Origin of the sequence: Ramlibacter sp. WS9, from assembly GCF_003797765.1 — a bacterium.
GTDB lineage: Bacteria > Pseudomonadota > Gammaproteobacteria > Burkholderiales > Burkholderiaceae_C > Ramlibacter.
Window position 1 is genome coordinate 57,672 of sequence record NZ_RKMB01000021.1, and the last position, 52,349, is coordinate 110,020.

A 52,349-nucleotide genomic window follows, 5' to 3' on the forward strand; every position below is an offset into this window, starting at 1 on the left:
GATAGCCCTGCATCAGGTTGGGCCCGCGAACAATGAGCTCGCCCTCCTCGCCGATCGGCACGTCTTTCCCATCCAGGCTCACCAGACGGACGGCCAGCCCGGGAACGGGCAGGCCGCACGAACCCAGGGGCCGGGCGGTCCCTGGCCAGTTCATGGTCACCATGGTGGAGGTTTCCGTGATGCCGTAGCCATCGAGCAGCTCGACGCCGAAGTAGGCTTCGAACTCCCGGTTGAGGGACGAAGGCATGATGGCGCCGGCCGAAATGAAACGGCGAATGCCGGCCGCCTCGAAGTGCTCCTTGCCGCGGCAGGCCTCCAGCAGGTAGTGAAACATCGTCGGCACGGCGGGCATGAGTGTGTAGCGCCCCGTCTTCAGCTGGGCCACGACCTCCTGGGTCGAATAGCGCTCCAGGATGTATTCGGTCGCACCCACGGCAATGACGCCCAGCACGCACAGGTTCAGCGCGTAGGAGTGAAAAAGCGGCAAAGGCGACAGCACCACGTCCTTGTCGCTCAGGTTGGCGATGGGCGCCCAGCACGCAGCGACGACCCACAGCATGCTGCGCTGCGTGAGCATGACGCCCTTGGCGCGCCCCGTCGTCCCCGACGTGTAGACGATGAATGCCGTGGCATCGAGGTCGCCGCTGTCGCGCGGCTCTGCTTCGCCTGGGCTGGCGAGCTGTGGCACCAGTGCCAGAACGCCGGCTGTGGGCACGTCCGCCGAAGCGGCGTAGATCGTCTTCAAACCTGGCAGCTCGCGCTGGAGCTTTTGCACGAGCTCGACATGCTGTGCGGAACAGACGATCGCCTTGCACCCCGCGTCTTCGAGCCGGTACCGGATCTCCGCTTCCGTCGCGTCGTGGCTGATGGGCACGCTCACGCACCCCGCGCGAACGGTTGCGAGGCAGGAGGCCACCCATGCGACGCAGTTGGGCAGCAAGAGCGCCACCTTGTCGCCAGGCTCGGCGCCGTGGTCTTGCAAGTGCGACGCCAGGTTCGCGGTGGAGCGTTCCAGCTCGGCGTAGGTCATTGCCTGCCGCGCGTCCTCGAAAGCCACTTTGGTGGGCCGCTCAGTCGCGTGGCGGCGCAGCAAGGCGCCAACGGGCTCGATCAATTCGGTGTGGATCATCGATGTCTCCTGGGAAAGTTCGCGACAGCTGTACGCCCCGCGTCCTTTCTGTCAGACCATGCTGAAGCCGCCGTTGACGCTGATCACCTGGCCGGTGACCCAGGCGCCGCCGTCAGAAGCCAGCAGCGTCACCAAAGGTGCGACGTCGCCCGACTCGCCAATGCGGCGAATCGAGTAGTTGCGCAAGATCTTGTCGCGGTTCTGCTCCAGCCATGAGGCATCGGTGTGCGCGGTGTTCATCAGCCCCAGCGTGACGGCGTTGGCCGTGATGTTGTTGCGGCCCAGTTCCCTGGCCAGCGATTTGGTCAAGGCCAGGACTCCGCCGCGCGAGGCGGCTGTCACGGCCAACCCGTTTTCGCCCACGCGGGCCGAGTCGCCGGCCAGATTGATGATGCGGCCGCCGTTCTGCTTGATCATGAGGGGCGCCACCGCGTGGCAGGTATGGATCACGCCAAACAAGCCCACGCCGATCTGGCGCTCCCAGTCGCTGGGCGTGGTGTCCACGAAGCGTCCGCGCAGCACGAGGCCGGCATTGTTGACCAGCACATCGATGCGCCCGAAGTCGGCGGCGACCTGTGCCACCATGGCCTGCACGTCGGACAGCTTCGAAACATCGGCTTTGTAAGCCGCCGCCTTGCCGCCCTTGGAGCGAATCAGATCCGCCACGGCCTCGGCTTCCTTGGGCGAGCTGTTGTAGTTGATTGCCACTGCGGCGCCTTCGGCCGCCAACGAGAGCGCTATCTCACGGCCCACGTCTCGCGCGCCTCCGGTGACGAGTGCGACCTTGCCTTCTAATCCGGTGTTCATGGTTTCTGTTCCTGTTTTGAAGATGACTTGTTGGCCTGAACCAGCCTGAAGAGGCGGTCCGGGGTAATGGGGAGCTCATTGATCTCGATGCCGAGGTGGGCGACGGCGTCCGCAACGGCATTGGCGATGGCGGCCGGCGCGCCTATGGTCCCGCCCTCGCCCATGCCGCGGAAGCCGCCCAGCGTGTGAGGCGCCACCGCATCGAGGTGGATCAGTTCCACTTCGGGCACCTCGGGCGCCGAGGGAACGAGGTAGTCGACCAGGCTGGCCGTTTGCAGCTGGCCCTGCGGGTCGTAGACCACTTCCTCGAACAGCGCGGCGCCGACGCCCTGGGCCAACGCGCCGCGGGTCTGGCCGGCGACGATCATCGGATTGATGATCCGGCCACAGTCCTCGGCAATGATGTAGCGCTTCAGGTGGACGGAGAATGTCTCTGGGTCAATTTCCACGAGCGCAACGTGTGTAGCGGAGCTGGTGGTGCCGACGACCGGGTCGTAGACCTTGGTCACGCACAACTCCTCGCGCGCTTCGGCGGGGATCCGGCCCATTTGCGAATAGACGGCCTTTGCAAACTCGGTGAAGGCCAGGCTCTTTCCGGAGACCGGATCGACAATATGGCTGCGTTCCAGTTGCAGCGACTCGGGCGCGGCGTTCAGCAGATGTGCCGCCATGCGCAGCATCCTCTCCCGAAGTTCGCGGGCCGCGAGGATGCCCGCGCCGCTGCTGATCACCGCCGTCCGGCTCGCGTAGCTGCCGGTGCCGTGCGGCACAGCGGCGCTGTTGCCCGTGACGACGCGAATGTCTTCGTGGCGCGCGCCGAGTTCGTCCGCCAGCACCTGGGCCAGCGTCGTTTCGTGGCCCTGCCCATGTGAGGCACATCCAAACGCGGCGGTGATGGCGCCGGTGGAGTCGAACTGGATCACGCAGGTATCGGTGCCGGTGTTGATCGGCATCCCGGGAGAAGCGGAAATCTTGGAACCGATCCCAGACAACTCGGCATAGCAAGCCACTCCGATGCCGACCCATCGGCCTTCGGCACGCGCAGCCTGTTGCAGCCGCCGGGCCTGGTCGTAATCGAGCCGGTCGCGAGCCGCGCTCAACCCTTCCTGGAAGCCAGAGCGATCCCAGACGATGCCGGAAGCCGTCTTGTAGGGAAACTCTTCGGCGGCGACCAGGTTGCGCTTGCGCATTTCGACCGGATCGATTCCGAGCTGCCGGCTGGCCATGTCGATCAACCGCTCCATCACGAACGTGGAGGTCGGCCGGCCGACGCCGCGGTAGGGCCCTGTCGGGGACTTCGGCGTCGAAACGCCACGCACGCGGCCCATATAGCAAGGTATGCGGTAAGGCCCCGGCAGAAAGCTCACCACCTGCACCGGCTCGATGCCCGCTGTCCAGGGATAGATGGAGTACGCGCCGACGTCGGCCAGCACGTTGGCCTTCAGGCCGAGAATGCGCCCCTCTTCATCGACTGCCAACTCGGCGTCGACGCGCTCATCGAATGCCTGGCTGGTGGAAAGCAGGTCTTCGAGCCGGTCACCCGTCCACTTGATCGATTTGCCGAGTTTGCGTGCGAGCGCGCAGACCAGCATTTCCTCCTGGTACAGGGATGTCTTGCCACCGAAGCCGCCGCCCACGTCAGGGGCAATCACGGTCAGCCGATTGCCCGGCATGTCCAGCAGCTGCGCCAGGGCGTCGCGGATGATTCCAGGAACCTGGCTGGACGTGTACAGCGTGATGGCATCGCGGCCGGCGTCGAGTTCCGCCAGGTAGCAGCGGTTCTCCATGGCCACTGACGTCTTGCGATGGAAGCGGAAGGTCCCCCGTACCACGTGCGAGGCCGCGGCGAAGGCTTCATCGACCTCACCGCGGGTAAACGCCCGCTGCACCAGCACGTTGCTCTTGAGACCTGCGTGCAGCAAGGGCGCATCCGGTTCCGCGGCAACTGCCGGATGCGTGGCTACCGGCAGCGCCTCGTAGTCGACCTGAATGAGTTCGACGGCGTCCTCGGCAAGGTAGCGATTGGTGGCCACCACGGCCACCACGGGCTCGCCCACGTAGCGAACCACCTCGTTGGCCAAAGCATGGATGGGCGTCGCCTGGTAGTCGGCCATGCGCGAGGTCGCCAATGCGGGAGCGACGAATGCCGAAATGTCTCTCCACTGGAACACGCCGACAACGCCAGGCAAGACGCGCGCGGCGTCGGTGTGAACCGCCAGGATGCGGGCGTGCGGCTGGTCGCTGCGCAGGATGGCGACATGCAGCGCCAGCGGCGACTGGCGGTCGTCCACGTAGCGTCCGAGACCAGCCAACAGGCGGGCGTCTTCCACCCGGCGCACCGGCTGGCCGACCAGCTTGCCTTGCGTCTGCGGCTTCTGCCTGAGGGCTTCGGCGCTGTCACTCATAGCAGTCCTCGCCCTTGCGCAGTTGCGACCATTGATGATCGTCGTGGCCGAACACGACCGTGGTGCCGCCCGACTGCAGGCGGCGCACCTCGTCCATCGACTTCGCGGCAGCTTCCACGTCCGCGGTATTGCGCGGCATGTAACCCTGATCCAGGTTGGGGCGCAGCGGCACGGCGTCGGCGGCCAACAGGAATGCGCCGTCCCGGTCGGTTGCGATCAGCGCGCCCAGGGTTCCGGCCGTGTGTCCCGGCAGCGGCAACAGCACGATTCGGCCGTCGCCGTACAGATCGCGCTCGGCGTCCACTGCCTCCACCGGCATGGGGTGCTGCCAATCGACGGGCAGGTAGCCCTTCTGGATGGCATCGGACGCCTGCGCGGCTTCGAGTTCCCTGCGGTGGCACACGATGGTCGCGCGCTTGAAGAACTCGTTGCAGCCGCAGTGATCCGAGTGGAAGTGAGAGTTGACCACCACGTCGATGTCGGTCGGCCGGATGTTGAGCTTCGCGAGTTCGGCAACGACGTTGTCATGCGGACCCGCAATCGGTGTCATGGCCTTGGCCATGGTGCCCCACCGCGCCTCGGCGTTCGCGGCTGTCGAAGGATGGCAGCCGGTGTCGAACAGCACATTGCCTTGCGGGTGGCGCAGGAGCACGCAGGGCACGGGCAGCTCGATGGTTTCGGCGCGGTCCGCAGTGGGCAGGTAGACGCTCTTGCGCATCCTCAGCCGGCCTCCGTTGAGAATGTGCATCTTCATGGGCTCACCTTTTCGGTGGATTCGGCATCGCCGGCGGCGTCGCGCAGTGTGTTCCGTCCCACGACACAGACGCGCACGGCTTCCACAATGCCCTGGTAGCCGGTGCAGCGGCACAGGTTGCCCGACAGCACGTCGCGGATCTCGCCGTCCGTGCGCAAGGGATACTTCTGCAGCGCGTCGGCACAAGTCATCAACATACCCGGCGTGCAGAAGCCACACTGCAGGCCGTGGTGCTCGCGAAACGCTTCCTGCAGCGGGCTGAGTGCGTCGACCTTCCCCATCTGCTCGACGGTCTTGACGTCGGCGCCGTCGGCCTGCACCGCCAGCATCAGGCACGACCGAACGCTGTCGCCGTCGACCATCACGGTGCAGGCACCGCAGACGCCGTGTTCGCAGCCCACGTGGGTTCCGGTCAAGCCGAGGGTTTGGCGCAGGAAATCCGAGAGAAGCAATCGCGGCTCGACAGTGCGCTCCTCGATCTGTCCATTGACCAGCATCCAGACCGGCCGGGCCTTGATCTCTTGTTCATTCATGGGAAGCTCCTGCGCGTGCCCACGCCGTGCGCAGGACTCTTCGGCACAGCACCGACGCGAGGTGCTTGCGGTACTCCGGGGAGGCGTGAAGATCGCGATTCGGCTCCAGCGGGGCGCATGCGGCTTCCACGGCGCGATCGAGAACTTCCTCCGACAATACCTGGCCTACCAGCGCCAGCTCCGCACCCGGGCAGCGCAGAGGCGTGTCACCCACGCCCATCATCGCCACGCGTGCCTGCGTGACCTTTCCGGCGTTAACGACCAGCACGGCACCGACGGCAGCCAGCGCAAAATCGCCGGCCCGTCGCGCGAACTCTTCGAAAGCACTGCCGCTGCCGGCCGGCAGGCCCGGTAGTTCGATCCGCACCACGATCTCGTTGTCTTCCAGGGCGTTCGTCAGGGCACCGACGAAAAAGTCCTGCGCCGGAATGTGACGCTCGCCGGATTCGGACTGGACGATGATCACGGCGTTCAGCAACTTGGCCAGCATCGGAAGTTCAGCGGCGGGATCGGCATGCGACAGGCTGCCTCCTATCGTTCCGCGATTTCGGATGGCGAGGTGGGCCACGTGCTGCATGGTCTCGGGAATGACTGGAAATCGCCTGGCCACCAGCGGCGACGTTTCAAGCGTGCGATGCCGTGTCAGCGCACCGATCGTGAGACCGCCATCGGGGCGCTCGCGAACATAGTCCAATTCGACCAGCTTGCCGATGTCAATCAGAAGAGATGGCTTGACCACGCGGAAGTTCAGCATCGGCATCAGGCTCTGGCCGCCTGCGATGATTTTCGCGTCCGCACTATGGCGTGCCAGGAGCGCGACAGCCTCCTCGATGGAGTCAGCGCAGTGGTAGTCGAAGGGAGCGGGCTTCATCAGAAGCCTTTGAAGCCTGGCGGGCGTTTTTCCGCGAACGCCTTTCGGCCTTCGCGATAGTCTTCGCTTCCTGCGGCGAAGGCGATCAATTCTTCCGCGCGCTGGAGATCCAGATCGCCGGGGCCCATGGAGAGTCCGGTGAGGATGTACTTGGCGCCCGCGATCGACAGGGGTGCGTTCGCCGCGAGCTTTCGTGCGAAGGTTCGGGCGTCGGCCATGGGGTCGGCAACCTTGGAATCGGCTGCACTCCACAGCCCTGCCCACCAACTGCTCGAAACCGCCGGCCCCAGACTGCCACTGACGTGATCGACAAAGCCGATGCGCAGGGCTTCGGGCGCAGTGAAACGGTCCGCGCTGTAGAGGATTCGCTTGGCTTGCGCCTGGCCCACCAGGGCGCACAGCTTTTGCGTCGCCCGCACGCCATAGATGATGGACAGGCGCGCCGCGGGAATGCCAAAGACAGCGCTCGCGGCAGCGTAACGGAAGTCGCATGACATCGCCAGATGCGCGCCGCCGCCCAGGCAGTAGCCCTTCACCACGGCGATCGTCGGCTTCGAGATGCCGGCAATGGCGTCGCAGCACGCGTCCACGGCTACCTCGTAGGCGGTTGCCTGTGCGACATCGGCGCGTACTTTCTCGAACTCGGGAATGTCGGCTCCGGCGCAGAAGTCCTCGCCTGTACCGGTGAGAATGATCGTTCGCACTTCAGGATTGCGTTCGAGCGCGCGCATCAGACCTGGAATGGCCCGCCACATCGGGTACGTCATGGCATTGCGGTTGTCGGGGCGGTTCAATGAGACCACCGCGATCTGGTCGGCGATCCACACCTTGATGTGCTGAGACACCCAGACGTCCATGAGTTCCGGCGATGGGGCGTCGTTGACAGCTGCGGCGCGCGGCGCGCTTTCGGCGGTGCTCTTGGGCGCGACTCTCGAACGGGGTTCGGGACGCTCGGAGAAGCCAGGCGCGGTTACCGCTGCCATGAAGGCGGCCGCGTCCGGATCAGCTGCAGCGCCTGGCGCCTGCGGGGCTGCAACTGCCCGCTTGGCGACAACACTGCCGAACACGGCGAAGAATTCATCGGCGGCCTTTCGCGCGGCCGAATCGATCATTCGGGAGCCGAGCTGGGCCAGCTTGCCGCCGATGTTGGCTTTGACCCCGTAGCGCAGCATGGTGACGCCCTGCTCCAGGGCTTCGAGGGACACTTCGATATCCGATTTGACAAATCCCGCGGCTCCGCCTTGGCCCTCGCCCGTCAAGGTATAGCTGCGCGGCGGGACGATGTTCGACAAGGTGACCTTGCCGGCAAAGCGGGCCTTGATCGGCCCCACCTTGGACACCACCTTCGCGGTGAATTCGTTGTCCGCGGTGCGCAGCATCTCTTCGCACCCGGGAATGCTGCTTCGCAGCACATCAGGATCATTCAAGGCATCCCACACCGCTTCGCGGGACGCTTCGATCCTGGCTTCACCGATCATTTCCATTTTCAGTTTCCTTTGTCTTGGACGGCGACCTGAAGCTCAGAGAGCACGGAGCGCACGGAATCCGGAATCGCGACCGGCCGATTCGTCTGGCGGTCCACATAGACATGCGTGAAGTAGCCCACGGCCGATGCCGTTTCCGCGGTGGACTTGAACAGGCCGATCTCGTACTGAACGCTGCTGTTACCCAGTTTCACAACCTTCAGCCCCAGGTCAAGGTCGTCGGGAAAGCCCACGGAGGAGAAGTAGGTACAGCGGGTTTCTATGACGAGGGCAATGACGGGGCTGGCCGCGATGTCGAGCACACCGCTTTCGATCAGGTGCCGGTTCACTGCCGTGTCGAAAAAGCTGTAGTACACGACGTTGTTCACGTGCCCGTATGAGTCGTTGTCGGCCCAACGCGTCGGCATGCGCGTGACTCTTGGGTAGTCACTCTTCAAACTCGGGACGGGACGTTCCATCACAGGGCCTCCATGTACAGGGCCACCGCGTCCTGGTAGCGAACTTCACGAGGGTTGTTCACCAGCAACCGGGTCTGCTTCATGGCGTCCTCGGCCAGCTCGGCGATATCGGATTCCGCGATGCCGACGTCGCGCAGGCGCGTCGGCAGGGACAGTTCGTCGGGCAGTGCCCGCAGGTATTGCGAGAGCGCGGCCGCTTTAGCCGCCGTACTGCCCTGCACCCTGGGCCGCACGATGTCCGCGAGCTCAGCGTATTCTTCCTGGGCGAGGGCAAGGTTGAAGTCGAACACCGCCGCCAGCACCAGGGAATTCGAGAGCCCGTGCGGCACGTGGAACCTGGCCCCGATCGGATAGGCGAGCGCATGGACGGCAGCAACCGGCGCGTTGGCGAAAGCCATTCCCGCCAGGCAGGCACCCAGCAACATCTTCTCGCGGGCATCCAGATCCAGAGGGTCGCGACAGGCCGTGTGGATGTTCGCCGACAGAAGACGCAATGCTTCCCGAGCAAGACAGTCCGAGACAGGGTTCTTCAGCCGCTTGCTGGTGTAGGCCTCGATGGCATGGACCATGGCGTCGATACCAGTCGCGGCGGTCACATGCTGGGGCAGTCCGGTCGTCAATTCGGCATCGAGCAATGCCAGATCGGGCAAGAGCAGCGGCGACACAACGCCCTTCTTTTCGCCGACTCCCGTGGTCACGATGGAGATCGGCGTCACTTCGGAGCCGGTTCCGGCTGTCGTTGGAATCAGTACCAAAGGCAGGCGGGGACCGCGCGCCTGGTTGACGCCGTAGGCCTGCGACAGCGGTTGATCGCTCGCGGCCAACAGCGCGGCCAGCTTGGCCGCATCCATTGAACTGCCGCCGCCGAACCCCACGACGCAATCCACTCCTCGCCGCGCGGCCGCGGCGACCGCCTCGATAACCGACTCTGGCGGATCCGCCTGGACATCCGCGAACAAGGCGTAGCGCAGTCCGATGGCATCGAAGCCATTGAGGGTCGCAGCGAGCAGTCCCGCAGCCAGCACGCCAGGATCCGTCACCACCAGAACAGATTGAAAACCCATACCCTGGAGACGATGCGCGAGCCTGGCAGCGGAACCCCGCTCCATCACGATTGATTTGGTCGAGTTGAACTCGAATGGAAGCATCGGAACGCCTTTTAATTTGTCACTTGCATTATTAGACTGTATTCTTTCTGTCGTGACAAGTCCTTTATTCGGGTGTTGAGATGCGCCCTTCCCTTACACTCGGTTCAACAAGCCGCCAATACATGACCTCTTCATCCAATGCTCTGGAAAAGTTGCCGGCCAAGCCGCGGCGGCTGAGGCAGGCACCCACGAAATCCGCCCAACCGGAGGCCGTTGGCCGAAAGGCGCCCGTCAAGGCATTTCGCGAGCGCAACTGCTCGGTGGGCAGAACCATCGACGCCATCGGCGACGGCTGGACCTTCATGGTCTTGCGCGAGTGTTATTTCAACGTTCGAAAGTTCGAGAAATTCCAGGATATCCTGCAGTTGCCGCGTACGACGCTGGCGGCGCGCCTGAACGCGCTGACCGATGAGGGACTGCTGCGCCAGGTACAGTATTCCGACCGGCCTCCGCGGTACGAGTACGCGCTGACCAAGGTCGGAGTGGACCTCTATCCAGTCATGCTGGCCTTGATGAGCTTTGGAGACAAATGGCTCGCCGGCAAGCAAGGCAAACCCTTGCAGCTGGTGCACCAGGCCTGCGGCAAACAATGCACGGCGCTGGTGATCTGCTCCGAATGCCGCGAGGAGGTCCTGCCCAGCCGCGTCAGCTACCGCGATGGCCCTGGCGCGGGTACGAGCCCGGTGCGGCCCGGTCGCAAGGGTCGCCGCTCGGCGGATCCGACGGCGCTGGAACGACGCCGGCCGAGTTCGGTGGCGCGTGCGCTGAAGGTCATCGGGGACCGGTGGAGCTTCATGATCATCCGCGAGGGCTTCTTCCGGATTCGCCGCTTCGACGAGCTGCAGACCGGCCTGGGGATTGCACCGAATATCCTCGCCGACCGGCTTGGCCGGCTGGTCGCGGACGGCGTGTTCGAGCGTGTGAAGTACCAGTCGCTGCCCGACCGGTTCGAGTACAAGTTCACCGAGAAGGGCAAGGATCTCTTCGGGCCGCTGATCGCCATGCTGCGCTGGGGGGATGAGTGGCTGTCCGGCGGCGAGCCGCCGCTCATCCTGACGCACCTGGACTGCGGCCACGACTTCCATGCCGTCGTGGCGTGCGACCAATGCCGCGAGGCTTTGGTCGCCAATCAGATGCGGTACGTCATGAACTACCGCGATCCCAACCCCCAATAAAAAACCCGGCACTTGCCGGGTTTTTAATTACTTCTTGACCAGGTAGCAGGCGCTTTCGGCCAGCGGACGGAAGGCCTGGTCCGCCGGAATGGTCGCCTTCAGGCGGTAGTAGTCCCAGGCGTACTTGGATTCGCTCGGCTTCTTCACCTCGTACACGTACATGTCGTGCACCATGCGGCCGTCGGCCCGGATGCGCCCGTTCTTGGCGAAGAAGTCGTTCACCGGCATTTCCTTCATCTTGGCCATCACCGCAGCGGCGTCGTCGGTACCGGCCGCCTGGATGGCCTTGAGGTAGTGCATCGTCGACGAGTAGTCGCCGGCGTCACCCATGTGCGGCATGCGCTTCATGCGCTCGAAGAAGCGGCGCGACCAGGCGCGAGTCTGCTCGTCGCGGTCCCAGTAGAAAGCATCCGTCAGCAGCATGCCCTGGGCCGTTTCCAGGCCGAGCGCATGGACATCGGTGACCCAGACCAGCAGCCCAGCGACAGTCTGCCCGCCGCCCGAAACACCGAACTCCCGAGCCGACTTGACCGCGTTCACGAAGGTCGTGCCGGAGCCTGCCAGAGCCACCACCTTCGCCTTGGAATCCTTGGCGCGGATCAGGAAGGACGAATGATCGGCAGTCTCGATCGGATAACGGACGGAGCCGAGTACCTTGGCGTTCCTGGCTTTCAGGATTGCGGTGGCATCGCCTTCCAGCGCGTGCCCGAACGCATAGTCTGCGGTCAGGAAGAACCACGAGTCCTGGCCTTGGTCCAGCAGCGCCTTGGCGGTGCCGTTGGCCAGCGCGTAGGTGTCGTAGGCGTAGTGGATGCTGTTGGGCGTGCAGGAGTCTCCGGTGAGGCGCGATGAACCCGCGCCATTCACGATGGCGATGCGGCCCTTCTCCTTGGCGACGCTGGTCACGCCGATGGCGATCGCGGAGTTGATCAGGTTGGCCACCATGTCGACTTTTTTCGTGTCGTACCACTCGCGCGCGATGGACAGCGCGACGTCGGGCTTGTTGACGTGGTCACCGACGATGACTTCGATCGGAGCGCCAAGAACTTTGCCACCGAAGTCTTCCACCGCCATCTGGATCGCAGTCACCGAGCCTTTGCCGGACTCATGTGAGAACTGGCCGGACATGTCCGTCAGCACACCGATTTTCACGACGTTGTCCGACACCTTCGCGCTCGGCGCAGCCTGGGACCAGGCCTCGGTTTGCGCGAGGAGCGACGCAGCCGCGATGGCTGCAAGCGACCATGTTTTTACTTTCTTCATATGAGAGACCTCAGTGATGGGTTGACGAAAATTCGGCCACGCGGCCTACTAAGTCCAATAATGCAAGTTATAAGTCCAAAAGGCAAAGTAACCATCGTAGGTACTTTCCCGGATGGGAATATCTTCAGGCTTGGAGAGGGCCCTCCGCCGGCGGGCGGGAGTAGGCAATCCGCGCGACTTATGCGGGAGAATCCACCGATGACCACCAGCGCATGGATATGCCCTCGGGCACGCAAAGCCTGATACGAGGCATCAAGCTGCTGCGCGTCTTGGCGACGCGGGGCGAGCTTGGCTGGCGTCTGTCGGACTTGGCCGCGGCTTGCAACCTGGACAAGGGCACCGCGCACCGCATGCTCTCCGCACTGGTGGAAGAACGATTGGTGCAGCAGCGCACTGGTGACCGCCGCTATCTGCCCGGCCCGCTGCTCTACGAGCTCGGCCTTTCCCTGCCGGGGCAGCACGACTTCCAGGCCGCAGCCGAAGTGCACCTCGCGGCACTCGCCCGCCGCATGCGCGGCACGACGCTCCTGCTCATGCGCAGCGGCAATGAATATGTGTGCAGTGTTCGTGCGGGCCCGTCACGGGTGCCGGGATTGATGGTCGAAAAGGGCACGCGCCGTCCGCTCTTCACTTCGGTCGGCGGTGTCGCGATACTTCAGACCCTCTCCGCGGACGAGGCAGAGGATGTTCTCCGCAACAACGTCGATCAGGAAGTGGCAAAGCGCGGAGATGCGCGCCTTGCCGCATTGGAGAAAATGCGCAAACGCTCGGCGCGCCACGGCTTTGGGATCAACCTCGGGGACATCGTCGGTGGACTCCACGCGTTCGCGGTTCCCGTGCACGGCCCCGATGGAAAGGGATTTTCCGCGCTGTGCCTGGTTGGCACATCCGAGGGGTTTCCCGAAGAGCAACTCGCCGTAATCCATGAAGAACTCGAGAACGTAGCCCGCATCCTCGAAGCCGACGCCGCGCACATGCTCTTCACGCACCAGCGCGGCGAAGCATAAGTTCAATATGTGAAACTTGCGGCGCCGCGGGCCTTGGCCCCGGCCACCCGCAGGGCTAACGTGGCAGCCATTCCTTCCCAGGCCGCCATGAACATCCAGACCGCACTGAACCTCGACGACATCCGTGAGCTGGCACGCCGTGCGCTACCGCGGATTGCCTTTGACTTCATCGATGGCGGCGCGGACGACGAGCACTGCCTGCGCCGGAACCGCGAAGCCTTCCAGCAGTATCAATTGCTGCCGCGCTACCTGGTGGACGTCTCGCACCGCGACCAGTCCACCGTGCTGCTCGGGCGCCGCTATGCGAGTCCGTTCGGCATTTCGCCCACGGGCCTCGCCGGGCTGTTCCATCCCGACGCCGACTTGTTGCTGGCGCGCGCCGCGGCGAAGGCCAACGTGCCGTTTCTCTTGTCCAGTGCGGCAAACGGCGCGCTCGAAGATGTTGTGAAAGCTGCGCCGGAGCACGTGTGGTTCCAGATGTACTGCACGAGTGATGAAGCCATCAACGCAGACCTGGTGCGCCGCGCCAAGGCAGCGGGCGTTCAAGTGCTGGTCGTGTCAGTCGATGTGCCGGTCAATTCGAACCGCGAGCGCAATCGCCGCAACGGTTTCACGCGCCCATTCCGCATGACGCCCGGCGTCGTACTGGAAGCGCTGGCGCACCCGGCCTGGGTGCTGCGCTACTTGCGCAGCGGCGGGATTCCGATGATGAGCAACTGGAAACCTTATGCAAAGGAAGGCGCATCGGCAGCCGAAGTAGCCGATATGTACGGCACGCTCACGCCCGCGCCAATGGTGAAGTGGTCGCACTTGCAGCGCATCCGCGAAGCCTGGCCCGGCCCGCTCGTCGTGAAAGGACTGATGCACCCCGACGATTGCCGGCAGGCAGTCGGCATGGGCGTAGACGCGCTGGTGGTCTCCAATCACGGTGGCCGGCAGCTCGACGCCGCACCTTCGCCGTTGCACATGCTGCCCGCGATCCGCGCCGCCGTTGGCGACGATGTAGAGCTGATTCTGGACAGCGGCGTGCGCCGCGGCTCGGACGTGGTGATCGCCCGCTGCCTCGGCGCGAAGTTCTCGATCTTCGGCCGGCCGACGCTGTTCGGCGCCGCGGCCGGCGGCGAGGCCGGCATCGCGCGAACACTGCAGATCGTCCGCAACGAAGTCGACATGGTGATGGCGCAGATCGGGTGCCGCGCCTTCGACGAGTTGCACCCAGGTTACCTGTGGCCTGCGCCTGTCAACAGCAAGCCGGTCGAGCCAATCAAACCGACCAAGCCGGGGGCCCACGAAGCCGCGCCGGTGACTGAATCCCTACGAACAACTCAGGAGACAACGACATGAAACAGCTCTACAACGTCAGCCGTCGGGCCGCTACGGCCTGCATCGTGGGCCTCGCGGCCTGCCTCGCCACAGCCGGCGCAGTCGCCGCGGATCACTGGCGCGCCTACACCTACAACGCGGTTGCCACCGTGACGTCCGTCAAGGGGCTCAACGCCATGTTCGAAGCCATCCAGAAGGAAACGCAGGGCCAGCTGACCGTGCGATTGAACCTGGGTGGCACGCTGCCGATCGCGGCGACCAACATCACCCAGGCCGTGTCGGACAACGTGGTTCAGATGGGCGACGACGCCTTTTTCGTGGGCAGCGTGCCGGTGGGCGGCGTGGTTCGCCTGCCGATGTTCCTGCCCAAGCGGGCCGACTTCGAGAAGGCCTGGGACATCGAGGCCCCATACCTGCACGCCGAATACGCCAAAAAGAATATCGTGCTCCTGGGCCGATACATCTTCCCCGAAAACGTGATGTGGTCCAGCAAGAAGCTCACTTCGCTGGCCGACATCGCAGGCCAGAAGATTCGCGTGATCTCGCCTGAGCAGGCCGAGTTCATCAAGGTGCTGGGCGGCATCCCCGTCACGCTGGGCACGTCGGAAGTGGCTGCCGGTATCGACCGCGGCGTGATCGATGGCGCGCTCACGGCCAGCTCCGGCTACGGCTATGTGTGGCGCGACCTGCTCAAGTACAGCTTGCGCCTGAACGTGAGCTTCGTCGACTCGCTCATCCTGGTCAACAAGGACGCGTGGGACAAACTCTCGCCGGCGACTCGCACCAAGGTGCAGGCGCTGGTCGACGAGCACACCAAACGCATCACGGCCGCGATGGCGGCGGAGGACGAAGAGTTGACCAAGAAGCTGGCTGCCGGCGGTATGACAGTGACGGAACCATCGAAGGCCGAACTCGCGGAAGCCGAGAAGCGCATTTCGCCCTATTGGAAGGAATGGGGCGAGAAGCGCCCGGCGTCGAACGAGGCGCTCCAGAAGGTTCGTGCAGCCGTCGGTCGCTGAGATGTCGGCATCCATTGAAGAACAGGCCCTCGTTGGCCCGGAGCTTGACGCCGCCGATGCGGATGAATTCAGCCCGCATGAAGGCTTGGCGGCCCGCATATGTCGCGGGTTCAGCGAATGGATCGTGGTGGGCCTGGTCGTCATGATGGGCGCCGAGATGCTGGTGCGCAGCGTGTTCGGTTGGTCGATCCAGTTCAGCAATGAGATCGGCGGCTACGCGCTGGTGGCCGTCACCTTCCTGTCGCTCGCGTCTGGCCAGCTGCTGCACGCCTACCACCGGGTGCATTTTGTCGAAGCCAGGCTATCGCCCACGGGACGCGCACGCCTTCGCCTCGCCTTCGACGTTGCGGCCTTCCTCGTCACGGCCGTGCTGCTGGCCGAACTGGTCCGCTTCGAATGGATCACGTTCAGATCGGGCGACGTGGCCGCCACCAGCCTGATGACGCCCCAGTGGATGCCGCGCCTGGTGATGCCGATCGGCACACTCGTCCTGGCCTGGGCGCTTGTGCGCACGGTGCTTGCCGACTGGCGCCGCGTGCGCGCCGCATCAGGTGCAAGGGGATCGTGATGGCCGGCGAATACCAGATCATCTTCATCTTCATCCTCTTCATCGGCCTGCTGGGCGTGGGCATGGCGGTGCCCTTCGCCATTCTGCTGCCGGGTCTGGTCTACCTGTATTGGCAGGGCGGCATCGGTGCGCTGCACGGCATGGGCCTGGCCAGCTGGGGCAGCATGGACAGCTACACGCTCACCTCGATTCCACTCTTCGTCCTGATGGCCGAGGTGCTGCAGGGCAGTGGCCTGGGATTGCGCGTATACAGCGGCTTGTCGCAACTGGTGCGCAAGGTGCCGGGCGGGCTGCTGCAAACCAACGTGGCCGGCTGCGCGGTGTTTGCGGCCGTCAGCGGTTCGAGCATCGCCACCGCGGCCGCCATCGGCAAGGTGGCGCTGCCGCAGCTGCAAGCGCGCGGCTACGACATGCGGCTGGCAACAGGCTCGCTGGCCGCCGGCGGCACGCTGGGGATTCTGATTCCGCCGTCGATCGCGATGATCGTCTATGCCACCTTCACCGAGACCTCGGTGGCAAAGCTGTTCATGGCGGGCGTCGTGCCCGGCATCGTTCTGACGCTGCTGTTCATGGCCTACGTCGCGGTGGCCACGCTGATTCGCCCAGGGACCGCGCCACGCGAGGACGGCGTCCTCTCGCAGGCCGTCGTGCTCAAGGCCCTGATCGACGTCGTTCCGTTCATGCTATTGATCGTGGGCATCATGGGTGCGATCTACACCGGCATCGCGACACCCACCGAAGCGGCTGCCGCGGGTTGCATCTTTGCGCTGATCATCGCCCGCATCTTCGGGAACTTGCCGTGGAACGAGTTCCTCCAATGCCTGAAGCGCTCGACGCTGGCGGTGAGCAACATCCTGTTCATCACCTATGCAGCCTTTATCTTCTCGTACGCGATGAGCTTCGCGGGCGTGGGCGAAGAGGTCACCCGTTTCATCATCGGACTGAACCTGAACAAGTTCGAGTTCTTCCTCGCGCTGCTGGTGCTGTTCACCGCGCTGGGCGCCCTGGTCGAAAGCCTGGGGATGATCGTGATCACGGTGCCCTTGCTCTATCCGCTGCTGGCCAAGTACGGCATCGACCCGGTCTGGTTCGGCATCATCGTCGTGCTGTTCATCGAGATGGGACAGATCACGCCGCCCATCGGCATCAACCTGTTCGTCATCCAGAGCATCTCGCGCGGCAAGCTTTCCGACGTGGTGATGGGCACCGTTCCGTTCCACCTGCTGATGTTCCTGTTGCTGCTGATGCTGGTGGCCTGGCCAGAGCTGGCGCTGTGGCTGCCGAGCCGCGTCTCTCGTTGATTGGAGCTATTCAAGTGACAACAAGACTCAACCTCCTGCGGAAATAACCCCGAATCCCAGAGCTTGGAGACATCAGATGTTCAACGCGCCTGAGCGGCTGAAGGCCGAGGTCTTTACCCGTATCCCCGAACGCTTCCACGTCGGCAACCGCACCAGTGTCTGGTCCAGCACCCAGCTGCACGGCGCGCACGCACCGGTGTTCCTGGAGGGCCCTTCGTTCGACCGAGACGGCAACCTGTGGGTCGTCGACATTCCCTGGGGCCGGATCTTCCGGATCGACCGCCAAGGCGATGTCGAACTTGCCTGCGAATATGGCGGCGAACCCAACGGCCTGAAATTCCACGCAGACGGCCGCGCTTTCATTGCCGACTGCCGCAACGGCATCATGGTGATGGATCCCCGCACCGGGCGCATCGAGCCATACATGGAACGCGCGCGCCTGGAGCGCTTCAAGGGCTGCAACGATCTGTTCTTCGCGTCGAACGGCGACCTGTACTTCACCGACCAGGGCCAGACAGGCCTGCACGATCCAACCGGCCGGCTGTTTCGGTTGCGGCCCTCGGGCCAGCTCGATATCGTGCTGGCCGGCATTCCCAGCCCGAATGGCCTGGTCATGAACCTCGATGAAACCGCAGTCTACGTCGCCGTCACGCGCGACAACGCGATCTGGCGCGTGCCGCTGATGGCCGACGGCACGGCCACCAAAGTGGGCGTCTATATCCAGATGTCTGGCGGCGGGGGGCCCGATGGCATCGCGCTCGACGACCAGGGGGGCCTTGCCGTTTGCCACGTGGGCTTCGGCGCGGTGTGGGTCTTCAGCCCGCGCGGCGAACCTCTGTACCGCATCGACTCCCTCGAAGGCGTGTACACGACCAACTGCGCCTACGGCGGCAGCGACGGCCGCACCTTGTACATGGTGGAGTCGCGCTCCGGAACGATTCTCACGGCCCGGCTGCCGGTGGCCGGACAGCCGATGTTCTCGCATTCAGCCCGCTAAACAAGCGCGCGCCCAGCCTTGACTGAATGAAACTATGAGCTCATCCAAAGTCTTCCTCAAAATCAACCGTGTCGCTGCCCACGTCGTCGCGCTGGCGCGCGAAGTCACCGTGGCCGACGTCCATGAAGCCATGGGGCCGCCCGGCCGCGCGGCGCTGATGTCGGCTCGCATGCGGCCGCTCGCGTTGGACCAGAAGATCGCCGGCCCCGCCGTCACCGCGTTCTGCTGGCCCGGCGACAACCTGATGATGCACCGCGCCCTGTACCTCGCGCAGCCCGGTGACGTGCTGGTCGTGGTGTGCCAAGCCGAGCTGTCAGGCGCGCAATGGGGCGATCTGGCGACCCGCTACGCGTTGAAGAAAGGCCTGGCCGGCGTGGTGGTGCAGGGCTGCGCGCGCGACGTCGACCAGGTGCGCGCGCTCGGCCTGCCCGTCTGGTCCACCCACATCTACCCGATCCACCCCGACAAGTCGGGCCATGGTTGCGTGAACGCGCCCGTGGTCTGCGAGGGGGTGAATGTGTGCCCCGGCGACCTGATCGTGGCCGATGGCGATGGCGTTATTGCCGTTCCGCGCGCCGACGCCGTGCGAGTGATTGCCGCCGCGCAGGCCAAGATGAAGAAGGAAGACGAGGTCGCCGCCAAGGTTGCAGGAGGCGCCGCCGTCTGGGACCTGAGCGGCGCCGCCGCGATCTACGCGAAGATGGAAATCGACGAAGTCGACGCGGCCTGGGATGACTAGCATGTTCAAGACACTGTTCATGGCAGCCATGCTGGCTGCTGGCCATGGCGGGGCGATGGCGCAGGCGTACCCGGCAAGGCCGGTAACCCTGGTCGTGCCCCAGGGCGCCGGCGGCGCGACGTTTCAAGCGTCCCGGTCTCTCGGTCATCAAAGCGCGCGCCGACGCAGACCACCAGGTCCGCGTGATGCATCGCAAGGTTTGCCTCGAGCGTCCCATGCACTCCGAGCATGCCGAGGAAGTTGGGGTCCGACGACGGGTAGGCTCCAAGCCCCATGTGCGTCAGCGTCGCGGGCGCGTCGAGCCTGCGGGCGAGTTGCGTGAAGGCCCCGCGGTGGTTCGTCCCGATCACACCCGTCGCCACTTGGCCACTGACGCACAGAACAGGGATGGAGTCGCTCATCGCATCCAGAAGTCCCGTGATGGGCAGCTCATGTTCTGGTATTCAGCGGGCTGAACAAATCTGATTTGGGCCTGTAGATAGGTTCAACATGTGAAACTTCGGCGCCCTGGAGCATAGCCCGCCAACGGCCCGGCCGCTAACGTAGAAGCCAGAACAAATATCTGGAGACAAGCGTGAAATTCAAGATCCGTCGACAACTGATCAGCCTCGCAGCGGCGGTGCCTCTCATGGCCGCCATCGGCCTGGCGCAGGCCCAGCATGGCGACTACCCGAACCGCCCGGTGAAGATCATCGTGGCTTATCCCGCGGGACAGAGCACAGACATCGCCACGCGCTACTTCGCGAACAAGCTGTCGCAGGCGATGGGCCAGAGCTTCGTGGTGGAGAACAAGCCGGGCGCTTCCGGCAACATCGGGACCACGCTCGCGGCGCGTGCCACGCCCGACGGCTACACGCTGGTCATGGGCGCCAACGGCACGCATGCGATGAATCCGGCGTTGTTCGACAACCCTGGTTTCGACGCGGAAAAAGATTTCGAGCCGATCGTTCTGACGGCGTTGATTCCGTTTGCGATCTCCACCGGTCCCAACAGCAACATCAGCTCACTGAATGACTTGATCGCGTCGGCCAGGAAGCAGCCCGGGAAGATCGACACCGCGCTTCCCAGCGTGACCGCGCAGCTAATCTTCGAAATGCTCAAACAGCGCGACGTACCGCTGTTTCCCGTGAAGTTCAAAGGCTCGGCCGATTCCATGACTGCGCTGCTTGGCGGCCACGTCCACGTGTTGATCGACACCGTAGCTGCCACGCGCAACCAGTTGGGCAAGATCAAACCGCTGGCCGTGACAACTGCCGCGCCCATGGTCTCGATGCCCGGCGTCAAGACCGCCAATGAGCAGGGCCTGCCCAACTTCACCATCTCCGCCTGGAATGCCTTGATGGCGCCCAAAGGCGTGCCGGCCGACATCCACGCCAAGCTGGCCGCGGAGATGCGCAAGATCATCGACCTGCCCGAAACCCAGAAAGCGCTGACTGACCTGGGCTTCGAGCGCGCGCCGGTGATGAGCAACGCCGAACTGAACGCATGGCTGCGCGACGAGCGCCGCAACTACCACCAGATCGTCAAGACCGCCCAAATGAAACCCGAGTGAGACCACTATGCAAAAAATCCGCACCAGCCCCCTGCACTCCGACTTCGCTGTCGAAGTTCACACCACCGTCATGGACATCCTGGACGACCCGGATGCCATCGAAGAACTGAAGAGCCTTTGGCAGAAGTCGCCAGTGATGATCTTCCGCCGCCAGTCACTGGAGGAATCGGAACTCGTTCGCTTTACCGAACATTTCGGCCCTTGCGAAACCACGGGCCGCAAGGACATCCAGTCGCCCTATCAGGAACAGATCATCTACTTCAGCACGCTGAAGTACGCGGACGGCCGCTTCGTGGGCGGCTTCGCCGGCGGCGACGATGTGGACTGGCACTCCGATCAGACCTACCAGGTGCGTCCTGCCACTGGCGCCATGCTGTACGGCACGGAAGTGCCGCATGACGGCGGCGATATCTACTGGGCTGACCAGTACGCGGCGTGGGAGCGCCTGCCCAAGGACATCCAGGCACTGATCGACGGCAAGCTCGGCACCTTCCGCTACGCCAAGCGCTACGAGATCCTGAACGCGCTGGAACTGAAGGACAAGGAGAAGGCCAACGCGATGCTGAGCCTGCCCGATGCGCGGCACAACCTCGTGTTGACGCACCCGCGCACCGGCCGAAAATCGCTGTACGCCGACCCGACGACGCTGGTCGCGATCGAGGGCCTGTCGGCTTCCGAGGCCGCGCGCGTGATGCCCATCCTGTTCGAGGCGGGAGGCGACCCGTCGGGCGTGTACCGCCACAAGGTGCACAACGGCGACTTGCTGATGTGGGACAACGGCGTCACCATGCACCGCCGCGACGAGATGCGCCTGGACCAGCCGCGCCTGATGAAGCGCACCACCTTCCGGCTGTCGGCCGGCGAGTATTCGGCGCCTCAGGCGTAACGCCGTCATGCCGGACTTGATCCGGTATTCGTTTGCGCGCGCCGAATACCTTGGTTGCGGGTCAAGCCCGCAATGACAAGGTCATTGCTTCGCCCACTGCCGCGAGATGTAGCTGCACGTCGCCAGCAGCAACTGCGCGCACTCCGTCACATTGTTTTCCATCCGGTGCCTTGGCCCCGCAATCGCGACCGCAATCGTTTCCGCATGCACCGACAGGAAAGCAGACACGGCCCATACATCGGCCACGTTCTCGCCGCGCGTCAGGAAGTAGCCGCGGCGCCTGCTTTCAAGGATGTCGGCGATCAGCGCATCGTGGTCGGTGAGCGTGCTGCCCGTGACGGCAGGCAGAGACTGCGCAGTCACCAGGGCGCGCATCTCAGGCTCTTTCAGGCTGCCGACCAGCGCCTTGCCGATCGCGCTGGAATGCAGCGGCTTGAACTCGCCGGGCTTCGCCGAATAGCGGATGGGATGCGAGCTCTCCACCACCTGCAGATAGATCACGGAATCGCCCTGGCGCTTGCCCAGGATCACTGTCTCGCGCGACGCGTCACGCAAACGCTCGAGCATCGGCATGACGCGTTCGACGAACGGATCGTTTTCCAGGATCGCGCGCGCCAGGTCAAAGAAGCGCCGCGTCGGATACAGGGCGCGCGGCCGCGTCAGCGAATAGAGATAGCCGCGCGCCGCGAGAGTGCCCACGATCGCATGGCAGCTGCTCTTGGGAATGTTCGTCATCTCCGCCAGGTCGGTGAGAGACAGCGGCTTACGGACCTTGTCGAAGGCCTCGAAGATGTCGAGAACACGCTCGACAGCGGTGACGGCGACGTTGCTCATCGATTCAGGAAATTCAGCCAGTTGAACAAATCGTGGCGAGATGTGCCCCGAGGCCTCATGTCCACCCAACTTGTTCCAAATGCCGAACGCCAGTCCTTTCCAACGAATTGCATTGAATCTAGCATGGACCTCATGGATCTATCAACAACAAACGACACCGCCGTCAACGTGCGCGTGACCGAGCCGCAGCCCGGCGCCGTGTGGGTTACGGTCGACCGCGCCCAGAAACACAATGCCCTCGCCCGCCCTGTGCTCGCGCAGCTCGCAGCCGCCGTGCGTGCAGCCGGCGCTCGCGAAGACGTGCGCTACATCGTCGTCACCGGCGCCGGGGACAAATACTTCGCCGCCGGCGGCGACCTGCACGACCTCGCCAACGTGCGCGACGAAGCCGCCGTGATGGCGATGATGGAAGAAGCCGGCGCCGCGCTGGACGCCATTCGCAACTGCCCGGTGCCGGTCATCGCATTTCTGAACGGCGACGCCATCGGTGGCGGTGCGGAATTGGCTCTCGCCTGCGATATGCGCCTGCAATCCAGGCACGCGCGCATCGGCTATATCCAGGCGAAGCTCGGCATCACTTCCGCCTGGGGCGGCGGTCCCGACCTGTTCCAGCTCATCGGCCGCGCACATGCGATGCGGATGATGTCGCGCTGCGAACTGGTAGCGGCCGAACAGGCGCTCGCCTGGGGACTCGCGGACGCCGTGATCGCCGATGGCGCGCAAGGCGCGGACTTCGCCGCCTTTACCAAGCCGCTGAACGCCTGCCCGCCGCAAGTGCTGCGCGGCATCAAGGCGCAGGCCATCGCGGCGCGCCAGGGCGCGGGCTGGAAAGCCCACCGCGCCGTCGAACAGAAACACCTGGTCCAGACCTGGTTGCACGACGACCACTGGGCCCTTGCCGACAAGCTCCTCTCCAAAGGTTCGTGATGAACGCACGTGATCCCTCCTCCACTTCCTTCGCCCCGCGCCTGCCGGCCGAGCCTGAACTGGGCCCCATCAGCCGCACCGGCATCCCGGTGCCCACGAGTGTCGACGCGAGCGCCGTGAACACGGGCAACATTGGGAAGCCCGGCGAATACCCGTTCACCCGCGGCATCTTCCCGGACGGCTACCAAGGGCGCCTCTGGACCATCCGCCAGTACTCCGGCTTCGGCACCGCGGAGGAATCGAACGAACGCTACAAGTTCCTGCTCGACCAGGGCCAGACCGGCCTGTCGGTGGCGCTGGACTTGCCGACGCAATGCGGGTTCGATCCGACGCACCCAATGGCCCGGCCCGAGATCGGCAAAGTGGGCGTGTCGCTTTCGAACCTGAGCGAAGCCGAGATCCTGTTCGAGGACCTGGACCTGTCGAAGATCTCGACCTCGTTCACGATCAACGGCACCGCGGCCATCATCTACGCGATGTACCTGGCAGTCGCCGACAAACAGGGCGTACCGCGAAACAAGCTGACGGGCACGATCCAGAACGACATCCTGAAGGAGTACGTGGCGCGCGGCACGTGGATCTTCCCGGTGCGGCCCTCGATGCGGCTCATCGCCGATTCGATTCTCTATTCCAACGACGTCACTCCTCGCTTCAATCCAATCAGCATCGCCGGCGCACACGTTCGCGACGCGGGCTGCACCGCCGCGGAAGAGATGGCGTACACGCTGGCCAACGGACTTGCCTATGTCGACGAACTTCAACGGCGCGGCGGCGATGTGGAGAAGTTCGCCAAACGGCTGTCGTTCTTCTTCTACGTGCACATGGACTTCTTCGACGAGATCGCGAAGTTCCGCGCCGGCCGCCGCCTCTGGGCCAAGCTCATGAAGGAACGCTACGGCGTGAAGGATCCGAAAGCTCAGCACTTCCGTTTCGGTGTGGTGTGCGGCGGCTCCTCGTTGGTCGCCCCCCAGCCTTACAACAACGCGGTTCGCGTTGCGGTGGAAACGATGGCAGCGGTTTTCGGCGGCGCGCAATCGATCTTCACCTGCGCCTTCGACGAGGCGTTCCAGATTCCGACCGAGTTCTCGGCGGAATTGGCGGTGCGCACGCAGCAGATGATCGCCTACGAAAGCGGCATCGGCCGCACGGTTGATCCCCTGGGCGGCAGCTACTTCCTGGAGCAGCACACCGACCGGATGGAGGAAATGATCACCAAGGTGATGGACGAGATCGACGCATACGGCGGCGTGGTGCCGGCCATCGAAGACGGCTGGATCCAGCTGCGGCTGGCCGAGCGCGGCCTGGAGCGCAAGCTAGACACCGACTCCGGCAAGAACGTGATCGTCGGGCAGAACCACTTCAAGAAGGAAGGCGAGAAGATCGGCGTGGGCGACGTCTTCAAGCTTGACCCGACCGTCGCGCAGCGCGCGCTCGAGAAGTTCCAGCGCACTCTGGACACGCGCAATCAGGCGGGCGTCGATGCATCGCTGGGCAAGCTCGCAGCAGCGGCGGCGAAGGACAGCGAGAACGTCATGCCTTATCTGGTCGACTGCTGCCACGCGTATGCCACCGTCGGCGAGATGGTTGCGTGCCTGAAGAAGGAATGGGGCGAATTCAAGGAGCCGGTGAATCTATGAATGCAGTCAAAGAAGCACGGCCGCTGGCCGGCAAGCGCATCCTGGTGGGAAAGCCAGGGCTGGATGGCCACGACATTGGCGCCAAGATCGTCGCCCTTGCGTTGCGCGATGCGGGTGCCGAAGTGATCTACACCGGCCTGCGCCGCAGTCCCGGACAGATTGCGCAAGTCGCGGTCGATGAGGGCGTCGACGCGGTGGGCCTGTCGATCTTGTCGGGCAGCCACAAGGAACTGGTCGCGGATGTGCTCGCCGAGCTGCGCGCACAGAACGCCGGCGACGTGAAAGTGTTCGTCGGCGGAACGATCCCCGGCGACGACCACGCGATGCTCAAGGAGATGGGAGTGGCAGCTGTATTCACCGCCGACATGCCGTTGGACACTGTGGTCGCTCAGCTGGCTGCGAGCCTGGGATGAGCGGCCCACTGGCGGGCATCCGCATCATCGAAGTCGGCCACATGCTGGCCGGGCCGTATTGCGGCCTGTTGCTGGCCGACATGGGCGCCGAGGTCATCAAGATCGAGCCGCCCGAGGGCGACATCGGCCGCAAGGTCAGCCCTCATTTCATCGGCCCGCACAATGCCTATTTCGCCAGCCTGAATCGCAACAAGAAGAGCGTGGTGGTCGACCTGGCGAGCGCCAACGGCAAGCGCGATCTCCATGACCTTGCCGCAAACTCGCATGCGCTCATCACCAACCTGCGCCCCTCGGCCATCAAGAAGCTCGGACTGACCTACGAGGGCCTGAAGCACTGCAACAGCAAGCTCGTGTGCGTCGCGCTCACCGGCTATGGCTTGCATGGTCCCTACTCCGAGAGTCCAGCGTACGACTATGTGATTCAGGCGCTGACCGGCGTGATGTCGCTGACCGGTGACCCCGGGGCGCCACCGACCAAGACAGGCTACTCCGCCGTTGACAACTCGGCCGGGATCATGGCCGCGATGGCGTTGCTCGCCAAGATCGTCGAAGGCCGCGGGGGCCAGGTCGATGTGGCAATGTACGACGTGATGCTGTCACAGTTGAACTACCTCGCGGGCGCCTCGCTCAACGCGGGTGAGGTGATGGAGCGGATGGCCAACTCCTCGCACCCGTACATGGTCCCGGCGCAAATCTTCGCCACCGCCGAGGGTTGGCTCACGCTGTTCATCACCCATGACAAGTTCTGGCAGGTGTTCTGCAAGGAGATCAATCGGCCGGAGTGGATCACCGATCCGGTGTACGCCACCCTCGAGAGCCGGCGCGCGAATCGCACGCAGGTGCTTGCGTCAATTTCCGAAGTGCTGCAGGAATTTCCCGCATCGCAGTGGGTGAAGCGCCTCGCGCCGCTCGGCGTGGTCGCCGCCGAAGTCGGCACCATGGCCGACGCGCTCGAAAGCGGGCAAGCGAAGGCGCGCGGCATGATCGTGCCTCTGGGCGATGGGCGACAGTCGCTTCGCGCCGTCGGCAGCGCCGTGAAATTCGATGGATTCGAGCCGGCCTATGGCATGCCACCGCTGCTGGACGAGCACCGCGATCTCGTACTGGGGAAGGCAACGGCGTGACGCATGCGAAGGTTCCGCTGGACCGCCACGCGCTGGGCCGGCGCCTGACCCAGCTGGCAAACGCGAGCGCTTCGGACGGCTTGACCGCGCAGCATACAGAAGCGCCGCCGGCGCATGCCCGCCGCATCGGCCTGACCGGCCCGCCCGGCGCCGGCAAGAGCACGCTGGCCGGTCACCTGGCACTGCATCGCATGCCTGGCAAGCGCTTAGGCGTGCTGGCCATCGACCCGAGCAGCCCGCGCACCGGTGGCGCAGTCCTGGGCGACCGCATCCGCATGGACGAACTGGCGGGGAGCAGCGAGTTGTACATCCGTTCCATCGGCTCGCGCTCGGCCCATGACGGTCTTGCGGACAACTTGCCCGAGATGCTCGACACGATGGACGAATTCGGCTTCGATGAGGTACTGCTGGAGACGGTGGGCGTGGGTCAGGCCGAGTACGCCGCGCGCGCGCAGGTCGACACGCTGATACTGGTTTTGCTACCCGAGAGCGGCGACATCGTGCAAGCCATGAAGGCCGGCATCATGGAAATGGCCGACATTTTCGTGGTGAATAAATCCGACCTGTCCGGCGCGCAGAAGATGGCGACCGACATCCAGCGCATCGCTGCGCTCGGACGCCGGCCCGAAGGCGAATGGCGACCGCCCGTGCTGCTCGTCACGTCATCGCGGGCCGACACCGTATCTGCGCTTTCATCGAGCATCGACCGGCACCAGGCGTGGCTGGCGGATGCGGGCAAGCGCGCCCCGCTGATGCAGTCACGCGCGCGTTACCGGCTGAGGCGCCTCATCGAAAGGCGCGCCGGCGACGCGGTGAACGCGCTCGATGCGCAACAGTTGGCGGCGCCGCTGGAACTGCAATTGAGCGAGGTGCTGCGATCCATGGCCAGGCCCTTCCTAACCGGCCCGCAGCAGCTCGCAACCGTGCCGGCCCGGGACGACTAACGGGCAGCGTTCAACCTATCGATGGCTCGGCGACAGCCTGCGCAGGCTGTCGCGCACCACAAGTCGCGTTGTAAGTTCAGACTCGGCAGGAGATTCGGCATCTTCTATCAGCTCCACGATGCGTCTTGCTGCACGCACCCCGATCTCCACGGTCGGAACATGAACGGTCGTAAGCCGAGGCTCCACCAAATTGGCCAATTCGACGTCGTCTGATCCCGTCACAGACAGATCGTCGGGGACCCGCAGCCCGCGGTCCCGACACTCGCCCATGGCCCCAACCGCCTGGATGTCGTTGCCGCAGATGAGCGCTGTGGGCAGCACCTTGCCGGCCATCAAATTGCGCACAGCCTGCCGGCCCCCATCGAAGGTGAAGGGCTGCTCCTCCATCCACTCAGGACGCAGTTCCAGACCGGCGGCTTTGAGCGCTGCCCGAGTGCCGGCGATTCGGGCCCGCACCCGCTCGTTGCCCTGTGCCACGCCACTGCACAGCGCTATGCGCGTGTGCCCGTACTGCGCGACCAGGCTGGCCATTTCGTACGCGGCGTCGTAGTAGGAGAACCCAACACAGTCCCGGGTCCCCCGCTCGTCGGTCGACCAGGTCATCACATAAGGCAAGCGGTATTGCCGGGCCAGATCGAACACGGCGTCGGCGTGATCGGTGCCGACGAGCACGATGCCATCGACACCGCGTTCGAGGATCGCCCGCAGGACCTCGGCCTCGCGTTCCGGCTTGTACTCGTGGCTCGCCACTAGCAGTTGGTAGCCAATGGTCCAAAGTGTGCGCTGCAAGGATTGAATCGATACCGCGAAGATCGGATTGTCCAGAGTGGGGTAGACGGCTGCGACAGTTCTGGTTCTGCGGGAAGCCAGCGCCTGGGCCGCCCCATTTCGCACGTAACCCAATTGCTCCACAGCGCGCTGCACCTTTTCCAACGTGACCGGCTTGACCTGGTCCGGAATCGAAAGCGCTCGCGAAGCACTCCCCAACGAAACGCCGGCGAGGCGCGCGACATCTTCCAGTGTGGGGCGGGAATCTACGGGCATTGGCAACAGTTGATGGTCATGCAAAGCGCCGGGACATCGTATCTCAGGGTAAATCCCCATCATTCACACAAGCAACGCCAGCACAATTGAAGCGCTTCAATTCACTAATTTTGTTTTTCTAGTTTATCACCAATGGAAGTATTTATGAAACGCTTCACAAGCAGTTCCGATTTATCGTGCTTCAAACAGGGCCAACAAAACCAATTTGATTCGTTGGCCACATCTTTCGTGGCCTCGCCGCTCGGACTCGAGCCGAACTAAACGCCCACTCGTTAAGGAGACCCAGATGCTCAGGCTTCTCAGGATTTCCGCTGTAGCGCTCGGCGCTGCAGCGATTGGTCTAGGGACGGCGCACGCAGCGGACGTGAAGATCGGCGCGCTCTACCCCTTCAGCGGCGGCTTGGCGCAGCTCGGTGACGAGAGCTTCCGCGGCCTGCAGATTGCCGTGGAAGAAAGGAATGCCGCTGGCGGCATCAACGGCAACAAGATCGTGCTCGTGAAGGCGGACGCCGCCGACGCCGAACAGGCAGCGATCGGAGCTCAACACCTCATCTCGACGGAAAAGGTGGCTGCCGTGTTCGGCAGCTATGCGTCCGGCATCTCACTGGCGGCGACACAGGTGACCGACCCGGCGGGCGTGCCCTACTTCGAGCTGGGCGCGGTGGCCGACACCGTCACCGGCCGGGGATTCAGGCATGTTTTCAGGAGCAACCCCACGGCCAGGAACTTTGCCGAGCGCACCATCGAGGCTGTCGTCAAGGTGGTCGCACCAGGGCTGAAGGTTGACCCGAAGACTTTGAAACTGGCCATCATCTACGAAGACGGCCCGTACGGCACCCTCGTGGGCGGCTACCAGAAAGAAGAGGCAAAGCGACTGGGGCTCACCGTGGTCGAGAGCCAGTCGTATTCTGCAAAGAGCCTGGATCTGGCCTCGCTCGTCCAGCGGCTGAAAGGCGCCGGCGCAGACATTGTCTTGCAGACGTCGTACAAGAACGACACGATCCTTTTCTTTCGCCAGGCGGCCACGGCTGGATTCAAACCCAAGGCCTTCATCGGCGCCGGCGGCGGGTACTCGCTCAATGACACCGCGAGTGCTCTGGGCACGGCCATGGAGGGCGTCTTCAACGTCGACTTCCCCCAAGCGACGATGGGCGAAGCCGGCGCTCCCGGCCTGCGTAGCTTCGTGATCTCGTATGTACGGCAGTACTTCATGGCTCCGCGCTCGGGACATAGCCTTGTGAACTACGTTGGAGCCAAGGCGTTTCTGGACATCCTGGCAAACGCAAAATCCGCTGACAAGGAAAAGATTCGGGAGGCTGTGCTGGCTTACAAGAAAGCACCGGGCACCACGGCGACCGGATGGGGTTTCCAGTTTTCGGAGACCGGGCAGAATCAGTTGGCTACGGCGAATCTGATGCAATGGCAAAGGGGCAACCCAGTCACGATCTATCCCGCCTCTGTTGCAACCGGCAAACCCATCACTCGCCGTTAACGTGAACGCCTGCGCCGGCCTGAAGCACTCGCAGCGAAATGCTACTCGGCCCGTATGCCCGCGTCGCGAACCACCTTCCCCCACTTGTCGATGTCGCTCACGAGGAAGTCGCGCAGTGACTCCGGCGTGCCACCGCCCGGTTGGACGCCATGATTCGCAAGTTTCTGGCGCACGTCGGCCATGGCCAGGATCTTCACCAGCTCCGCATTCAACCGATCGATGACGGGCTTCGGCGTGCGGGCCGGCGCGAAAACACCGAACCATGCGGTGACGTCGAAGCCCGGCAGTCCCGATTCGGCCACTGTCGGCACGTTCGGGAGTTCCGGGCTGCGCGCCTTGCCCGTCACCGCCAGCGCGCGGAGCTTGCCGCTCTCGATGTGCTGTGACACGGAAGGGATCGTCGAGAAATACAACTGCACGTGGCCGCCCAACAAGTCGTTCACCGCAGGGCCGCCGCCCTTGTAATTGATGCTCGTCATCTGGATGCCGGCCATGCGGTTGAAGAGCTCCCCCGCGAGGTGCGCGGTGGTCCCGGTTCCCGAGTTCGCGTAGCTCAGGGGCTTCTTCGAGGTGCCCAGTGCAATCAGCTCCTGCACATTCTTCGCCGCCAATCCCGGATGCACGACGAGCACGAGTGGCAACGTGCCCACCATCACGACGGGCGCGAAGTCCCTGACAGTGTCGAAGGGCAGCTTTTGCAGGCTGGGGTTGATCGGGAACGACGTGATCGGCATCACCAGCGTGTAGCCGTCCGCCGGTGCGTTGGCCACGTGCTGCACGCCCAGGTTGCCCGAAGCGCCCGGCCGGTTGTCCACGATGACCGGCTGGCCGAGCGCAGTGGAGAGCTTTTCGGCGAGCACACGGGCCGTGAAGTCCGTGCCGCCGCCCGCGGCCACAGGCACAACGATCTTGATCGGCTTCGTCGGCCAGTCCGCCTGGGACCACGCGCTCGGGGAACACGAGAAGCCGGTTGCGGCCAGAAGGGCGACGAGTTGGCGACGATGGATCATGGGGTACTCTCCTTGATCATGCATAGTGCATTCTTTTGATGGACAAACGAAAACCTTGCATTGAGCCGCATGCGGCTCAGGCAGGCTTCAACAGCGTGTAGCCGGACTCGATGTGCTTGCGCATGGCCAGCACAGCGGTCGAAGCATCCCCTTCGGCGAATGCCTGCAGGATGTCGTCGTGCTCCGCGATGGCGTCCTGGCCACGTCCTGCGACCGCATTGATCAGGTCGAAGGGATAGCGCGCCCACAGGATCTGCACGAAGTGCAGCGTTTGGGGCATCGCCGCGATGTCGTACATGCGGCGGTGAAAGCGGTAATTGATGCCTCGCGCCGTCGCACGGTCGCCCTTTTTGAAAGCGGCCTCGAACTCGCTGGCGAGCGCACGGAGCTCTTCGATGTCCTTGGAGCTCGCCTTGTCCACAGCGCCCCGCACCAGTTGGGCCTCGAGCATCAGGCGGAGCTGAAGGATCTCGGCAGAGGCGGTGGGATCGAACGGAACCACCCGGGCGCCCCGGTACGAGTCGTTGGCCACGTAGCCCTCGGCCTCCAGCAACTTCAGCGCTTCGCGGACCGGCGTGATGCTGAGACGCAGCTCCTCGGCGATGTCGGCCTGCTTCAGGCGCGAACCGCGAGCGTAGACACCGGAGATGATCCGCTCCCGCAGATAGTCGGCGACCTGTTCTTCCTTCGTGCGGTAGTCCATGCGAATGCATTCTATTCGCCATCCACAGCAGACTCGGCCGTGATGCGCAAAGCGCGCTCGACCACGGGTTTGTCGATCATCTTGCCGTCCACGGACGTGGCCGCGCCACGACTGAGTTCGAAAGCCGCGAGCACGCGTTGCGCCCAACCGACTTCGGCTTCACTCGGCCTGAAAGCTCCGTTCACTGCCGGCACCTGGCGCGGATGGATACAGAGCTTGCCGCCGAAGCCCAACTGCCGCGAACGCAGGGCGTCGGCCTGCATCGTGCCTTCGTCGTGAAATTCGACGCCGACACCGTCGACAGGGGGCGCCAGCTGCGCGCGGCAGGACTCCAGAACGAATTGGATGCGGATTCCCGTCATGGCCTCGCCTTCGTCCGCGATACCACTCTCGGCCGCGAAGTCGACGCTGCCGAACGCGAGACGCTCGACGCCGCGGGCCGCGGCGACCTCTCGCAGCGCCAGATAGCCTGCCACTGTTTCCACAAGAGCGATGACGGCGTGCTGAGGCAGCAATTGCGCCAGCCGCGCGAGCGAATGCGGTTCGGCCTTCGGCAACATGACGCGGGCGCCGGGCGCCGCATGCAGCATCACGACGTCTTCCTCGAACCATGGCGTGTCGGCGCCGTTGATGCGAACGACGGCCCGGCCACCATCCCCGAGCCAGGCAGCGACCGCGCTGCGTGCTTGCGCCTTGGCAGCCGGGGCCACGGCGTCTTCGAGATCCATGATGACATCGTGGGCCCCGCTGGCGGCCGCCTTGCTGAAGCGCTCCGGCCGGTCGCCGGGGACGAAGAGGAAGCTGCGGGCGATGCGGCTCATCTGCGCCTCACTCGAAGACGACATCGGCCGAGCTGGTGATCTTGCAGAAGCGCTTCAGGTTGCCCATGGCGCTCTCGTGCTCTTCGGCGGACAACGCACAGCAGCAGTCCTCCAGCACCACGACTTCGTAGTCCCGGTCATGCCCGTCGCGAACGGTGGCCTGCACCACTGCGTTGGTCGATATGCCTGAACAGTAGATGCGCTGGATACCATGGGCGCGCAGGATCGCTTCGAGGCTGGTTGCGTAAAACGGGCTCACGCGGTGCTTGACGATGTCGAAGTCCTGCGGGCTTTGGCCCAATGCGGGGTGAGTCTCGGTGCCCCAGGTGCCCAGCTTGAAGATGCCGTTATTGCGGGCGCCGGAGAAGATCGGCGAATTGGGCGGGCATTCGCGGTAGTCGGGCGAGAAGCCGACCCGCACGAAACCGATGCGCAGCCCGGCCGCGCGCGCCTTGTCGATGGCAAGCCGGGTCTTTTCGATGACGCCGCGGCCGCGAACCTGCTCGCCGTAGGCGGCCTTTCCGTTGGGGCCGTCGGTATGGACCAGGTCGTTCATCATGTCCAGGACGAGGTAGATGGAATTGCTCACAGATGACTTCCTTTGCGTGTTGCGTTCAGGCGATGACTTCGCGCGCTTCGAGATCCGCGCGTTGCGCCGACCCCAGGCCGAGCAGTTCGCCGAATACATATTCTTCATCTTGTCCGAGGGCGGGCGTCAGGCGCCGGATGCCCACGTCGGGCGTCCCACCGAAGCGGCCTGGTGCGCCGACCGCCAGGCGGGGCGGGATGCCCTCTGCGCTCACTTCGACCAGTGCCTCACGGCTGCGCAGGTGCGCATCGTCGGCAATGTCCTGCAAAGTCCAGGAGACGTGCGCACAGAGTCCCGCCTGCTGCAACCGGACAGCCGTTTCGTCGGCGTCGCGGGCCGACAGCCAACCTGCGACCATCTGGTCTACTGCCGCGGCGAGACGCACGCGGCCAGCGGCCTTGGCGAACCGTGGGTCCGTATCGGCCTGTCCCAGCACCCGCAATAAGACGCGCCATTCGTCGTCGTTGCGGACCGCGAGCGTGAGCCAGCGATCGGGCTGGGCCGTGGCATAGACGCCGTGTGGCGACATCGCCAGGTCGGCGTTTCCTGGACGGGCCGGCGTCTGGCCGACACTCGCGAGCACCAGCGCGTCGCCGACCATGGCGGAAGCGACCTCTCGCGCCGCCAGGTCGACGTGCTGGGCGTTGCCGGTGCGGCGCCGCTGGTGCAATGCGGCCATCGTCGCCAGTGCGGCGTGCATGCCGGCGGAGTGATCCATCACATGACGCATTTCCACGGGCGGACCATCGGTGTAGCCGCTCATCCAGCCCAGCCCACCCCAGGCACCGAACAGCGGGGCGTACCCGGCGAAGTGCGAGTCGGGACCCGTCTGCCCGGAGGCGGAGAGAGACAGCAGCACGATGTCGTGCTTCGCTTCGCGCATTTCATCGAACCCCAGGCCGAGCCGCTTCATCACGCCCGGGCGGAAGCTCTCCGCCGCAATGTCGGAGACGGCCACCAAACGCTTGGCGAGCGCCACTGCCTCGGGCTGCTTCAGGTTCAACCGGACCGACAGCTTGTTGGCCGACACCTGGTCGAACGTGGCCGCCTGCATCCGGCCGTACACCGCGTGCGGCTTGCGGAAAGCATCCGGCCGTGTGCGGCTTTCGATCTTGATGCACTCCGCGCCCAACTGGGACAGCAGGTGCGTGCAGTAAGGGCCCGCCGCATGGATCGTGAAGTCCGCGATGCGGACACCGGCCAGGGGGGACTGTTGACGGCTCATTGATTGCTTTCCCGGGCCATCTCGTTCAGCGGGGGCACCCGCCCGGCACGGGCCAGCGGCGAGCAATGGAACTGGAAGGGTGCCAGCAGCACTTCGGCCATCGTGCCGCTCTCCAGCTTCACCGGGCTGAAGAGGCCGCGTGCCCGCTCGTGCTCGCCGCGGGCGACTTCGGCCGGCGAACGGTATTTTGCGACGGGCACTCCTAGCTCCTGAGCGCGCCGGACGATGTCGTCGGCATCGTGCCGGGCCATCCATTCGCGTACGTGGGCATTGATCTCGTCGCCCCGGCGGCTGCGTTCGAGGGGGTCTTGCAGGCCCGCGTCGTCCGCCCAGGCAGGGCGGCCCAGCAACTCCACCAGTCCGCTCCACTGCCGGTCTTCCAGCGTCAACAGCTCGATGTAGCCGTCGCGCACCTTGAACACACCGCCGTAGCGGAAACGGCGCATCGTGCGGTGCTCGAGCGAGCCATCGCCCAGGCGTTGCAGCGCAAACGCGCCGACGGACAACGCGGCGTCCTGCACCGAGACGTCCACGTATTGGCCTCCGCATTGCGGCACCGCCCACCAGGCGGAGAGCGCGCAGAGCGCCGCGCTCACACCGCCCTGGTAGCCGGCGAAGTGGCCATATATCTTCAGCGGCGCGCGCTCGGGGAACATCTCGTTGGACAAGCCGTTGGGTAGCAGATAGCCCTCGCCGCCCGCGTGTAGCAGGTTCACTTCCTCGCCGTTCCAGGCCGCCTTCGACCCCGTGGCGCCGAAGGGAAGCACGCTGACGTGCACGAGCTGCGGAAACCGCGCGCCCAGCGTCCCGGCGTCGAAACCCTGGGCCGCGCGATCGGCGACCGGCGTGTCCTCGATGAGGATATCCGCCAGGTCGAGCTCCCGGTCCAGGATCGCACGCCCGGCGGCAGATGCCGGATCGCAGACCAGGCTGCGCTTGCCGGCGGCCAGGTAAACGAAGAGTGCGCTTTCGCCCGTATCGGCGAGCAGCGGCGGCGCTTCCCGCAGCGGCGAGCCGCCGGGGGGTTCGAGCATGACGACCTCCGCGCCCATCGCGGCCAGGAGGCGGCCCGCATAGGCTGCCGCCACGGTTCGCGAACGCTCCAGGACGCGGCAACCGGCGAGCGGCGCCGAGAGTCCTGTTTTCGAGTCGGGTGCGTGCATGGTCCCCTCGCCTTCTGCGCGTCGGTTCAGCGGATCACCGGCAGTTCGAGGTCGACGCCCGAACCGTCGATGAAAGCCGGCAGCTTGACGTCGCGGGAGGGCAGCGCCACGGTGGCGATGCCGGGGGTGGTGACTTCGCCACGCTGGTTTTCCGCGGCGATCTCGATGTCCACCAGCGCGATGTTGTCCTTGACGTACTTTCGAATGACCTTGCCCTTGCAGAACGTCGTGTCGCCGACGATGTTGAAGCGGCGCATTTCCGTGCGGACACGCTTGAGGACACCGGCGTCACCCATCCAGTTGGTGATGAGCGTGCACATCCACGAAGAGCGCTGCGGACCGTAGTCATACGTGCCGGGCACGCCGACTTCCTTCGCCACGGACTCGCGGTGGTGGCCGATGCCGGTGTATTCCACGCCGCCGCCTGCTTCCGGGTTGCGGAAGAAATGGCCCGGATGCTTCACCGCCGCCTGCAGCACCACGCCGTGAGTGTGGCCGCGGCCGCAACCCACCAGGAAACCCATGGTGTCCATCAGCGACAGCGGACCGCGCGCGATGGTCGGCAGCTCTTCACCGATCTCGACTTCTTCCCAGTAGCGCACGTTGGCGCCGCGAATGTTCTTGGGCTCGTCCAGCACGATCTGGTCGATGCGGTCGTGCTCCTCGTTGGTGTACTGGTATTGCTCGATTTCCTTGTACTTGCCGGTGTCGCGCGCGGCCTTGCGCTCATGGCGCGTGCAGGTTCCGAGGCCACGGGCAACGAGTTCGCCGCGCTGGTTGTAGTAGCAAGCTTCGACGTACTGCAACACCAGGCGGCCGGAGAACTTGCTTTGCTTTTCTTCCACGCCGACGACGCGCTCGATGGCGGAAATGCGGTCACCCGGGCGGACGTGGCGGAACAGTTCCCAGTCGTTGCCGGCGTAGAAGCCGTGCACGCCGGACAAGCCCCAGCGCGTGCGGCCGAGCCAGCCGAAGGCCATGGGAAACATCGGGTGGCCGACGATCGAGCCATAGCGGGTCTGCGCGCCGTAGCCCACATCGCGGTACAGCGGGTTCAGGTCGCCGATGCCGTTGCACCAGTTGCGAAGCGTGTCGGCCGAGGCATCCTGCAGGTAGGGGCCCTCGGGGCGCAGGTGCAGCCCGATCATGGCGCGGGCCGCGGCCACCGCCTCGTCGGTGATGAGGCCTTCGGCGGGGCGATTCTTGTCCACTTCGGTTTCGGGGGCGGTCATGACGGTGCTCATTCGGTTCTCCTGTTGCTGATGAATTGGGGTTTGGATAATATTTAATGCAGAATGCATTCTTTTTGGAAAGATGTCAACGCCTTCCGGCGGGCGCCGGACGGGTGTTACCTAATCGACGCGGATTTCTGCGGCCTTGATGGTTGCGCCCCACTTCTGGCGCTCGTCCTTGACGAATGCATCCAGCTGAGCCGGGCCCATGAAAAGGGGCTCCACGCCTGTTTCCAGCAGCTTGCGGCGCAGTTCGGGCTGCTGCAGCGCGCGCTGGACGTGCTGCGCGAATTTCTGCGTGACTTCGGGCGGCGTGCCGCGTGGAGCAAACAATGCATCCCAGGCCACGACGTCGAACCCGGTCACGCCCTGCTCGGCAACCGACTTGACGCCGGGCAGCATCTCGCTGCCTTTGAGCGACGTGATGCCGACCGCCTTCAGCTTGCCGCTGGCGATGTGCGGCCGGGCCGCTGTGACGGTGTCGATCACCAAGGGAATCTGGCCACCAAGGACATCCGTCATCGACTGCGCCGAAGCCTTGTACTTCACGCTGAAGAGCGGCGCCTGGGCGGACTTGACGAACTGTGCAAACACCACGCTCGCGGTGGTGCTGGGCAGGCCCACGTTCAGCGTGTTGGGCTTGGCCCTGGCGCGCGAGATCAGCTCGGCGATGCCGTTGGTGGGCAGGTCGGCCGCCGTGGTGCAGATCACCATCGGCAGCAGGCCCACCATCGCGACCCCATCGAAGTCCGTTGCCGGGTTGTAACCCAGGTTCGGATAGAGGAACTCGTTCGCCGCATTGGTGGCGTTGGTGCCGAACAGGAAGGTGTAGCCGTCGGCGGGTGCCTTCGCGACCGCGGCAGCGCCGATGTTGCCGCCAGCACCGGCGCGGTTCTCGATCACGACGGGCTGGTTCAGGGTCTTGGCGACTTCCTGGCCCACCAGGCGCATCAGCACGTCGGCGCCCTGGCCGGCGGCATAAGGGACGATCACACGAATCGGGCGATCGGGCCATGTGGTTTGCGCGAACGCATTCATGGGCATCGCGACGCCGCAGGCGGCCATCGCGGTGCCCGCCTGCAAGATGCGGCGGCGGGTGAGTTGAGGGTTCATGCGGAATCCTTTTGATTGGCGAGCGCCAAGCCGGCGCGTGGCCAGCGCGCCGCGAACAGCTGGCCGTAGCCGGACAGGGTGATGAAGGCCGTGCGGCGGTCGGCACCGCCGAAACAGATGTTGGTGCAGTACCCCTCGGGCGCGGCGTGGAACTCGAGCAGGTCGCCGGCTGGCGAGAACACATGGATCCCGCCATTGACGAGCGTAGCCACACAGACGTTGCCGCCCTCTTCCACCGCGAGCGAGTCGAAGCGCTGGAAGCCGGGCAACCCATGAACCAGCTTGCCGCCGTTCGGCGACGGCCACGGCGCAAGGCCGAGTCTTCCCGGCCCTTCGACCGGATAGGACCACAGGCGGCCGGTTTCCGTTTCGGTCACGTACAGCGTGCGGCCATCGGGCGACAGGCCGATGCCGTTGGGCGTCAGGAACGGATGCGCGGCCCGGCGAATGAAGCTGCCGTCCGTGCGGGCGTAGTACACGGCGCCGCGCAGGATGCGGTCTTCGAACGTCTTGCCGAAGTCGCTGAACCAGAAGCCGCCGCCGGCGTCGAACACGATGTCGTTGGGGCCATGCAGCGGTACACCATCGCAGTGCGTGTAGAGCTGTTCCACCGCGCCCGTCGTGAGGTTGACGCGCTGGATGGCTCCTCCTGCGTAGTCGGCGGCTGCGCCGGTGGGCCGTGTGAAGCCATCGTCGCTGCGCCAGCTGAAGCCGCCGTTGTTGCAGACGTAGCAGTGGCCGTCCGGGCCCAGCGCGGCGCCGTTGGGCCCGCCGCCTACTTGGGCCACGACCTCGACATCACCGTTGCGAGAGATGCGTGTGAGCGTTGCGCCCGCGATCTCCGTCAGCAAGACACTGCCGTCAGGCAACGCGACCGGCCCTTCGGGAAAACGCAGGCCCGTTGCGATAACCTGCCCGTCCAGTTTCAATTGCTTCATGTCGGCTCCTCGTCAAGCGGCAACGACGGCGGATGGGTCTCGCCGCGCACCGAGGTACGCGTCGATCGCCTGCTGCCGCCCTTCGCGGCTGCGCAGTGCCGCCGCGTCGAGCTCGCCCACGATGTGCCCGTGGCGCATCACCCATGCCCGTGCGGCAAGTTTCGCGGCCGTGTGGAAACTCTGCTCCACCAGCAGGGCGGACAGCTTCTGCTCCTTCTGGATCAGAGCCAGGCGTTCATAGACGCGCGCGACCAGCAACGGGGCGAGTCCAAGCGAGGGTTCGTCCAGCAGCAGCAGGCGCGGCCCGGACATCAGGCCGCGGCCGATGGCCAGCATCTGCTGCTCGCCGCCGCTCAGCAGGCCTGCCGGTGACTTCAACCGATTGGCAATTTCCGGGAAGAATTCCAGCACCATGGCACGGCGCCGCGCACGCGTCGGCCCATCGACGAAGTAGGAGCCCAGCGTGAGGTTCTCGGCAACGGTGAGGTCGGTCACGATCGCGCGCCCTTCCGGCACGTAGACCAACCCTGCCTTGAAGCGCTGGGCGACCGACAGGCCGGAGACATCCTGGCCATCGAAGCGAACGGTGCCCTTGGCCGGCTCGAGGCCCGCGATGGCGCGCAGCGTGCTGGACTTGCCCGCGCCGTTGGCGCCCAGCAGCGCGGCCACAGTGCCGCTTTCCACCGCGAGAGAAACGCCATGCACGACGGGACCTGCGCCATAGCGGACGGTGAGGCCATCGACCTGCAGCAGGTCCGTCGTCGAATTACGCATCCTCGTCGTCTCCCAGGTAGACCCGCACGACTTCGGGGTTGGCGCGCACTTGCTCCGGGTTGCCCGACGCGAGCAGGCGGCCCACATTGAGCACGTGGATCGTGTCGCAGACTTCCATGATGAGGTCCATGTCGTGCTCGACGACGACCAGCACCAGCTGCGGCGACCGCAGCTTCTTGAGCGCCACGGCCAGATCGTGCGTTTCCACCGAGTTCAGCCCCGCCGCCGGCTCGTCGAGCAGCAAGACGCGAGGTGAGCCGGCGATGGCGCGGGCAATCTCGGCCAGGCGCAGCGTGCCGGGCGGCAACTGCGTCGGGGACGCGTCCGCCACGTGGCCGATCCCCAGTTTGGAGAGTGCCGCGAACGCGAGTGCCCGGTTCCGGCCGTGCTCGGTGCGTCCGCGTGCCAACGGCAGGAAGGCATCCAGCCAGCCCGACACCGACTGCCGGTCCAGCCCGATCATCACGTTCTCCACGACGCTCAGCTCGGGGCACAGCGCCACGTGCTGGAAGCTGCGCGAAAAGCCGAGGGCCGCGCGGCCCGTGGGCGGGATGCCGTCGATGCGAACGTCGCCGAAACGGATGCCGCCGTGCTGCGGGGTGTAGAGCCCGGTAAGGCAATTGAAGAAGCTGGTCTTGCCGGCGCCGTTGGGCCCGATCAGGCCGGTGATCTCGCCGGGCTGCAGGTGCAATGCGACCTCGTGCAGCACCTTGTTGCCGCCGAACGAAAGCGACAGGTTCTCCACGACCAGTGGGGACGCGTCCAGAACCGCGCTCATGTGCCGCCCCCTTCCAGGCGCGCACGCACGGCAGGCGGCAGCGCGTTGACGCCGAGCACCACCGCGAGCAGCGCACCGCCGTAGAGGATCGGCACCCAGTTGCCGGCACCCGCGAGCACCAGCGGCATCAAGGTGAGAAACAGGCCGCCGATCACGCTGCCCAAGATCGACAGCGAGTAGAGGCTGACGACCGAACCCACCAGCAGGAAGATGGACGTCCAGAGCGTGAAGCTGTTCGGCGAAACCGTGGACGAACTGAACGACAGCAACGCACCCGCGATGGCCGCGATGCCCGCGCTCAGGGCCATGCACGACAGGCGCGCCCAGCTCCTGCGGATGCCGAACGACTCCGCCGCATGCGCCGACGTGCGAATCAGCAGCAGCGCCATGGCCTGGCGCGAACGGCGGAAGTTCCTGAGCAACAAGACCACCGCCCCCAGGCCGAGCAACGGCAGGTAGTAGCGTTGCAGCGATTTCGGCACACCCGGCAGCGCGTCGAGCTTGACGTAGAGTCCCTCATAGCCACCGGAGATGCTGGAGAAGTGCAACAGCACTTCGGGCAGCGCCAGCGCGAGCGCCATCGTCGCGACCGCGAGGTAGATGCCGGCCAGCTGGCGCGAGGGGAAGGCGAACACGGCGCCCAGCAAGGCGCCGACAACCGCAGCGACAGGGAGGGCCGCCAGCACCGACACGCCGAAGTACTTTTCCATCAGCGCCACCGTGTAGGCCCCGGCGGCCACGAACACGCCGTGGCCGATGGACACTTCGCCGCCGTAGCGCACGAGAAAGCTCACCGAGATGATGGCGATGGCGTTGGCAAAGCACAGTCCGAGCGTGAACGTCCAGTAGCCGCCCGCCAGCAGCGGCAACACCAGAAGAATGCCGATGCCGAGCGCCGTGACGACGCCGGCGACCGGCCGGCGCGCGACCGGCGTGGCGGCGGCGCCGGCTTGCGCCAGGTCCGCCGGAGTTGCCAAGGGAATGCTAGACACGGGCACCTCCGCGGATGGCGAGAACGCCCTTGGGGAACAGGTTCAGGACCAGCAGGATGATGATCAGCTGGTAAGTGTTGTTGAATTCCGCAGCTACGTAGAACGACAGCATGTTCATCAGCACGCCGATGAGGATGCCGCCGAGCACCGCGCCCGGCAGGCTGCTGAAACCTCCGACCACAGCCGCGGCGAAGGCCTGCAGCATGAATGACGCCACGCTGGTGGACGACAGGAACGTGGTGGGCACGATCAGCAGCGCGGCGATCAGGCCGAGCAGGCCGGCGACGACGAACGAAAACAAATGAACGTTGCGCAGGTTGAGCCCGCATACGCGGCTCGCGAAGGGGTTGGCCGATACCGCGCGGAAGGCAATGCCGATTCGCGTCCGCTCGATCAGCAACCACAGCAGGCCGATCGCGGTGCCGGTCACCACCAGCACAGCCACGTCGTACGAGGTCACGCGAACCGGTCCGAGCTGGAGTTTCCAGGCGGGCAGCGGCAGCTCCATGGAAACGACGTTGGAGCCGAACACGATCTGCGTCACCCCCTGCGCGATCAGCCCGATACCGAGCGTGGCGATGGTGCTGGTGAGATCCGACTTGAAGACCAGTGGCGCGATCAGCAGGTAGCTCACCGCCATGACGGCGACCATGATCGCCAGCGTGAGCATCACCGCTACGCCCCACGCCATGTTGCCGAAGACGCCGGCGGTGAAGCCGAACACCAGGAACGCCGAGAGGCCGGCGAGGTTGCCGTGCGCGAAGTTCACCACGTTCGAACTCTTGTAGATCAGCACGATACCGATCGCGCCCATCGCATACAGGCAGCCGCTGATGACGCCGGACCAGGCAAGGCCGATGAAGTCGCCCATGGCCTTCAGTCCTTGCCGGCGGGCGCGGGCGCCGGGCCGATGTTGCGATCGACCATTTCGATCACGGCCGGAAAGTAGCGGCCGCTGAAGCCGTTGCCCACCGTCGATTCGTAATAGCGCTGCGACAGCTTGGTGACGTGCGTAGCGACACCGGTCTGCTCGGCCAGTTCGAGCACGTAGCTGAGGTCCTTCAGCACGTATTCCGGAGGAAACGACTTCTGCGGAAACTCGCGCGGCAGCATCGCCTTGCGGCCATGATTGCGCAGCACGAAGCTGTCGCCCGAACCCTTGGATACCGCGTCGAGCAGCGTGGCCGGCTGAACCCCCGCACGTTCGCCGAGGACCATCATCTCCGCCAGCGCCACGGTGTTCTCGAACACGAGCGCGTTGTTGATCAGCTTAACCACCTGGCCGCAGCCCACTTCGCCGCATCGGGTGACGTCCGAGCCCATGTAATTCAGCAGCGGTTCGATCTTTGCGAACAATGCCTCGTCGGCGCCCACCATGATGCTGAGCTCGCCGCGCTGCGCTGCTTCGCGCGTGCGGGCCACGGGTGCGTCGGCAAATGCGACATTGCGCGCGCGCAAACGTTCGGCCACCGCTCTCGCGGACGCGACGGTCGTCGTGCTCAAGTCGACCACGATCCAGGGCCGCCTCTCTTCGCTGGTCAGCCCCTCGGCGCCCAGGCAGACGCGTTCGACCTGCGGGCCGCCCGGTAACGACAGGAAGACGATGTCGGCGCGAGCGGCAATTTGGGCGACCGAGCCCGCGCGGGTCGCCTTGGTGCCGCCGAGCGCGGCGTCGAAGGCCGCGGCGTTCATGTCGAATGCCATCACCTCGCCTTCGTGCCTGAGCGCCACGTTGCGGCACATGGCGCCGCCCATCACGCCCAGGCCGATGAACCCGATCACGGGGGCTGTGTGCATGTTCATGTCGGCCTCTTCAGTCCATCCACATGCCGCCGCTGATGTCCAGCGACGTGCCTGTGATCCAGTTGGAGGCGGGCGAGCACAGGAAGAGCGCCGCCTGCGCGATGTCGTCGGCATTGCCGTAGCGCCCGAGCGGGACGGTGGCGTTCGCGGCCGGCGCTGTGGTGCCGCCGGTGACGTTGGCCCACATCGCAGTTTCCACCGGCCCGGGCGCCAGCGTATTGGCGTAGACGCCATGCGGCGCGCCGGCCTTGGCGATCCAGCGCATCATTCCGTGCACTGCCGCCTTCGATGAAACGTAGGCTGGGCCCGAGGCGACGCCGCCGTTTTTCGCGGCGATGGAGCCGGCCGCCAGGATCTTGCCGAATCCGCGCTGGCACATCAGCGGGAAGAGCTTGCGGGCGGGGTTGACCACGCCCATGACGTTCACGCCCATGATCGCGTCCCACTCCTCGTCGGTGCTGTCCGCGAGCGGCGTGCGGGCGATGATGCCGGCGCACAGCACCAGGATGTCGACCTTGCCGTGCTCGGCGATCACCGCGTCCACGACCTTGTCGGTCGAGGCGCGCGAAGTCACGTCGTACTGTCGGTACTGGATGCCGGGGCCGATGTCTTCGTGCTCCGTGCGGTCGGTGGCCACCACGCGGGCGCCTGCCGCCTTGAACGCATTGGCGATGGCGCGGCCCATGCCGCCGGCGCCGCCGGTGATCAGCGCGACCTGGCCTTCGAGGCTCGCGGGTCCGCTCAGATGCTGTGCCATGTCTCTTATCTCCTGAAAATTGATGGATTCAGTGGAAGGCAGCCGTCGCCGACATCGCCAGTTCGCCGTCGGGGCCACGGGCCCACAGGGCCAGCGTTCCATCGCCGGCGTCGCGGCCTTCGATGCGGAAGGCCCGGCCTGCGATCAGCGGGTTGACTCCGCGAAATTCGAAGCGCGCCAGCTTGCGACCGCCGCCCTGCTCCACCGCGAGCTGCTGCAGCAGCGTGGCGGTGAGCGGGCCGTGCACGACGAGGCCGGCGTAGCCCTCTTCATCGCGGGCGTAGGGCTGGTCGTAGTGGATGCGGTGGCCGTTGAATGTGAGCGCCGAATAGCGGAACAAAAGCGTCGTGTCGGGCACGATCTCCCGACCCCACTCCGCCACGCCGTCGTATCGCTCCGGCGTTGTCGCGGGCACCGCGCCGGGCGCGGCTGCATCGCGGTACACGATGTCTTGCTGTTCGACGATGCAGGCCCGGCCCTCGCTGGTGGTGGTGTGTTCCACCGTCACGAACCAGAGCGAGCCGCGCTTGCCCACCTTGTTTTCGACCTTGGCGATACGGCTCGTGCGCGTGGCCAGCGCATCCACAACAATGTCGGCCAGGTAGTTCAGCCTGCTGCCGGCCCACATCCGTCGCGGCAGCTCGATGGGCGGCAGGAAGCCGCCGCGCTGCGGATGTCCATCGGTGCCGAGGCCGCTGCGCGCGACCATCGGGTTGAAGAACAGCCACTGCCAGCCCGCGGGCAGTGCGCCACCCGCCTGGGGTGCGGCCTGCAGGTCGAGCGTGGCGGCCATGGCTTGTACGGGCCGCGCATCGATGCGCTCGGTACGTGATTCCTCACGGCCGATCCAGTCTGCGTAATCAGTGGTCACGATATTCCTCAGGAGAGCTTGGCGTCGAAGACTTCGGCCGGGTAGGGCTTGAAGTCGCGTACCAGCTTGAAGCTGCCATCGGCCGCCGCCTGGACCATGCCCTCCTGCCGGGCACCCCGGTGGTCGCCTGCCTTGAAGCTGACGTTGCGCGCGCCGCCGACGTTCTGGTTGGTCATGGTCTCCATCACGTCGACCAGGTTCGCCCGGGTCAGCGGCTTGCCGCTGGCCAGAAGCATCTGGAAGCCCTTGGCGAAGAGCGCGCCATTGCTCCAGCCGTTCAGGCCGAAGACGCCGATAGGGTCGCTCGGATAGTTCTTGCCGACGTTGTCCCGGTAGGCCTTGACGCTCGTGTCGTCCGCCATGACGGGCAGGAGCCAGGACGAGAAGTACACACCGTCGAGCAGTGGACCGGCCAGTTTGCGGGTCGTCGGGTCAGCCGTGAAGAACGGCGCCATCCACTTCGCGTTGTAGCCGATGCGCTCTGCGGCCTTCAAGGCGGCAGCCAGGTTGGCGTTGGAGCCGAACAGGATCACCACGTCGGCCTTGGCATTCGCCAGGCGGCGAACGTGTGGGGTGAAGTCGGTGTTGCGCACCTCGAACGGAATCGACTCCGCCGGCTCTTTTTTGCTCGAGGCCATATGCAGGTCGAACCCGCGCTTGGCGGAGCGGCCCAGTTCGTCGTTCTCCCACAGCAGGGCGACCCGGCCGGCCTTGAGGTCGGTCCAGGCGTAGTCGAGGTTGGAGGCAGCGGACCAGCCGTAGTCAGGCAGCAGCGGGAAAACCAGACGTTCCGCGAACAATGCAGTGGCACCGCCGATCGGGCCGATCATGGGCAGGCCCACTTCTTTCGCGTAGGGGATCACGGCAACGGACTGCGCGGTGCCGACCGGTGCGGCCAGCGCGAAGACCTTGTTTTCTTCCACCAGCCGGCGCGTGACCGCCACGCTGCGAGCGGGCTCGTAACCGTCATCGTAGGTGACGTAGTTGATCTTCCAGCCGTTCAGCTGGTTCGTCTCGTTGACCCACTTGAAGCAAGACTCCGCGGCGTGCGTGAGGATGGAATAGAACGGCACCGGGCCCGTGATCGGCGTGAAGGCGCCGACGGTCACGGTCTTGGCCGCCAGGTCGATGCCTGGCGAAGCCTGCTGGGCACTGGCTACGCCCGGGAAGGCTGCCGTGGCGGCTATGGCACTGCTGGAGAGGAAAGTCCTTCTGCGCATGGGAGGCTCCTGGTGTGTTCTTGGGCGGATGGGCCGTTTCGATAAGAATGCATTCTATATGATCGATTGAATTCTTTGCAAGACTGGGGTTTGCACTGATCTCCAGCGGTAACAGAAGTGCCGGGGCCGCTTTCGATCTGAACGATCGACATATAGAATGCATTATTTTAGGAGCTTGCCTGTGCACACCCCCTCCCTCGCCGGCCTGCGGGTCATCGAACTCGGCACCATGCTGGCCGCGCCATTTGCCGCTCACATCCTTTCGCAGCTCGGTGCGGAGGTGATCAAGGTCGAACCGCCCAGGGGCGACCCCACCCGCGCACTCGTGCGGGGCGGGCCCAGCGGCACCTTCATTGCCTACAGCCATGGCAAGAAGAGCGTGTGCCTGGACCTCTCCACCCCAGACGGGCATGCCGCCTTCTGCAAATTGCTGGGGAGTGCGGACGCCCTGGTGCACAACCTGGCGCCCAAGGCGGCGCGCAAGCTGAAGCTCACGCGCGAGGATTGCGAAGCCATCAACCCTCGCCTGATCTATTGCCACATCCGGGGCTATGCCGCGGGCCCCCAGGAAGACGACTTGGCCTCCAACCCGGTGGCCGAAGCGGCGACCGGCGTCATGGAAGGCAATGTGATCAACGGCCGCCCCAGCCGGCTCGGGCCTTCGTACCACGACCAATTCGCCGGCGCTTACGCGGTGATCGGGATCCTGTCGTCGCTGCTCAAAGCCAAGGAAGGGCGCCCGCCCGAGCCGGTCGAAGTGGGCCTCTACGAAACCGGGTTGCATGTGGCCTCGCGAGATCTGGTGGGCGTGCAGCTCAAGACACAGCTGCTCGGGCGTCCCGAGCGCGAACCACACGGCGAATTCAGCATGCCGGGCTACGGCGCCTACCTGACGTCCGACGGCCGCTGGATGTATTTGCTGATGCTGACCGACGGGCATTGGATGAAGTTCTGCCAGGCGATGGACCTGCCCCAGGCGCACGACGAGTCGCTCGCGCAACTGCGCAACCGCAAGAAGGCAAGCGAGCAGGTGGAAGAGATCGTCAAGGCGGCCATCGGCGCGCTCACCTTCGAGCAGGCCTCGTCGCAGTTGCAGGCCGCGGGCGTCGGATCTACTGAAGTCCTGCCGCTCGAGCGCGTGCTTGAGGCGCCGCAGGCCCGCCATCCTGGAAAGCTGCGCGACGTGCAATACCGCGGCCTGGCCTTCCAGGTGCCAGAGTTCCCGCGTCTGGGCGCCGCGCGCGATGTGCCGACCCAGCCGCCTGCCGAACTCGGCGCCCACACAATGGAGGTTCTGCTCGCCGCCGGCGTGACCCCGCGCGATTGCGACAAGCTCGTCACGTCGGGCGCGGCGGCGGTCGCCGAGCCCCAGTCGTTCGCCTGGGCGGCAGTGCGTCAGTAAAAGAAGGAGTGACGAATGAATGCCGATGCAGACCGCGAGGAAATCCACCACCGGCAGGTCGACCTGCGCTTCTACAAGCGCACCGACGGACTGTACGAAGTGGAAGGCCGGCTCATCGACACCAAGAGCCACCCTTTCCGCCGCCAGCTGGCCGATGACGACCTGCCACCGGGAACGGCCCTGCACGACATCGTCGTGCGCATGGTCATCGACGAAAGCATGCTCGTGCACGACGTTCAAGCACAGATGCAGGCCACGCCATTTGCGGTGTGCACCGGTGCGAGCGAAACGCTGCGGCCGTTGCGCGGCTTGAGCATCGCCAGCGGCTGGAACAAGCGGGTGCGCGAATTGCTGGTCGGAGCAGCGTCATGTACGCACGTCGTGGAGCTGCTGGGCCCGATGGCCGCCACGGCATTTCAAGGACTGGCCCCGCAGCGGCTGGCCCGCATCAACGAGGCCGTGAGTGAGGATGAGCGGGCTGCCAAGGTCAACAGTTGCTTCGCGTATTCGGAGAAACGCGAAGTGGTAGCGCGCCTATGGCCACATCTGCACAAGAAGCAGCTCCCCAGAGCTGAGGAGTAGCGAGTGATGGCAGCACCTGCGCCTCGTGACGCCGCAACGGTTGTCATCGTCCGCAACGCGCCCCCGCCGCGGACCGGAATCGAAGTGCTGCTCCTGCAGCGTGCGGAAGGTGCGGACCACAACAGCGGCGCATGGGTGTTCCCTGGGGGCGTGGTCGATCGAGGGGACCGCAGCCCGAGCGAGGTGGCCCCCGGGTTGACGGACCTGCAGGCCAGTGAGCGCCTGGGCCTGGAATCGGGTGGCCTCGCCTTCTACCTCGCCGCCATCCGCGAATGTTTCGAGGAAGCGGGCATTCTGCTCGCGGTCAATGCAAGGGGCGACTACGTGTCGCTGGAAGACGAGACAGGCTGGCCGACAGCCACCATGCGCCGCGACCTGACCCAGGGCGTCGCCACGTTGTCGACCTTGTGCACTCGGTACGGCCTTCGGCTGGTGGCGGAGCGGCTGCACTACATCGCCCATTGGCTGACGCCCACCGGCCGCGCCAAGCGCTTCGACACCCGGTTCTTCCTGGCCCTTTCGCCTGGCGTGCAAGCGGCCGTTCCCGACAGGACCGAAACGCTGGACCATGTCTGGATTGCACCGGAAGAAGCCCTGTCACCGTCGAATCTCCGGCGCCTGATGGTACCGACACGCGAAACCCTTCTGATGCTGTGTGGCCTGCCCGACTGTGCCGCGGCCATACGTTGGGCAGAGCACCTGCGGGGCGTAACCTGCATCCAGCCTTGGCTCGCGCTGACCTCGAGAGGCATCGAGAGCGTGCCACCCAGCCATCCAGCCTATGACGAAGTCCTGAAGCTCGATCCGGCCGGTCAATGCGCCGCCTGGTGCGAGTTGCGCCCCGGCGTACCGGTGCAGATAAGCGACCACGTCATGCGCATCACAGGGAGCGACGGGAGCCATACCTATCGGGTCGGCAGCCCGATGCAGGGTTGGCAGGACGTCTCACCTTCGAGCCTTCATCTGGTCGAGCAGGATCGCTTGCTCATTGCGCCGGACATGACCAGCCTGGCCGTTAATGATCGTGAAAAGGCGGATTGGCTCGCGGCAGGCCGAGGATTCCTGCAGCGTTTGCGCTAGCCCAGGAAGTCCGCGGCGGGCAAACCCATTACTCGCCGTTGACGGGTGAAAGCCTGCGCAAGCTTGCACGCACCACAAGTCGCGTAGACAGGTCGGTGTCGGCAGGTGATTCGACTTCTTCAATCAGCCCAACGATCCGCTTGGCGGCGCGGACACCGCGCAACCCGCGGTCGCGGCATTTGCCCATGGCGCCCACCGCCTCGGGTTCTCCTACTACCGGATCGCCGCCGTGCCATTCAGTGCCGGGCGTCTTCCAGGATCAGATCGGCACCGCGCTCCGCCGTCATCATCACAGCCGCCTGAATGTTGCCTGAGACCATCTTCGGCATCACGGACGCGTCGACCACGCGCAGGCCCGCCAACCCACGCAGCTTCAGGCGAAGGTCGACCACGGCCGAATCATCTTCGCCCATCCGGCAGGTACCGATCGGGTGATAAATGCTTTGGCCGTTTTGGCGCGCAAAACTCAGCCAGTCCTCATCGCTGCTCACGTCCTCGCCTGGGTTCATCTCGAAGTCGATGTACGGGCGCATCGCAGGTTGATCGACGATGCGGCGGGCCAACTGCATGCTTCTGATCATGCAAAGCTGGTCCACCGGGCTGCCGAGGAAGTTCGGGCGGATCGCCGGACCCATCAGCTGATCCCGCGAACGCACGTGGATGTTGCCAAGCGACTCCGGACGCAGTTGCGTGACGCCGAGGGTCATGCCCGGTTTGCGATCGAGGATGCGCTCCGCCGCGTTGGCGTAGCTGGCATGGACGAAGAAGTACTGCGCATCCGGCGTTGCAATTTCCGGGTGTGACTTGACGAAGCCGTGGACCAGCCCGGTACCCAGCGTCAGGATGCCCTTGCGCCGCGTGTAGTAGTTCATCACCTCCCGAACAAGTCGCCATCCCCGCGACATCTCGTTGAGCGTGACCGTGTTCTTCACGCGCCAGTTCATGCGCGTGGCGAAATGGTCGATGTAGTTTTCGCCTACACCCTTGAGCGCGTGGCGCACAGGAATGCCCAAAGATTGCAGCAGCTCGGGCTGGCCGATGCCCGACAGCTCCAGGAGCTGCGGCGACTGGATGGCGCCGGCCGCCAGGATCACCTCGACATTGGCTTTCACCTTCACGTCGCGTCCACCCTCCCGGTAGGTGACGCCGACGCAGCGACTGCCCTCCAGGTCAAGGGAAGTCACGTGGACATGGGTCACGATCGCCAGGTTTTCGCGCGCCCTGGCGGGGGCCAGATAGGCGTCGTAAGCGCTCCAGCGCCGCCCGTTGCGCTGGCAAACCTGGTAGTAGCCGAAGCCTTCCTGGTTGGGCCCGTTGTAGTCGTCAATCAGGGCGTGGCCATCTTGCATTGCGGCATGCAGAAATCCCTCGGCAATGGGAAATCGCTCGCCCACTTGCTCAAGATTCATCGGTCCGTCCGTCCCGCGGAAGGCTCCGCCTGGCGCATAGCGCTCCAGCCTGCGAAAGTAGGGCTCGACGTCCGCGTAGCCCCAGCCCCTGGCGCCGCCGTCGCGCCAGGCGTCGTAGTCTTGCGGTTGGCCGCGCACGTAAACCATGCCGTTGATCAGCGTGGAGCCGCCCAGGCCTTTGCCGCGTGGCACGGCGATGACGCGATTGTTCGTGTTGGCCTCGGGCGTGGTCTCGAATCGCCAGTTGTATTTGCGGTTGGTGAGCAGCTTGCTGAAGCCTGCCGGTATCGGAATCCACATGCCGTTCGGCTCACCTCCCGCTTCGAGCATGAGCACGCGGTGCTTTCCGGATGCAGTCAGCCGGTTCGCCAGGACGCAGCCCGCGGTGCCGCCGCCAACGATGATGTAGTCGAATGAATCCATGCTCAATTTCTCATGCTCCCTGCGAAGTCACTGGATCGGCAGCACCTTGCCGGGATTCAGCAAGTTGCGGGGATCCAGTGCCTTCTTGATCCGTTGGGCCAGCGCGATTTCGGCGGGCGACTTGCAGCGAAGCAGCTCGCCCACCCGGTACTGACCCACGCCATGCTCGGCGGAAATGCTGCCGCCATGGGCGACGACCACGTCGTGCACCAATGCGTTGACGGCGCTGCTGTCGGTGCCTTGTGGCACAAGCAGGTTGTAGTGAATGTTGCCGTCGCCAGCGTGCCCGAAGGCGTTCACACGAGTCCCCGGGAACTCGCGGCCGACGACAGCATTGGCGGCCGTCAGGAATGCGGGAATCTCGGAGATGGGCACCGACACATCGTGCTTGATGGACGGTCCCTCTTTGGACTCCGCTTCGGTAATGGATTCGCGCAGCGCCCACAGTTCGGCCTCCTGGCGCTCTGATTCGGCCACGACCGCGTCGCTCACCTCCTCGCGCTCCAGGACTTCCCCCAGAAATGCCTCAACGGCATCCCGCAAGCCCGCAAGAGACGAGCTGGCCTCCAGGAGCACGAACCAGGGCGAGTCGCCCATCGGCAAGCGAAGTTGCTGATGGCGGGCCACCAGCTCAAGTGCCGCCCCCGACATCAGCTCGAACGCAGTGAGCGTGTCACCAATGGCTTGGCGCGCCCCACGCAGCACGTTGAGAGCCGCGGCAGCAGTGGGCACGGCCAACAAGGCGGTCACGCGATAGCGCGGCATGGGCGCGAGCTGCAGCACAGCGCGCGTGACAATCCCCAGCGTGCCCTCGGTGCCGATGAACCACTGCTTCCAGTCGTAGCCGGCGTTGTCTTTGCGCAGCTGGCGCATGCCGTCAACGATCTGCCCGTCGGCAGTGACGACCTCAAGCCCCAGTACCCGGCTCCGTGTCATTCCGTAGCGCAGGACATTGGTTCCGCCCGCATTGGTGGAAACGATGCCTCCGATGCGAGCCGATCCTTCCGCCGCCAAGGTGATGGGCAGCAAAAGCCCATGCTCGGCCGCGGCCTCCTGGGCGGTCTGCAAGATGCAGCCCGCCTCAAGTTCCATCGTTTCGCCGAACACATCGATCTTCCGGATCGCGGCCATGCGAGACAGCGACAGGACCACCTGGCGACCACTGCCGTCCGGCGTTGCACCGCCGGAGAGTCCCGTGTTGCCACCGTAGGGCACAAGGGCGCAACCGGCGGCCGCGCAGGCGCGGACGACGGCACTCACCTCCTGCGTACTGCGCGGCAGTGCCACACACAATGGCGTACCGCTGAACAAGCCTCGCCAGTCATGGGCGTAGGGCTCCATGTCTCCCGGTGCCGTGAGCAGGCCACGCTCGTCCAGCAGCGCTCTGAGCTCGGCGATCAGGGTTGCGGCGTCCATGTCCGGCTTCCTTCATAGTTAATATTTCCCGTCATGAATGCCGCCATGAGCCGGACCTGGCCCTCCAGCATCGGCATGCCCGGGTGAGTTCTGCAACCACGCGCGGCGGCCGCGGCCAGCAATGGCGTCTGTGCCGGCTCCATGATGATTTCCGCGACGATCTGCGCCGCGTCCAGGGTCTCGGTGTTCAGTGGCAGTGCATCGCCGGGTCGCA

At 65.0% G+C, this 52,349-nt stretch carries 50 protein-coding genes and 2 pseudogenes (1 of these 52 only partly in view); 19 read left to right on the plus strand and 33 right to left on the minus strand.

Annotated elements, in window-relative coordinates; translation table 11 throughout:
• The 9 genes in view from EEB15_RS24655 to EEB15_RS24700 are tightly spaced (at most 51 nt apart) and all read right to left on the minus strand, a layout consistent with a single transcriptional unit that may run on beyond the window.
• On the minus strand, nucleotides 1–1,129 hold the 5' portion of the coding sequence (locus EEB15_RS24655) for a class I adenylate-forming enzyme family protein (protein ID WP_141512607.1). It extends 443 nt beyond the left edge of the window; only the first 1,129 of its 1,572 coding nucleotides appear in the window; its start codon is at nucleotides 1,127–1,129; the stop codon falls past the left edge of the window.
• Nucleotides 1,130–1,180: 51 nt separating this feature from the next.
• Nucleotides 1,181–1,936, minus strand: coding sequence for an SDR family NAD(P)-dependent oxidoreductase (locus tag EEB15_RS24660; RefSeq protein ID WP_141512608.1), 756 nt, complete (start codon nucleotides 1,934–1,936; stop codon nucleotides 1,181–1,183).
• Nucleotides 1,933–4,341 carry a xanthine dehydrogenase family protein molybdopterin-binding subunit gene (locus EEB15_RS24665; RefSeq protein ID WP_141512609.1) on the minus strand — a complete coding sequence of 803 codons (2,409 nt, stop codon included), beginning with the start codon at nucleotides 4,339–4,341 and terminating at the stop codon, nucleotides 1,933–1,935. Before EEB15_RS24665 ends, EEB15_RS24660 begins: the two co-directional genes overlap by 4 nt.
• Entirely contained in the window at nucleotides 4,334–5,095 is a 762-nt protein-coding gene (locus EEB15_RS24670; protein WP_141512610.1) for an N-acyl homoserine lactonase family protein, read from the minus strand. Before EEB15_RS24670 ends, EEB15_RS24665 begins: the two co-directional genes overlap by 8 nt.
• Complete coding sequence (locus tag EEB15_RS24675; protein WP_141512611.1) at nucleotides 5,092–5,628, minus strand: (2Fe-2S)-binding protein; 537 nt, start codon at nucleotides 5,626–5,628, stop codon at nucleotides 5,092–5,094. The genes EEB15_RS24670 and EEB15_RS24675 overlap by 4 nt, the downstream gene beginning before the upstream one ends.
• Entirely contained in the window at nucleotides 5,621–6,499 is an 879-nt protein-coding gene (locus tag EEB15_RS24680) for a xanthine dehydrogenase family protein subunit M (RefSeq protein WP_141512612.1), read from the minus strand. Before EEB15_RS24680 ends, EEB15_RS24675 begins: the two co-directional genes overlap by 8 nt.
• Entirely contained in the window at nucleotides 6,499–7,983 is a 1,485-nt protein-coding gene (locus EEB15_RS34015) for an enoyl-CoA hydratase-related protein (protein ID WP_199236622.1), read from the minus strand. The genes EEB15_RS24680 and EEB15_RS34015 overlap by 1 nt, the downstream gene beginning before the upstream one ends.
• A 2-nt stretch (nucleotides 7,984–7,985) precedes the next feature.
• Nucleotides 7,986–8,441 (minus strand): thioesterase family protein, encoded by a 456-nt coding sequence (locus EEB15_RS24695; protein WP_199236623.1) that lies wholly within the window; start codon nucleotides 8,439–8,441, stop codon nucleotides 7,986–7,988.
• Nucleotides 8,441–9,589 (minus strand): iron-containing alcohol dehydrogenase, encoded by a 1,149-nt coding sequence (locus EEB15_RS24700; RefSeq protein ID WP_141512613.1) that lies wholly within the window; start codon nucleotides 9,587–9,589, stop codon nucleotides 8,441–8,443. The genes EEB15_RS24695 and EEB15_RS24700 overlap by 1 nt, the downstream gene beginning before the upstream one ends.
• A gap of 122 nt (nucleotides 9,590–9,711) precedes the next feature.
• Between EEB15_RS24700 and EEB15_RS24705 the strand changes: the two genes are divergently transcribed.
• Complete coding sequence (locus EEB15_RS24705) at nucleotides 9,712–10,764, plus strand: helix-turn-helix domain-containing protein (protein ID WP_141512614.1); 1,053 nt, start codon at nucleotides 9,712–9,714, stop codon at nucleotides 10,762–10,764.
• Nucleotides 10,765–10,791: 27 nt separating this feature from the next.
• Here EEB15_RS24705 and EEB15_RS24710 read toward each other — a convergent pair whose 3' ends face one another.
• On the minus strand, nucleotides 10,792–12,027 hold the full coding sequence (locus tag EEB15_RS24710; protein WP_141512615.1) for an ABC transporter substrate-binding protein: 1,236 nt from the start codon (nucleotides 12,025–12,027) through the stop codon (nucleotides 10,792–10,794).
• Nucleotides 12,028–12,239: 212 nt separating this feature from the next.
• On the opposite strand from EEB15_RS24710, the gene EEB15_RS24715 reads away from it, so the two are divergent.
• The 7 genes from EEB15_RS24715 to EEB15_RS24745 all read left to right on the plus strand — a co-directional run bounded on the left by EEB15_RS24715 (nucleotide 12,240) and on the right by EEB15_RS24745 (nucleotide 18,981).
• Nucleotides 12,240–13,034, plus strand: a complete 795-nt coding sequence (locus EEB15_RS24715) for an IclR family transcriptional regulator (protein ID WP_141512616.1) — start codon at nucleotides 12,240–12,242, stop codon at nucleotides 13,032–13,034.
• An 87-nt stretch (nucleotides 13,035–13,121) separates the two neighbouring features.
• The gene (locus EEB15_RS24720; RefSeq protein ID WP_141512617.1) at nucleotides 13,122–14,378 is read left to right on the plus strand and encodes an alpha-hydroxy acid oxidase; all 1,257 of its coding nucleotides are present in this window, start codon (nucleotides 13,122–13,124) and stop codon (nucleotides 14,376–14,378) included.
• Entirely contained in the window at nucleotides 14,375–15,376 is a 1,002-nt protein-coding gene (dctP, locus tag EEB15_RS24725; protein ID WP_141512618.1) for a TRAP transporter substrate-binding protein DctP, read from the plus strand. The genes EEB15_RS24720 and dctP overlap by 4 nt, the downstream gene beginning before the upstream one ends.
• Nucleotide 15,377: 1 nt before the next feature.
• Entirely contained in the window at nucleotides 15,378–15,944 is a 567-nt protein-coding gene (locus EEB15_RS24730; RefSeq protein ID WP_141512619.1) for a TRAP transporter small permease subunit, read from the plus strand.
• Nucleotides 15,944–17,245, plus strand: a complete 1,302-nt coding sequence (locus tag EEB15_RS24735; protein ID WP_141512620.1) for a TRAP transporter large permease — start codon at nucleotides 15,944–15,946, stop codon at nucleotides 17,243–17,245. Before EEB15_RS24730 ends, EEB15_RS24735 begins: the two co-directional genes overlap by 1 nt.
• A 76-nt stretch (nucleotides 17,246–17,321) precedes the next feature.
• Nucleotides 17,322–18,242 (plus strand): SMP-30/gluconolactonase/LRE family protein, encoded by a 921-nt coding sequence (locus EEB15_RS24740; protein WP_141512621.1) that lies wholly within the window; start codon nucleotides 17,322–17,324, stop codon nucleotides 18,240–18,242.
• A 34-nt stretch (nucleotides 18,243–18,276) separates the two neighbouring features.
• The gene (locus tag EEB15_RS24745) at nucleotides 18,277–18,981 is read left to right on the plus strand and encodes an RraA family protein (protein ID WP_141512622.1); all 705 of its coding nucleotides are present in this window, start codon (nucleotides 18,277–18,279) and stop codon (nucleotides 18,979–18,981) included.
• A 125-nt stretch (nucleotides 18,982–19,106) separates the two neighbouring features.
• Here EEB15_RS24745 and EEB15_RS24750 read toward each other — a convergent pair.
• Nucleotides 19,107–19,403, minus strand: a pseudogene (locus EEB15_RS24750) (hypothetical protein); the annotation flags it as partial.
• A gap of 152 nt (nucleotides 19,404–19,555) precedes the next feature.
• Here EEB15_RS24750 and EEB15_RS24755 point away from each other — a divergent pair.
• Nucleotides 19,556–20,533 (plus strand): tripartite tricarboxylate transporter substrate binding protein, encoded by a 978-nt coding sequence (locus EEB15_RS24755; RefSeq protein ID WP_141512624.1) that lies wholly within the window; start codon nucleotides 19,556–19,558, stop codon nucleotides 20,531–20,533.
• Nucleotides 20,534–20,540: 7 nt separating this feature from the next.
• Entirely contained in the window at nucleotides 20,541–21,419 is an 879-nt protein-coding gene (locus EEB15_RS24760; protein WP_141512625.1) for a TauD/TfdA family dioxygenase, read from the plus strand.
• Nucleotides 21,420–21,500: 81 nt separating this feature from the next.
• Here the strand turns inward: EEB15_RS24760 and EEB15_RS24765 are convergent, their stop codons facing one another.
• Complete coding sequence (locus EEB15_RS24765) at nucleotides 21,501–22,253, minus strand: IclR family transcriptional regulator (protein WP_141512626.1); 753 nt, start codon at nucleotides 22,251–22,253, stop codon at nucleotides 21,501–21,503.
• Nucleotides 22,254–22,310: 57 nt separating this feature from the next.
• Between EEB15_RS24765 and EEB15_RS24770 the strand changes: the two genes are divergently transcribed.
• The 5 genes from EEB15_RS24770 to EEB15_RS24790 are packed head-to-tail and all read left to right on the plus strand — an operon-like array spanning nucleotide 22,311 to nucleotide 27,298.
• On the plus strand, nucleotides 22,311–23,180 hold the full coding sequence (locus EEB15_RS24770) for an enoyl-CoA hydratase/isomerase family protein (protein WP_233259605.1): 870 nt from the start codon (nucleotides 22,311–22,313) through the stop codon (nucleotides 23,178–23,180).
• Nucleotides 23,180–24,817 (plus strand): methylmalonyl-CoA mutase, encoded by a 1,638-nt coding sequence (locus EEB15_RS24775; protein WP_141512627.1) that lies wholly within the window; start codon nucleotides 23,180–23,182, stop codon nucleotides 24,815–24,817. Before EEB15_RS24770 ends, EEB15_RS24775 begins: the two co-directional genes overlap by 1 nt.
• Nucleotides 24,814–25,230, plus strand: a complete 417-nt coding sequence (locus EEB15_RS24780) for a cobalamin B12-binding domain-containing protein (protein ID WP_141512628.1) — start codon at nucleotides 24,814–24,816, stop codon at nucleotides 25,228–25,230. Before EEB15_RS24775 ends, EEB15_RS24780 begins: the two co-directional genes overlap by 4 nt.
• Nucleotides 25,227–26,354 (plus strand): CaiB/BaiF CoA-transferase family protein, encoded by a 1,128-nt coding sequence (locus EEB15_RS24785; RefSeq protein ID WP_141512629.1) that lies wholly within the window; start codon nucleotides 25,227–25,229, stop codon nucleotides 26,352–26,354. The genes EEB15_RS24780 and EEB15_RS24785 overlap by 4 nt, the downstream gene beginning before the upstream one ends.
• Nucleotides 26,351–27,298, plus strand: coding sequence for an ArgK/MeaB family GTPase (locus tag EEB15_RS24790; RefSeq protein ID WP_141512630.1), 948 nt, complete (start codon nucleotides 26,351–26,353; stop codon nucleotides 27,296–27,298). The genes EEB15_RS24785 and EEB15_RS24790 overlap by 4 nt, the downstream gene beginning before the upstream one ends.
• Nucleotides 27,299–27,313: 15 nt before the next feature.
• Here EEB15_RS24790 and EEB15_RS24795 read toward each other — a convergent pair whose 3' ends face one another.
• Nucleotides 27,314–28,342 carry a LacI family DNA-binding transcriptional regulator gene (locus tag EEB15_RS24795; RefSeq protein WP_141512631.1) on the minus strand — a complete coding sequence of 343 codons (1,029 nt, stop codon included), beginning with the start codon at nucleotides 28,340–28,342 and terminating at the stop codon, nucleotides 27,314–27,316.
• Between the two features lie 205 nt (nucleotides 28,343–28,547).
• Here EEB15_RS24795 and EEB15_RS24800 point away from each other — a divergent pair, with 205 nt between their 5' ends.
• Nucleotides 28,548–29,834 (plus strand): ABC transporter substrate-binding protein, encoded by a 1,287-nt coding sequence (locus tag EEB15_RS24800; protein ID WP_370283870.1) that lies wholly within the window; start codon nucleotides 28,548–28,550, stop codon nucleotides 29,832–29,834.
• Nucleotides 29,835–29,875: 41 nt separating this feature from the next.
• Here the strand turns inward: EEB15_RS24800 and EEB15_RS24805 are convergent, their stop codons facing one another.
• The 17 genes from EEB15_RS24805 to EEB15_RS24885 all read right to left on the minus strand — a co-directional run bounded on the left by EEB15_RS24805 (nucleotide 29,876) and on the right by EEB15_RS24885 (nucleotide 45,823).
• On the minus strand, nucleotides 29,876–30,844 hold the full coding sequence (locus EEB15_RS24805; protein ID WP_141512633.1) for a tripartite tricarboxylate transporter substrate binding protein: 969 nt from the start codon (nucleotides 30,842–30,844) through the stop codon (nucleotides 29,876–29,878).
• Nucleotides 30,845–30,920: 76 nt separating this feature from the next.
• The gene (locus EEB15_RS24810; RefSeq protein ID WP_141512634.1) at nucleotides 30,921–31,547 is read right to left on the minus strand and encodes a GntR family transcriptional regulator; all 627 of its coding nucleotides are present in this window, start codon (nucleotides 31,545–31,547) and stop codon (nucleotides 30,921–30,923) included.
• A gap of 11 nt (nucleotides 31,548–31,558) precedes the next feature.
• A complete protein-coding gene (locus EEB15_RS24815) occupies nucleotides 31,559–32,368 on the minus strand; it encodes a CoA ester lyase (protein ID WP_141512657.1) in 810 nt (269 codons plus the stop codon).
• A 7-nt stretch (nucleotides 32,369–32,375) separates the two neighbouring features.
• On the minus strand, nucleotides 32,376–32,957 hold the full coding sequence (locus tag EEB15_RS24820; RefSeq protein ID WP_141512635.1) for a cysteine hydrolase: 582 nt from the start codon (nucleotides 32,955–32,957) through the stop codon (nucleotides 32,376–32,378).
• Between the two features lie 25 nt (nucleotides 32,958–32,982).
• Complete coding sequence (locus tag EEB15_RS24825; protein ID WP_141512636.1) at nucleotides 32,983–34,182, minus strand: CaiB/BaiF CoA-transferase family protein; 1,200 nt, start codon at nucleotides 34,180–34,182, stop codon at nucleotides 32,983–32,985.
• The gene (locus tag EEB15_RS24830) at nucleotides 34,179–35,345 is read right to left on the minus strand and encodes a CoA transferase (RefSeq protein WP_141512637.1); all 1,167 of its coding nucleotides are present in this window, start codon (nucleotides 35,343–35,345) and stop codon (nucleotides 34,179–34,181) included. The genes EEB15_RS24825 and EEB15_RS24830 overlap by 4 nt, the downstream gene beginning before the upstream one ends.
• 26 nt (nucleotides 35,346–35,371) lie before the next feature.
• Nucleotides 35,372–36,589 (minus strand): MaoC family dehydratase N-terminal domain-containing protein, encoded by a 1,218-nt coding sequence (locus EEB15_RS24835; RefSeq protein ID WP_233259606.1) that lies wholly within the window; start codon nucleotides 36,587–36,589, stop codon nucleotides 35,372–35,374.
• Between the two features lie 108 nt (nucleotides 36,590–36,697).
• Complete coding sequence (locus EEB15_RS24840; protein WP_199236625.1) at nucleotides 36,698–37,690, minus strand: tripartite tricarboxylate transporter substrate binding protein; 993 nt, start codon at nucleotides 37,688–37,690, stop codon at nucleotides 36,698–36,700.
• The gene (locus EEB15_RS24845) at nucleotides 37,687–38,628 is read right to left on the minus strand and encodes an SMP-30/gluconolactonase/LRE family protein (RefSeq protein ID WP_199236626.1); all 942 of its coding nucleotides are present in this window, start codon (nucleotides 38,626–38,628) and stop codon (nucleotides 37,687–37,689) included. The genes EEB15_RS24840 and EEB15_RS24845 overlap by 4 nt, the downstream gene beginning before the upstream one ends.
• Nucleotides 38,629–38,640: 12 nt before the next feature.
• Entirely contained in the window at nucleotides 38,641–39,402 is a 762-nt protein-coding gene (locus EEB15_RS24850) for an ABC transporter ATP-binding protein (protein ID WP_141512638.1), read from the minus strand.
• Nucleotides 39,395–40,180 (minus strand): ABC transporter ATP-binding protein, encoded by a 786-nt coding sequence (locus EEB15_RS24855; protein WP_141512639.1) that lies wholly within the window; start codon nucleotides 40,178–40,180, stop codon nucleotides 39,395–39,397. The genes EEB15_RS24850 and EEB15_RS24855 overlap by 8 nt, the downstream gene beginning before the upstream one ends.
• The gene (locus tag EEB15_RS24860) at nucleotides 40,177–41,172 is read right to left on the minus strand and encodes a branched-chain amino acid ABC transporter permease (protein ID WP_233259607.1); all 996 of its coding nucleotides are present in this window, start codon (nucleotides 41,170–41,172) and stop codon (nucleotides 40,177–40,179) included. Before EEB15_RS24860 ends, EEB15_RS24855 begins: the two co-directional genes overlap by 4 nt.
• Entirely contained in the window at nucleotides 41,165–42,043 is an 879-nt protein-coding gene (locus EEB15_RS24865) for a branched-chain amino acid ABC transporter permease (protein ID WP_141512641.1), read from the minus strand. The genes EEB15_RS24860 and EEB15_RS24865 overlap by 8 nt, the downstream gene beginning before the upstream one ends.
• Before the next feature lie 5 nt (nucleotides 42,044–42,048).
• Nucleotides 42,049–42,975, minus strand: a complete 927-nt coding sequence (locus EEB15_RS24870; protein ID WP_233259608.1) for an NAD(P)-dependent oxidoreductase — start codon at nucleotides 42,973–42,975, stop codon at nucleotides 42,049–42,051.
• 10 nt (nucleotides 42,976–42,985) lie between these two features.
• The gene (locus EEB15_RS24875) at nucleotides 42,986–43,732 is read right to left on the minus strand and encodes an SDR family NAD(P)-dependent oxidoreductase (protein ID WP_141512642.1); all 747 of its coding nucleotides are present in this window, start codon (nucleotides 43,730–43,732) and stop codon (nucleotides 42,986–42,988) included.
• A 28-nt stretch (nucleotides 43,733–43,760) separates the two neighbouring features.
• Nucleotides 43,761–44,603: a MaoC family dehydratase N-terminal domain-containing protein gene (locus EEB15_RS24880; RefSeq protein WP_141512643.1), complete on the minus strand. Its 843-nt coding sequence runs from the start codon at nucleotides 44,601–44,603 to the stop codon at nucleotides 43,761–43,763.
• Between the two features lie 8 nt (nucleotides 44,604–44,611).
• Nucleotides 44,612–45,823 (minus strand): ABC transporter substrate-binding protein, encoded by a 1,212-nt coding sequence (locus tag EEB15_RS24885; protein WP_141512644.1) that lies wholly within the window; start codon nucleotides 45,821–45,823, stop codon nucleotides 44,612–44,614.
• A 181-nt stretch (nucleotides 45,824–46,004) separates the two neighbouring features.
• Between EEB15_RS24885 and EEB15_RS24890 the strand changes: the two genes are divergently transcribed.
• The 3 genes from EEB15_RS24890 to EEB15_RS24900 are packed head-to-tail and all read left to right on the plus strand — an operon-like array spanning nucleotide 46,005 to nucleotide 48,887.
• The gene (locus EEB15_RS24890) at nucleotides 46,005–47,225 is read left to right on the plus strand and encodes a CaiB/BaiF CoA-transferase family protein (RefSeq protein ID WP_141512645.1); all 1,221 of its coding nucleotides are present in this window, start codon (nucleotides 46,005–46,007) and stop codon (nucleotides 47,223–47,225) included.
• A 15-nt stretch (nucleotides 47,226–47,240) separates the two neighbouring features.
• Complete coding sequence (locus EEB15_RS24895) at nucleotides 47,241–47,807, plus strand: DUF2889 domain-containing protein (RefSeq protein WP_141512646.1); 567 nt, start codon at nucleotides 47,241–47,243, stop codon at nucleotides 47,805–47,807.
• A gap of 6 nt (nucleotides 47,808–47,813) precedes the next feature.
• A complete protein-coding gene (locus tag EEB15_RS24900; protein WP_141512647.1) occupies nucleotides 47,814–48,887 on the plus strand; it encodes an NUDIX domain-containing protein in 1,074 nt (357 codons plus the stop codon).
• 236 nt (nucleotides 48,888–49,123) lie between these two features.
• Here the strand turns inward: EEB15_RS24900 and EEB15_RS24905 are convergent, their stop codons facing one another.
• The 3 genes and pseudogenes from EEB15_RS24905 to EEB15_RS33800 all read right to left on the minus strand — a co-directional run.
• Nucleotides 49,124–50,719 carry a GMC family oxidoreductase gene (locus EEB15_RS24905; protein WP_141512648.1) on the minus strand — a complete coding sequence of 532 codons (1,596 nt, stop codon included), beginning with the start codon at nucleotides 50,717–50,719 and terminating at the stop codon, nucleotides 49,124–49,126.
• A gap of 27 nt (nucleotides 50,720–50,746) precedes the next feature.
• Nucleotides 50,747–52,135 (minus strand): FAD-binding oxidoreductase, encoded by a 1,389-nt coding sequence (locus EEB15_RS24910; RefSeq protein ID WP_141512649.1) that lies wholly within the window; start codon nucleotides 52,133–52,135, stop codon nucleotides 50,747–50,749.
• A pseudogene (locus tag EEB15_RS33800) lies at nucleotides 52,117–52,349 on the minus strand (hypothetical protein); the annotation flags it as partial. The gene EEB15_RS24910 and the pseudogene EEB15_RS33800, both read right to left, overlap by 19 nt.

What these genes read in the sequence shown, in the direction of transcription:
- EEB15_RS24775 (WP_141512627.1), top strand. Translation starts at nt 23,180, where the DNA reads ATGAACGCACGTGATCCCTCCTCCACTTCCTTCGCCCCGCGCCTGCCG.
- EEB15_RS24705 (WP_141512614.1), top strand. Translation starts at nt 9,712, where the DNA reads ATGACCTCTTCATCCAATGCTCTGGAAAAGTTGCCGGCCAAGCCGCGG.
- EEB15_RS24730 (WP_141512619.1), top strand. Translation starts at nt 15,378, where the DNA reads ATGTCGGCATCCATTGAAGAACAGGCCCTCGTTGGCCCGGAGCTTGAC.
- EEB15_RS24885 (WP_141512644.1), bottom strand. Translation starts at nt 45,823, where the DNA reads ATGCGCAGAAGGACTTTCCTCTCCAGCAGTGCCATAGCCGCCACGGCA.
- EEB15_RS24855 (WP_141512639.1), bottom strand. Translation starts at nt 40,180, where the DNA reads ATGAGCGCGGTTCTGGACGCGTCCCCACTGGTCGTGGAGAACCTGTCG.
- EEB15_RS24780 (WP_141512628.1), top strand. Translation starts at nt 24,814, where the DNA reads ATGAATGCAGTCAAAGAAGCACGGCCGCTGGCCGGCAAGCGCATCCTG.
- EEB15_RS24795 (WP_141512631.1), bottom strand. Translation starts at nt 28,342, where the DNA reads ATGCCCGTAGATTCCCGCCCCACACTGGAAGATGTCGCGCGCCTCGCC.
- EEB15_RS24660 (WP_141512608.1), bottom strand. Translation starts at nt 1,936, where the DNA reads ATGAACACCGGATTAGAAGGCAAGGTCGCACTCGTCACCGGAGGCGCG.
- EEB15_RS24670 (WP_141512610.1), bottom strand. Translation starts at nt 5,095, where the DNA reads ATGAAGATGCACATTCTCAACGGAGGCCGGCTGAGGATGCGCAAGAGC.
- EEB15_RS24770 (WP_233259605.1), top strand. Translation starts at nt 22,311, where the DNA reads ATGTCCACCCAACTTGTTCCAAATGCCGAACGCCAGTCCTTTCCAACG.
- EEB15_RS24740 (WP_141512621.1), top strand. Translation starts at nt 17,322, where the DNA reads ATGTTCAACGCGCCTGAGCGGCTGAAGGCCGAGGTCTTTACCCGTATC.
- EEB15_RS24910 (WP_141512649.1), bottom strand. Translation starts at nt 52,135, where the DNA reads ATGGACGCCGCAACCCTGATCGCCGAGCTCAGAGCGCTGCTGGACGAG.
- EEB15_RS24745 (WP_141512622.1), top strand. Translation starts at nt 18,277, where the DNA reads ATGAGCTCATCCAAAGTCTTCCTCAAAATCAACCGTGTCGCTGCCCAC.
- EEB15_RS24870 (WP_233259608.1), bottom strand. Translation starts at nt 42,975, where the DNA reads ATGAACATGCACACAGCCCCCGTGATCGGGTTCATCGGCCTGGGCGTG.
- EEB15_RS24680 (WP_141512612.1), bottom strand. Translation starts at nt 6,499, where the DNA reads ATGAAGCCCGCTCCCTTCGACTACCACTGCGCTGACTCCATCGAGGAG.
- EEB15_RS24805 (WP_141512633.1), bottom strand. Translation starts at nt 30,844, where the DNA reads ATGATCCATCGTCGCCAACTCGTCGCCCTTCTGGCCGCAACCGGCTTC.
- EEB15_RS24875 (WP_141512642.1), bottom strand. Translation starts at nt 43,732, where the DNA reads ATGGCACAGCATCTGAGCGGACCCGCGAGCCTCGAAGGCCAGGTCGCG.
- dctP (WP_141512618.1), top strand. Translation starts at nt 14,375, where the DNA reads ATGAAACAGCTCTACAACGTCAGCCGTCGGGCCGCTACGGCCTGCATC.
- EEB15_RS24810 (WP_141512634.1), bottom strand. Translation starts at nt 31,547, where the DNA reads ATGGACTACCGCACGAAGGAAGAACAGGTCGCCGACTATCTGCGGGAG.
- EEB15_RS24720 (WP_141512617.1), top strand. Translation starts at nt 13,122, where the DNA reads ATGAACATCCAGACCGCACTGAACCTCGACGACATCCGTGAGCTGGCA.
- EEB15_RS24715 (WP_141512616.1), top strand. Translation starts at nt 12,240, where the DNA reads ATGGATATGCCCTCGGGCACGCAAAGCCTGATACGAGGCATCAAGCTG.
- EEB15_RS24695 (WP_199236623.1), bottom strand. Translation starts at nt 8,441, where the DNA reads ATGGAACGTCCCGTCCCGAGTTTGAAGAGTGACTACCCAAGAGTCACG.
- EEB15_RS24900 (WP_141512647.1), top strand. Translation starts at nt 47,814, where the DNA reads ATGGCAGCACCTGCGCCTCGTGACGCCGCAACGGTTGTCATCGTCCGC.
- EEB15_RS24785 (WP_141512629.1), top strand. Translation starts at nt 25,227, where the DNA reads ATGAGCGGCCCACTGGCGGGCATCCGCATCATCGAAGTCGGCCACATG.
- EEB15_RS24850 (WP_141512638.1), bottom strand. Translation starts at nt 39,402, where the DNA reads ATGCGTAATTCGACGACGGACCTGCTGCAGGTCGATGGCCTCACCGTC.
- EEB15_RS24815 (WP_141512657.1), bottom strand. Translation starts at nt 32,368, where the DNA reads ATGAGCCGCATCGCCCGCAGCTTCCTCTTCGTCCCCGGCGACCGGCCG.
- EEB15_RS24665 (WP_141512609.1), bottom strand. Translation starts at nt 4,341, where the DNA reads ATGAGTGACAGCGCCGAAGCCCTCAGGCAGAAGCCGCAGACGCAAGGC.
- EEB15_RS34015 (WP_199236622.1), bottom strand. Translation starts at nt 7,983, where the DNA reads ATGGAAATGATCGGTGAAGCCAGGATCGAAGCGTCCCGCGAAGCGGTG.
- EEB15_RS24675 (WP_141512611.1), bottom strand. Translation starts at nt 5,628, where the DNA reads ATGAATGAACAAGAGATCAAGGCCCGGCCGGTCTGGATGCTGGTCAAT.
- EEB15_RS24905 (WP_141512648.1), bottom strand. Translation starts at nt 50,719, where the DNA reads ATGGATTCATTCGACTACATCATCGTTGGCGGCGGCACCGCGGGCTGC.
- EEB15_RS24760 (WP_141512625.1), top strand. Translation starts at nt 20,541, where the DNA reads ATGCAAAAAATCCGCACCAGCCCCCTGCACTCCGACTTCGCTGTCGAA.
- EEB15_RS24835 (WP_233259606.1), bottom strand. Translation starts at nt 36,589, where the DNA reads ATGAGCACCGTCATGACCGCCCCCGAAACCGAAGTGGACAAGAATCGC.
- EEB15_RS24895 (WP_141512646.1), top strand. Translation starts at nt 47,241, where the DNA reads ATGAATGCCGATGCAGACCGCGAGGAAATCCACCACCGGCAGGTCGAC.
- EEB15_RS24865 (WP_141512641.1), bottom strand. Translation starts at nt 42,043, where the DNA reads ATGGGCGACTTCATCGGCCTTGCCTGGTCCGGCGTCATCAGCGGCTGC.
- EEB15_RS24735 (WP_141512620.1), top strand. Translation starts at nt 15,944, where the DNA reads ATGGCCGGCGAATACCAGATCATCTTCATCTTCATCCTCTTCATCGGC.
- EEB15_RS24845 (WP_199236626.1), bottom strand. Translation starts at nt 38,628, where the DNA reads ATGAAGCAATTGAAACTGGACGGGCAGGTTATCGCAACGGGCCTGCGT.
- EEB15_RS24700 (WP_141512613.1), bottom strand. Translation starts at nt 9,589, where the DNA reads ATGCTTCCATTCGAGTTCAACTCGACCAAATCAATCGTGATGGAGCGG.
- EEB15_RS24840 (WP_199236625.1), bottom strand. Translation starts at nt 37,690, where the DNA reads ATGAACCCTCAACTCACCCGCCGCCGCATCTTGCAGGCGGGCACCGCG.
- EEB15_RS24765 (WP_141512626.1), bottom strand. Translation starts at nt 22,253, where the DNA reads ATGAGCAACGTCGCCGTCACCGCTGTCGAGCGTGTTCTCGACATCTTC.
- EEB15_RS24825 (WP_141512636.1), bottom strand. Translation starts at nt 34,182, where the DNA reads ATGAGCCGTCAACAGTCCCCCCTGGCCGGTGTCCGCATCGCGGACTTC.
- EEB15_RS24710 (WP_141512615.1), bottom strand. Translation starts at nt 12,027, where the DNA reads ATGAAGAAAGTAAAAACATGGTCGCTTGCAGCCATCGCGGCTGCGTCG.
- EEB15_RS24830 (WP_141512637.1), bottom strand. Translation starts at nt 35,345, where the DNA reads ATGCACGCACCCGACTCGAAAACAGGACTCTCGGCGCCGCTCGCCGGT.